The organism is Streptomyces sp. NBC_00536 (assembly GCF_036346295.1).
GTDB lineage: Bacteria > Actinomycetota > Actinomycetes > Streptomycetales > Streptomycetaceae > Streptomyces.
This window is the reverse complement of the sequence record NZ_CP107819.1, coordinates 230,687-288,357: the sequence shown is the minus strand read 5'-3', so window position 1 is coordinate 288,357 and position 57,671 is coordinate 230,687. Positions and strand designations below refer to the sequence as shown.

The window sequence follows — 57,671 nt, the reverse complement described above, 5'->3', positions numbered from 1 at the left end:
GGCCGCGTCGAGGGCGGTGGCCAGGGCGCCGAGCAGTACGGCGTCGTCCCCGAGCGCGCTGCCGACGACCCGCGCGCGCAGCGGGGTGATGGAGCGGAGGGTGTCCTGGAGCGGGCGCAGGAGCAGGTCGCCGCTGTGACCGATGCCGCCGCCCAGGACGATCAGGTCGGGGTCGAACAGGGCCGTGACCACGGCGACCGCGTGGGCGAGGCGGCTGCCCTCCAGCTCGACCGCCCGCAGGGCGGCCGGGTCTCCGGCGCGGGCGGCGTCGAAGACCCGCCGGGCCGTCGGCGCCCCCTTCATGCCGAAGCCGCGCGCGGCCTCGGTGACGGCGTGTCCGGACGTCATGCTCTCCAGCGTCTCGGGCTTGTCCCGGCACGGCTCGCCCGGGCCCCCGAACCAGGGGACGAAGCCGATCTCTCCGGCGCCGCCGTGCGCGCCGGTGAACAGCCGTCCCTCGTTGACCACGCCCACTCCCAGGCCGGTTCCGGCCATCAGGTAGACGAAGAGCCTGCTGCCCGCCCCCGCGCCCGAGGTGTACTCGCCCAGGGCCGCGAGATTGGCGTCGTTGTGCACCGACAGGGGGACGCCCAGGTCCTTCCGGATCCGGTCGAAGAGGCCGGCCTTGCCCCAGCCCGGCAGGTTCCGTGCGAACCGGACCTGCCCGCTCCGGGCGTCGTAGATCCCGGGGGTGCCGACGACCGCGTGCGCCACCTTGTCGGCGGCGGCCCCCGAACTCGCGATCAGCTCCCCGGCCGTGGCCGCGACCAGGTCGGCGATGGCGGCCGAACTGCGGGCCCGGTTGCGGACGTCGGACCGGGCGACGACCGTGCCCGACAGGTCGGCGAGCGCCACGCGCAGCCACGACCGGCCGATGTCGATGCCCAGGGCGTAGCCCGCCGTCGGGTCGGGCTCGTAGAGGACGGCCGTCCGGCCGAGCGCCGGGGCGATCCGGCCGGCCTCGCGGACCAGGCCGGACTGCTCCAGGGAGGCGAGCGCGCTGGAGACCGTGGGCTTGGACAGGCCGGTGAGGCGGGCGAGTTCGGCCCGCGAGGCCGCTCCCCGCGCGTGCAGCCGGTCGAGCAGCAGCCGCTCGTTGGTGCTGCGCAGGCGGGGGAGGCTCCAGGGCTGCTCGGTGGGATCGTCGCTGCTGCTCATCGGCCCATTCTCGGGCATCGGGGCCGCTCGCAGCGCAGAACCCCTTGACGTAGTAAGTAAAGCTTCCTAACTTAAGCCGTCCCGAGCCGAGTTGACGTCCCTCCGGTGGCGCACCGGCCGCCTGCGTCTCCCTGCCATCCCTCCTGGAGAGATCCGTGTCCGCAGCTCCGCCGCCCTCCGGCGGTTTCGTTCGCCGCGTCGGCCTGTTCCAGGCCACCGCCATCAACATGAGCCAGATGTGCGGGATCGGTCCCTTCGTCACCATTCCGCTGATGGTCGCCGCCTTCGGTGGTCCCCAGGCCGTCATCGGATTCGTGGCCGGTGCCCTCCTCGCCCTCGCCGACGGACTGATCTGGGCCGAACTCGGCGCCGCCATGCCCGGATCGGGCGGTACGTACGTCTACCTGCGCAAGGCCTTCCAGTACCGCTCGGGGCGGCTGATGCCGTTCCTGTTCGTCTGGACGGCCATGCTCTTCATCCCGCTGATCATGTCCACGGGAGTCGTCGGCTTCGTCCAGTACCTCGGCTACCTGGCCCCCGGCCTCGGTCAGGGCGCGGGCGACGCCATCGGCGTGGGCGTCATCGCGCTGGTCGTCCTCCTGCTCTGGCGCGGAATCGAGCACATCGCGAAGATCACCGCGGTGATGTGGGTGGTCATGATCGCCTCCGTCGTCCTGGTGATCTTCGCGGCGTTCACCCATTTCGACACGGGCCCGGCCTTCGATTACCCCGACGGTGCCTTCTCGTTCACCGGAACGGCGTTCTGGACCGGCTTCGCCGCGGGCCTGACCATCGGCATCTACGACTACCTCGGCTACAACACCACCGCCTACATGGGCGCCGAGATCAAGAACCCCGGCCGGACCCTGCCGCGTTCCATCGTCTTCTCCATCCTCGGCATCATGGCGATCTACCTGCTCCTCCAGGTGGGCACCCTCGGCGTGGTCGACTGGCACCGGATGCTGGACCCCAAGGACATCGCCTCCACCTCGGTCGCCTCCGCCGTCCTGGAAGAGACCTGGGGCAAGACGGCCGCGGACGTGGTCACCGTTATGATCCTCGTCACCGCCTTCGCCTCCGTCTTCACCGGTCTCCTCGGCGGCTCGCGCGTCCCCTACGACGCGGCCCGCGACCGGGTGTTCTTCAAGCCCTACGGCAGGCTCCACCCCCGCCACGGCTTCCCCGTCCTCGGCCTCGCCACCATGGGCGTGATCACCGTGATCGGCTTCCTCCTCGGCCGCCACACGGACCTCGCCACCCTCATCCAGCTGCTCACCACCGTGATGGTGCTGGTCCAGGGCCTGGCGCAGATCGCCGCCCTGGTGACCCTGCGCCGCAAGCGGCCCGACATGGAACGCCCCTACCGGATGTGGCTGTACCCGCTGCCCGGCATCGTCGCCCTCGCCGGCTGGCTGGTCATCTACGGCTACGCCGACACGAACTCCCCCGGACGCCACCCCATCGAGTGGTCGCTCGGCTGGCTCGCCCTGGGCTGCGCGGCCTTCGCCCTCTGGGCCCGGCGCGAGAAGGTCTGGCCCTTCGGGCCGCGCGAGAGCGTCATCGACGTGGGCGACACCAACACCCTGCGCCGGGGCGCCTGACCTGATCCCGCTCCGGGGACGGCCGGGGCGCCGTCCCCGGATCCGCGTCCCGGGCTCAGCCGTGGGTGAAGCGCGGCGGGCGCTTGTCCACGAAGGCGGACATGCCCTCCTTCTGGTCCGCGGTCGCGAACACCGCGTGGAACAGGCGGCGTTCGAAGCGGACGCCTTCGGTGAGGGTCGTCTCGAAGGCGCGGTTCACGGCCTCCTTCGCCATCATCGCGACCGGCTTGGACATCCCGGCCACGGTTTCGGCTACGGAGAGGGCCTCCGCGAGCAGCTCGTCGGCCGGGACGATCCGGGAGACCAGCCCGGCGCGTTCGGCCTCCTCGGCGCCCATGGTGCGCCCGGTCAGGCACAGTTCCATCGCCTTGGCCTTGCCCACGGCCCGGGTGAGGCGCTGCGAGCCGCCGATGCCCGGGATGACCCCGAGCTTGATCTCGGGCTGCCCGAACTTCGCGGTGTCGGCGGCGAGGAGGATGTCGCACATCATCGCCAACTCGCAGCCCCCGCCCAGGGCGTAGCCCGACACGGCGGCGAGCGTGGGGGTGCGGACCTGGCCGAGCCGGTCCCAGACGGTGAACCAGTCGGAGAGGTACATGTCCATGTAGCTCCGCGGCCGCATCTCCTTGATGTCCGCGCCCGCCGCGAAGGCCTTCGCGGAGCCGGTCAGGACGATGCAGCCCACCTCCGGGTCCCGGTCCAGGGCCTCCGCGGTGGCCACGACCTCGGTCATGACCTGGAGGTTGAGGGCGTTGAGGGCCTCCGGCCGGTTGAGGGTGAGCACGGCCACCCGGCCCTTGCGCTCCAGCAGGATGGTCTCGTACGGCGCGGTGTCGGTCATGCGGGAGTCCCGTTCTGCGGTCGGATCGGCGGTTGGATCGGCGGTCGGAGCTGCGGTTGGACCTGCGGTCGGAGGGTGCGGACGATCGCCGAGAAGTCCAGGTCGGCGCCCTCGCCCTCGGCGAAGGCCGCGTAGAGTTCGGCGGCCTTCAGGCCCAGCGGGGCGTCCACCCCGCCCGCGCGCAGGGCGTTGGCGGCCAGGCCCAGGTCCTTGGCCATGAGGGGCGCGGCGAAGCCCGGCCGGTAGTCGCGGTTGGCGGGGGACGCCGGTACGGGCCCGGGCACGGGGCAGTTGACGGTGAGCGCCCAGCACTGCCCCGAGGCGGTGGAGGCCACGTCGTAGAGGGCCTGGTGGTCGAGTCCCAGGCTCTCGGCGAGCACGAAGGCCTCGCTGACCCCGATCATCGAGACGGCCAGGATCATGTTGTTGCAGATCTTCGCGGCCTGCCCCGCACCGGCCGGTCCGCAGTGCACGGCCTTCTTCCCCATGGCGTCCAACAAGGGCGCGGCGGCGGCGAATTCGGCCGCCCCGCCGCCCGCCATGAAGGTGAGCGTGCCGGCCTCGGCCCCGACCACCCCGCCCGACACCGGGGCGTCCAGCGCCCGGTGACCGGCCGCGACGACGGCCTCGTGCGCGGTGCGGGCGTCGGCGACATCGATGGTGGAGCAGTCGATGAACAGGGTGCCGGGGCGGGCGGCGGCCAGGAGTCCCTGTTCCCGGTAGAGGGCGAGGACGTGCCGGCCCGCGGGCAGCATGGTGATCACCACATCGGCCTCGGCGGCGGCGTCGGCCGCCGACGCGGCGGCTTCGACACCGGCCGTGACCGCGGCGGCCAGCAGCTCCGGTACCAGGTCGAAGCCGAGGACGCGGTGGCCGGCCTTGACCAGATTGGCCGCCATGGGTGCGCCCATGTGGCCGAGTCCGATGAATGCGACGGTGCTGGTCACCAGGCGACCTCCGTGGACGGTGCGGTCTCGGCGAGCCGCAGTTCGCGGTCGCCGAGCGGGGCGAAGAACCGTTCGACGTCGGCCGGGCCCACGGCCTCGAAGGTACCCGGGGACCACTGTGGGTCGCGGTCCTTGTCGATGACCTGGGCGCGGATGCCCTCCACGAGGTCGGGGGAGGAGAGCGCGGCCAGGGAGACGCGGTACTCCTGTTCCAGGACCCGTTCCAGCGGGCCGAGCCGCCGGGCCCGGCGGAGCGCGGCCAGGGTGACCTTGACCGCGGTGGGGGACTTCGTCAGCAGGGTGGCGGCCGCCCGCTTCGCGGCAGGGGCGTCGGTGGCGTGCAGCCGGGCGACGATCTCCTCGGCGCTCTCCGCCGTGTAGCAGCGGTCGATCCACTCGCGTGCGGCCGGGAGTTCACCCGGTGGCGGCTGCTCCACGTACCGCTCCAGCACGGTGTGCACCGGGTCCGCGGCCAGCTCCCGGGCCAGCGCGGGCAGGGCGGCGGAGGGGACGAAGTGGTCGGCGAGCCCGCACAGCAGCGCGTCCGCCGCCCCGACGGCGGCCCCCGTCAGGGCCAGATGGGTGCCGAGTTCGCCGGGGGCGAGGGCGAGGAGGTAGGTGCCGCCGACGTCGGGGACGAAGCCGATGCCGGTCTCGGGCATGGCGACCCGGGAGCGTTCGGTGACGATCCGGACGCTGCCGTGGGCGGAGACCCCGACCCCGCCGCCCATCACGATGCCGTCCATCAGGGCGACGTACGGCTTGGAGTAGCGGGCGATACGGGCGTTGAGCCGGTACTCGTCGCGCCAGAAGTCCGCGGAGGCGGCGCCGCCGGTCTTCGCGTCGTGGTGGATGTCGCGGACGTCGCCGCCCGCGCACAGGCCGCGCTCTCCCGCGCCCTCGATGACGACGGTCTCCACGCGCGGGTCGTCCGCCCAGGCGGTGAGGGCGCCGTCGATGCGGAGCGCCATGGGATGGGTGAGGGCGTTGAGGGCCTTGGGGCGGTTGAGGGTGATGTAGGCGGCGCGGCCCTCCGTGCGCAGGAGGACGTGATCGTTCTCTTCGGGGGAGGAGTGGTTCATCACAGGTTCTCCGTCACAAGTTCTCCGTCAGTCCGCGCGCGACGATGACGCGCATGACCTCGTTGGTGCCTTCCAGGATCTGGTGGACCCGCAGGTCGCGGACGATCTTCTCGATGCCGTACTCGCTGAGATAGCCGTAGCCCCCGTGGAGCTGGAGGGCCCGGTCGGCGACCGTGTAGCCGGTGTCGGTGGCGAACCGCTTGGCCATCGCGCACAGCCGCGGGGCCAGCGGATCGCCCGCGTCGAGCGCCTCGGCCGCCTGGCGGACCAGGGCGCGGGCGGCGGCCAGTTCGGTGGCCATGTCCGCGAGCCGGAACTGCAGTGCCTGCGCGTCCAGGAGCTTGCCGCCGAAGGCCTCGCGGTCGGCGAGGTGGGACAGGCTGCGGTCCAGGGCGCTCTGCGCGCCGCCCAGCGAACAGGCGGCGATGCCGAGGCGGCCGCCGTTGAGGCCGGTCATGGCGATGCGGAAACCGTCGCCCTCGGCGCCGAGACGCCGGTCGGCGGGGATCCGTACGCCGTCGAGGACGACCTGCCGGGTGGGCTGGGCGTTCCAGCCCATCTTCCGCTCGTTGGGGCCGAAGGAGACGCCGGGGTCGTCCCGTTCGACGACGAAGGCCGAGATCCCGCCGGGCCCGCTCCCTCCGGTGCGGGCCATCACCACGTAGACGGCCGCGGCGCCCGCTCCGGAGATGAACTGTTTGACCCCGGTCAGGACGTAGTGGTCGCCGTCGCGCACCGCGCGGGTGCGCAGGGCGGCGGCGTCCGAGCCGGCCCCCGGTTCGGTGAGGCAGTAACTGCCCAGGGTGGTGGCCGCGCACAGGCCGGGCAGCCATCGCCCGCGCTGCGCGCCGTCCCCGTAACGGTCGATCATCCAGGCGACCATGTTGTGGATGGAGAGGTATCCGGCGATGGAGGGGCAGCCGGTGGCGAGGGTCTCGAAGACGAGGACCCCGTCGCTGCGGCTGAGGCCGGAACCGCCGTGCTCCTCGCGCACGTACACACCGCCGAGCCCCAGTCCGGCGGCCCGGCGCAGGACGTCGACGGGGAAGTGCTTGGACTGGTCCCAGGCGACGGCGTGGGGGGCGAGCTGCTCCTGGGCGAAGTCGAGGGTGACCTCGGCGAGGGCGAGCTGGTCCTCGGTCAGGGTGGTCACCGCGCTCATCCCATCGTCGGGATGGTGAAGCTCGCGCCCTCCTTGACCCCGGAGGGCCAGCGTGAGGTGACGGTCTTCGTACGGGTGTAGAAGCGGATGGAGTCGGGGCCGTGCTGGTTCAGGTCGCCGAATCCGGAGCGCTTCCAGCCGCCGAAGGTGTGGTAGGCGACGGGCACCGGGATGGGCACGTTGACGCCGACCATGCCCGCGCCGACGCGCCGGGTGAAGTCCCGGGCGGTGTCCCCGTCCCGGGTGAAGATCGCCACGCCGTTGCCGTAGGGGTGCTCGGTGGGCAGCCGCAGGGCCTCCGCGTAGTCCGCGGCGCGTACGACGCTCAGGACCGGGCCGAAGATCTCCTCGCGGTAGATCCGCATGGCCGGGGCCACGCGGTCGAAGAGCGAGGCTCCGGCGAAGAAGCCGTTCTCGTGCCCGGGCAGGGTGAACCCGCGTCCGTCCACGACGAGTTCGGCGCCCTCGTTGACACCGATGTCCACGTACCGGCGGACCCGGTCCAGGGCGTCGCGGCTGACCAGCGGACCGAAGTCGGCCTCGGGGTCGTCGGAGCGGCCGATCCGCAGGGAGGCGATCCGTTCGCGGAGCTTCGCCACCAGGGCGTCGGCGGTCTCCTCCCCGACGGGCACGGCGACCGCGATGGCCATGCAGCGTTCGCCCGCCGAGCCGTAGCCCGCGCCGATCAGGGCGTCGACGGCCTGGTCCAGGTCGGCGTCCGGCATCACGATCATGTGGTTCTTGGCGCCGCCGAAGCACTGGGCGCGCTTGCCGTGCGCGGCGGCGGTGGCATAGATGTGTGCGGCGATCGGGGTCGATCCGACGAAGCCCAGGGCCTGGACCCGGGGGTCTTCCAGCAGGGTGTCCACGGCCTCCTTGCCGCCGTTGACGACATTGAGCACGCCGGGCGGCAGGCCCGCCTCCAGGAAGAGTTCCGCCAGCCGCAGCGGGACGGAGGGGTCCCGTTCGGACGGCTTGAGGATGAAGGAGTTCCCGCAGGCCAGGGCGGGGGCCGCCTGCCACAGGGGGATCATGGCGGGGAAGTTGAAGGGGGTGATCCCCGCGACGACGCCGAGCGGCGAGCGCAGCGAGTGCACGTCGATGCCGGTGCCCGCGTTGTCGGTGAACTCGCCCTTGAGCAGGTGCGGCACACCGGCGGCGAACTCGACCACCTCCAGGCCGCGTTGCAGATCGCCGTGGGCGTCGGCAACGGTCTTGCCGTGCTCGGCGGACAGCATCCGGGCGAGGGACTCGCGCTCGCCCTCCACCAGTTGGAGGAAGCGCAGCAGGACGCGCGAGCGCCGCTGGGGGTTCCACTGACCCCAATCATCCTGCGCTTCCCGGGCGTTGGCGATGGCGGCCTCGGTGTCGGCGCGCCCGGCGAGGGGCACGCGGGCCTGGACGGCGCCGGTGTTGGGGTCGTACACGTCGGCGAAGAGACCGGAGGTTCCGGAGGTGTGCTTCCCGCCGATGAAATGGGTGAGTTCGCGGACCATGGGTGCCTGCTCTCGTCAGGTTGGATCCGGGGATGGCACGACGGACCGGCGGTCCGCACCCGGTGGGGTGCGCCGCCGCGGAAGGCCGTGGGAACTACGAGCGCGCGGAAGTGTGCGCGCGCTCCGCCGGATCACCAGGGTCGTGGGTACAAACCGGTGCCATGCGTGTCTGCTCCATCCTCGTGGACAACACGGAACGTTCCGCGGCCGGTATCCTGACTCCCGGATCCCCGCGTGCCGCCCGTCTTCCCGACGGACCTCGTCAGTGACGTGTGGATGGCAGCACACTCCCCGGTCACAGTGGCGGGACCGTGCCGGTTTCTCACCGGCTTCCCTGCACCGCGGACCTTGTGGCACGAACATATAGTTGGACGTCCTAGTAAGTCCAGACCCGCCGCCCGCGCGCCCGCCGTCGCCGGTCAGTCGCGGCCGACGGGGCGTGCGTCCCGGACGGGGTACGGGATGAAGGTGCTGCTGTTCTCGTCCACGGCCAGGGTCCGGCCGAGCGGGGGCGCGGCCCGCTGGGGGCAGTCGAGGCGCTCGCACAGGCGGCAGCCCATGCCGATGGGGGTGGCGGCCGCCGTGTTGTCGAGGTCGAGGCCGTCGGCGTACACGAGCCGGGAGGCGTGGCGGATCTCGCAGCCGAGACCGATGGCGAAGGTCTTGCCGGGTTCGCCCCAGCCGCCGCGGTGGCGGGTGACGGCGCGGGCGGTCCACAGGTGGCGCTGCCCGTCGGGCATGGCGGCGACCTGGACGTGGATGCGGCCGGGGGCGGCGAAGGCCTCGTAGACGTTCCAGAGCGGGCAGGTGCCTCCGGCGCGGGAGAAGTGGAACCCGGTGGCGGACTGCCGCTTCGACATGTTCCCCGCCCGGTCGACCCGGACGAAGGAGAAGGGCACCCCGCGCAGCCTGGGGCGTTGCAGGGTGCTGAGGCGGTGGCACACCGTCTCGTAGCCGAGACCGAAGTGGTCGGTGAGCCGCTCGATGTCGTACCGGAATTCCTCCGCCGCGGTGTGGAACGCCGTGTACGGGAGGATCAGCGCGGCCGCGAAGTAGTTGGCGATGCCGATGCGGGCGAGGGCGTGCGCGGGGGAGCCGGGCGGGAAGTCCTCGGTGGCGAGGCGGTCGAGTTCGTCCCCGTACTCGGCCAGGGCGAGCTGGGTGGCCATCCGGAAGGCCTGCTGCCCCGGGCGCAGCCGGTTCGACAGGTGCAGGACGCGGGCGTCGGCGTCGTAGTGGTGCAGCCGGTCGCAGTCCGCCGAGAGGCGGACGCCGTGCCGGTCCGCGAGCCGGCGGGTGAGCGCGCGGATGACGTCCCCGGGGCGGATGCCGATCTCGCGGGCCAGGTCCTCGGCCGCGAGATCGGCGTCGTGGAGGTAGTTCTGGCGGCGGTAGAAGAACTCGCGGATCTCTTCGTGGGGCGAGCGCGGCGCCTCGGCCGCCCCGTCCCGGCCGTCGGCGGCGTCGGACAGCCGCTCGGCCAGCAACTGGCCGCGCCGCCCGAGGTCCAACAGCACCGAGGCCACCGCCGGCATCCGGGTGGCCAGCTCCGCCAGGTCGGAAGGGGACACGCGGGCCTCGGCCACCTGCTGGGCGAGGGCCTCGCGCAGGTCGGCGACCAGCCGGCTGGTGTCGCGCTCCGAGAAGAACCCGGGGTCGACCCCGAAGGCCTCGGTGAGCCGCAGCAGCACCGGGACGGTGAGCGGGCGGGAGTCGTGCTCCATCTGGTTGAGGTAACTGGGCGAGATGCCGAGCATCCTGGCCAGGTCGGCCTGGGTCATGCGGCGCTCCTCGCGCAGCCTGCGCAGCCGCGCGCCCGCGTACGTCTTGCTCACCGGACTCCTCCACCCGCCATCGGACAGACCGTCAGCATAGGCCGACAGCACGCGCCCACGGACCTTCGCAAGCTTGGCAAATACGGCGGGGAAGATTCGCACACCTTGGCAGATGTACCTCCTTGATGGCACCGAGTGCCAATGCCAGAGTCCTTTCTGCAGGCGGGTTTGACGGCTCGCCTCACCAGCAAAGGCACAGGGTGCCAAGGTCGTGTACTCCCGTCCACGGCCTTGGCAGGACAAGCGGCAACGGATGGAAACGGTGACGGTCATGGCAGAGGCGAACACGACGGCGAACACGACGGCGACTACGACGGCGAACGCGACGGCGACTACGACGGCGAACGCGATGGCGGCGGCCGAGCAGCTGGCCCGGAGGTGGGCGGACGACCCGCGCTGGGTGGGCATCGAGCGCACCTACACGGCCGGGGACGTGGTCCGGCTCTCCGGCAGCGTCCGGGAGGAGCACACCCTGGCCCGGCGCGGCGCCGAACGGCTGTGGCGCCAGCTGCACGAGCGGGACTACATCCACGCCCTCGGCGCACTGACCGGCGGCCAGGCCGTCCAGCAGGTCCGGGCCGGACTCCAGGCGATCTACCTCTCCGGCTGGCAGGTCGCGGCCGACGCCAACCAGGCCGGCCACACCTACCCGGACCAGAGCCTCTACCCGGTCAACTCCGTTCCCCAGGTGGTCCGCCGGATCAACAACGCACTGCTGCGCGCCGACCAGATCGCCACCGCCGAGGGCGGCAGCGACACGACGGACTGGCTGGCCCCGATCGTGGCGGACGCCGAGGCCGGCTTCGGCGGCCCGCTCAACGCCTTCGAGCTGACCAAGGCGATGATCGCGGCGGGTGCGGCCGGCATCCACTACGAGGACCAGTTGGCCTCCGAGAAGAAGTGCGGCCACCTCGGCGGCAAGGTGCTCGTCCCCACCGCACAGCACATCCGCACCCTGAACGCGGCCCGCCTCGCCGCCGACATCGCGGACATCCCGACCCTGATCATCGCCCGCACCGACGCCCTCGCCGCCACCCTGCTGACCAGCGACGTCGACGAGCGCGACGCCGAGTTCTGCACGGGCGAGCGCACCGCGGAGGGCTTCTACCACGTCCGGGGCGGCATGGCTCCGGTCATCGCCCGCGGCCTCGCCTACGCCCCGTACGCCGACCTCATCTGGGTCGAGACCGGCACCCCGGACCTGGCCCAGGCCCGCGAGTTCGCCGAGGCGATCCACGCGCGGTACCCGGACCAGATGCTCGCCTACAACTGCTCGCCGTCCTTCAACTGGAAGGCCGCGCTGGACGACGACCAGATAGCCAAGTTCCAGCGGGAGCTGGGCGCGATGGGCTACCGCTTCCAGTTCATCACCCTGGCCGGTTTCCACTCCCTCAACCACGGCATGTTCGACCTCGCCCGCGGCTACGCCGACCAGGGCATGACCGCGTACGTCGACCTCCAGGAGCGGGAATTCGCCGCCCAGGCCCAGGGGTTCACCGCGGTCAAGCACCAACGCGAGGTCGGCACGGGCTACTTCGACCTGGTCTCCACCGCCGTCAACCCCACCTCCTCGACCACCGCGCTCGCGGGCTCCACCGAAGAAGAGCAGTTCCACTAGTCCGCCGCCCCCACGCCGAGGAGCAGAACCGCATGTCACTCACGCCCCTGACCAGCAGCGTCCGGGTTCTCGGCGCACCCGGTGAGCGCCACGACGAGATCCTGACCCCCCAGGCCCTGGAGTTCATCGGCCGGCTCGACGCCGCGTTCGCGGAGCGCCGCCTGGAGGTACTCAAGGAGCGCCGCCGCCGGAGCGCCCACCTGGCTTCCGGTTCGCCGCTGGACTTCTCCCGGGCCACCGCCCGCGTGCGCGCCGACGCCGCATGGCGGGTCGCCCCGCCCGCCCCCGGGCTCACCGACCGCAGGGTCGAGATCACCGGCCCGCCGGAACGGCGGATGGCGGTCAACGCCCTCAACTCCGGCGCCCAGGTGTGGATGGCGGACTTCGAGGACGCGACGGCCCCCACGTGGGAGAACATCGTCGGCGGCCAGCTCAGCCTGCTGGACGCCATCGAGCGCCGCATCGGCTTCACCACGCCCGAGGGCAAGGAGTACCGGCTCGGCCAGGACCTCGCCACGATCATGGTGCGCCCCCGGGGCTGGCACCTGCTGGAAGAGCACCTGGAGATCGACGGCCGCCCCGTGCCCGCCTCGCTGGTCGACTTCGGCCTGTACTTCTTCCACTGCGCCCAGCGCCAGATCGACGCCGGGCACGGCCCGTACTTCTACCTCCCCAAGCTGGAGAACCGCAATGACGCACGGCTGTGGAACGACGTGTTCGTCCTGGCCCAGGACCTCCTCGGCATCCCGCGCGGCACGGTCCGCGCGACCGTCCTGATCGAGACGATCACCGCCGCCTTCGAGATGGAGGAGATCCTCTACGAACTGCGCGAGCACAGCGCGGGGTTGAACGCGGGCCGCTGGGACTACCTCTTCAGCCTGATCAAGACCTTCGGCCACCGCACCGACTTCCAGCTGCCCGACCGGGCCGCGGTCACCATGACGGCCCCCTTCATGCGGGCCTACACCGAACTCCTCGTCCGGACCTGCCACCGGCGCGGCGCCCACGCCATCGGTGGCATGGCCGCCCACGTCCCGAGCAAGGATCCGGACGCGAACACCGCCGCGTTCGCGAAGGTCCGGCTCGACAAGGAACGCGAAGCCGAGGACGGCTTCGACGGCTCCTGGGTCGCTCACCCCGGACTCGTCCCCGTCTGCCGCGCGGTCTTCGACAACGTCCTGGGGGAGCGGCCGCACCAGCTGGAGCGCACCCACGAGGACGTCGAGGTCACCGCCGCCGACCTGCTGTCCGTACGCCGGATCGCCGCCCCGCCGACCTCCGAGGGCATCCGCTCCAACGTGGCCGTGGCCCTGCGCTACTTCGACGCCTGGCTGCGCGGCAGCGGCGCCGTCGCCCTGAACGGGCTGATGGAGGACGCCGCGACCGCCGAGATCGCCCGCGTCCAGATCTGGCAGTGGCTGCGCCACGAGCGGGTGGACCGGAGCACGGTCATCGACCTCCTCGACGCCGAATGCGCGGCCCTGGAGGCCGAGGACCCGCGCTCGCTCGCCCTCGAAGCGCGCGAGGTCTTCGTGGACACGGCGCTGTCGGTGCGCCTCCCCGCCTTCTTCACGCCCGAGGCCTACGCCCGCCACCTCGTCCGCCGGGCCTGAGGGGGCCCGGGCCGGGCCTGAGGGGGCCCGGCAGGTCTCCGGGCCGAGGGAGGACCGGAGACACAGGAGAAGGCCGGGGGTGCGGTGAGCGGTGTCACCGTTGATGTCACCGCACCCCCGGCGTGTCTCATTTCACCGTCCGGTATGTGGAAACCGGTGTTCATCCACCGGTCGACGCCTTACCGTTGGCCTCGCAGCTGGTTCGCCCCGTCCGCCAGGCGGGATGCGTCGTAAGAGGGAACCCGGTGAGAATCCGGGACTGCCCCGCAGCGGTGAGCGGGAACGACCGCCGTCATACGCACTGGGACCCGAACCGGTCCTGGGAAGCGACGGCCAGTAGATGCCGGCCCCAGTGGCCTGCGCGCCCGCGAGTCCGAAGACCTGCCCGTTGCCCGAGCGCGATCGACCGCGCCCGGTTTCCCGGTGACCTCGTGGGCGGGTCGGCGTGCTCAGGGCGGATCCTCCCGTCCCGTACCAGGCGTACCACCAGCCGTACGGGACCACGGCGGGCCGCCCGTTCCGGCACCCTTCGCACCCTCGGCCCGTCACCGGGTCCATGGAGACACACTCGCGAAGGAGAGTTCCGTGACCACCGAGTCCGCAGCCGCGGCAGTACGGGCCACCGTGTACGGCTACCCCCGCCAGGGCCAGCGCCGTGAACTGAAGAAGGCCATCGAGGGCTACTGGAAGGGCCGCGTCACCGCGGACACCCTCCGGGAGACCGCCCGCGACCTGCGCCGGGCCAACCGGGCCCAGCTGGCCGGGGCCGGCATCACCGAGGTGCCCACCGGCGACTTCTCGTACTACGACCACGTCCTGGACACCACGGTCATGGTCGGCGCGATCCCCGCCCGCCACCGCGCCGCCGTCGAAGCGGACGCACTCGACGGGTACTTCGCGATGGCGCGCGGCACCCAGGACGTGGCCCCGCTGGAGATGACCAAGTGGTTCGACACCAACTACCACTACCTCGTCCCCGAGTTGGGCCCCGATACCGTCTTCACCGCCGACGCCGCCAAGCAGGTCGCCGAACTCACCGAAGCCCTCTCCGAGGGGCACACCGCCCGGCCCGTACTGGTCGGACCGGTCACCTACCTGCTCCTGGCCAAGCCCGCCCCCGGCGTGGCCGCCGACTTCGAGCCGCTGACCCTGCTGGACCGGCTGCTCCCCGTCTACGCACAGGTGCTCGCCGAGCTGCGCGCGGCGGGCGCCGAGTGGGTCCAGCTGGACGAACCGGCCCTGGTCCAGGACCGCACCCCGGCCGAACTGAACGCCGCCGCCCGCACCTACCGCGACCTCGGCGGCCTCACCGACCGCCCGAAGCTGCTGGTCGCCTCGTACTTCGACCGGCTCGGTGACGCCCTTCCGGTCCTGGCGAAGGCTCCGGTGGAGGGTCTCGCCCTCGACTTCACCGACGCCGCGGCCGCCAACCTCGCCGACCTCGCCGCCGTCGGCGGCCTGCCCGGCAAGCGCCTGATCGCGGGTGTCGTCAACGGCCGCAACATCTGGATCAACGACCTCCAGAAGTCGCTGACCACCCTCGGCACCCTCCTCGGGCTCGCCGACCGGGTCGACGTCTCCGCCTCAAGCTCGCTGCTCCACGTCCCGCTGGACGCCGACGCCGAACGGGACATCGATCCGCAGATCCGGCGCTGGCTCGCCTTCGCCCGCCAGAAGACCGTCGAAATCACCACGCTGGCCCGCGGGCTCGCCCAGGGAACCGACGCGATCACCGCCGAACTCGCCGCCAACCGCGCCGACCTGGCCTCCCGCGCCCACTCCCCGATCACCCACGACCCCGCCGTCCGGGCCCGTACCACCGCGATCACGGACGCCGACGGGCGCCGCGCACAGCCGTACGCCGACCGCGCCGTGGCCCAACGTGCCCACCTGGGCCTGCCGTTGCTCCCGACGACGACCATCGGTTCCTTCCCGCAGACCAACGAACTGCGGGTGGCCCGCGCCGACCTGCGGGCCGGACGCATCGACACCGCCGGCTACGAGGAGCGCATCAAGGACGAGATCCGCGAGGTGCTGTCCTTCCAGGAGAAGACCGGCATCGACGTCCTCGTGCACGGCGAGCCCGAACGCAACGACATGGTCCAGTACTTCGCCGAACAGCTCACGGGCTACCTCGCCACCCAGCACGGCTGGGTCCAGTCGTACGGCACCCGCTATGTGCGCCCGCCGGTCCTGGCCGGGGACATCTCCCGCCCCGAGCCGATGACCGTGCGCTGGACGACGTACGCCCAGTCGCAGACCGCCAAGCCGGTCAAGGGCATGCTCACCGGCCCCGTCACCATGCTCGCCTGGTCCTTCGTCCGCGACGACCAGCCCCTCGGGGTGACCGCCCGGCAGGTCGGACTGGCCCTGCGCGACGAGGTCAACGACCTTGAGGCGGCCGGTACTTCGGTCATCCAGGTCGACGAGCCCGCCCTGCGCGAGACCCTCCCGCTGCGCGCCGACGGGCACGCCGACTACCTCGCCTGGGCCACCGAGTCCTTCCGCCTCACGACCTCGGGCGTCCGGCCGGAGACCCAGATCCACACGCACATGTGCTACGCCGAATTCGGTGACATCGTCCAGGCCATCGACGACCTCGACGCCGACGTCATCAGCCTGGAAGCCGCCCGTTCCCACATGCAGGTGGCGCGCGAACTCGCCGGGCACGGCTACCCGCGCGAAGCCGGGCCGGGCGTCTGGGACATCCACTCGCCGCGCATCCCCTCCACCCAGGAGGCGGCGGCCCTGCTCCGCAAGGGGCTGGAGGCCATCCCGGCCGAGCGGCTCTGGGTCAACCCCGACTGCGGGCTGAAGACGCGCGGCTGGCCCGAGACCCGGGCCTCCCTGGAGAACCTCGTCGCCGCGGCCCGCGAGGTCCGCGCGGAGACCGGCACCGCGACCGTCTGACCCAACGGTCTGGTCCGACCGCCTGATCCGCCCTCGGGCCGGACCGTCCGGGTGCCCCGGATGGTCCGGCCCGAGGTGGTGACCGCTGGAAGGGCGTAACTCAGGCTCGCAGGCCGTCCAGTTCTGCGCAGATCGCCTCGCGCAGAGGGTTGTGGAGGACCGAGTATCCCGGCAGGAACTGCACGTCCCCGGCCACCGCGAAACCCGCGTCCAAACGCCGCAGCACGGCAGGGTTCTCGCCCCGGAGAGCACTCCCGATCCGGTCCATCCGCCAGTCATCAGTCATATCGGGAAACCTACACGGCGACCCGGCGACCCTCCTCGCGGCGCCGCAGCAGATCGGCGGTCGCCGTGTCGGCCGGCAGGAACGCCTCCAGGTGCAGCTCGGCCAGGGTGACGTCCACGGCGGTCGCGAACGAGGTCAGGGTGGTGAGCAGTCGCAGCTCGCCCTCCGCCGTGCGCAGCCGCAGCGGTACCGCGAAGCCGAGGTGTTCGGCGGAGGCGGAGGCGGGGGCGGTCGGCGGGAGATATGAGGCCAACTCCTCGTGCAACGCGTCGAGTTCGGGGTCAGGGTGGGCCGTGGCGCGGGCGCGCAGGCTCTCGGTGATGTGCCGCCCCCATGCGGCCATGAGCGCGGACGGTGCGGTGACGCTGGCGACGACCGAGGGCGGTCGCGCCACCGTGTTCATACGGACCGCCAAAGGCGGCGTGAGGCAGGAACAACTCGCCCTCGCCGCCAATGTCCTGTCGCCCGTGGTCAGCCAGGACGGGAAGCGGATCGCCTACCTGCGCGAGGCGGACGGGGTGGTGGTCTGGCACGACGTGACGCCTTCGGGCAAGCAGTTGCTGGGGCCTCCGCACCCCCTTCGCGGTGGTGAGATCACGCACTTCACGTTCAGTGCGCTGGAGGGCTCTTCCAAGATCATGGGCTTCTCGCCGGACGCACGCCGGTTGGTGGGCGTGTCATCGAAGGGGGCCGGAGCGCCGACGCAGGAGGCGGTACGCGTGTGGGACCTGGACACGGGCGGGCTCCGGATACTGCCGCAGCAGGTCACGGGGGTTCAGGAGGTGTGGTTCGGGCCGGACGGGAACACCCTGGTGGCCGCGCGCATTGTGGGGGAGGCGAAGCTGGAGTCCTCGGTGGCGTCGGTCGACATCCGCACCGGGACGCTGCGTGAACTGGCGAAGGGCACCGCGTGGTCGGGCACCGCGGTCTCCGGGGACGGAAGTGTGGTGATCGCCTGCCAGGACAAGTTGACGAACCCGGAGACGAAAGAGGCCCGTTACCAGGCTGTACGTGTAGCGGACGGGCAGGTGCTCAGCACCTTCAGTCGGGGGGCCGACAGCTCGTGCACGGATGCCACGGTCGACAGGGCGGGTGAGCATTTCGCGGTGGAGGCCCGGGGGAGCGACTGGACCCTTGTCGACACGCGACAAGGCGCGAAAGCGCAGCCCTTCCTAGGCCCCGACCTCGACTATTCGGCCGTCATCGCCGGTCTGCCCCTCCTCGGTACGTCGAGCGAGCCGACCCTCGTCACCCGGGGCAAGAACGCGGTGACCGGGTGGGGGCTGGCAGAGGACGACGGCGTCGCCGCATACAGCCCTCCCGCCCTGCTCGGAGACGGAAGCACGATGGTGGTCCGCATGGGCGAGAAGGGCGACACCCTGCGCGTCGTGGAGACGGAAGGTGAGGAACGAGTCCTCGCCTCGGTGCACAACGACGCCGGGACACCCCCGGACGCGAAGCAGCAAATCCAGGTCAACAAGGCCCAGACCCTGGTGGCGGACGTCTCGGACCGGAACCGGATCACGGTCCACGAGCTGCCCTCGCTGCGTCGAGTGGCAGAGTTCACCACGGCGCAGCCGCCCGTCGACAAGAACGGGAAGTCGGCCCTGCTGCAGTTCATCTTCCATGACGACGACCAGCTTGTGACCGTCTCCGGCACGCACGTCGAGCACTGGGACGCTCGCGCGGGACGCCGCCTGTCCGAGCCTCTCGACCTGCGTGACCTGCGGCTCACCACGAAGGACAAACCGGACTACTTCGTGGGCCGCCACCCCGAGCCGGGGTATGTCAGCGTCACCGTGGGTGGCGAGCCGGAGGTGCACGCCATCGATCTGAAAACAGGCAAGGAGAACAAGGGACTTCGGATTCGTCTCGGCGACGATCTGAACGTGGCCGTGTTCCTGACCGATCCGCGCTATGTGGCGGTGATGACCAAGGGCGGCATGGTGGAGCTGTGGTCGGTACGCGGTCCCGGGCAGGCACCGAAGAGAGTGGCGGGCCCGCTCGGGCCGCTGAAGGAGGACCGGTGGGCGGCGGGACTCACCAGGGGCGCGGGATTCTTCCTGGCCAACAAGAGTTCCGTACGCTTCCTCAAAGCCGACGATCCCGGATACCGGGAGACGTACGAATTCGCGTCGGACCAGGGCTTCCTGGCAACGGCCAACGGCGGCAAGGCGCTCCTGCGCGCGCCTGTGTCAGGAGGGCGCCTCTCCTTGCTCCGCCTCGACCCATCCCTGTGGAAGCGCCACCTGTGTGCGGTCCTCGGCCGTGACCTGACGGACGACGAGCGGGACGGGCTTCCCAACGGCCTGCCGGCCGAGATCTGCCCGCCCCGTTGACGGAACGCCCGGCGGGCAGGCGTCGGGATCGCGACGCTCTTCCGCCGGTTCCCGGACAAGGCCGCCCTCCTCCGGGGTCTGACTGGCGCCATCGAAGCCGCCCTGACGTTGGCCGCCGCCGAGCACCACTTGCTGACGGCGGCCCGGCGGACCTCGTGCCCGACGACCTCAAGCGCATCATGAGCATGCTCGTCAGCGTCCTGTGGACCATGGACCCGGCCGAGGACGGCTGGCGGCGGTACGTGACCCTGCTCATGGACGGCCTGAACCCCACCGCCGCCAGCCCCTTGTCCCACCCGGCGCCCCCGCTCCTGCGCAGGCCTCAGACCTGAGGGATCGTCAGGCTCGGTCAGCGGACCCGGCCGTAGAGGTTCGGGTTGTAGGCGTCGAAGGTGGAGATCCGGACCTGCTTGCCGGGGCGGGGGGCCTCCAGGTACCGGGAGTCGCCCAGGTAGACGGCCACGTGGTGGATGCCGGAGGCGGAGCCGTCGGAGCTCCAGAACACCAGGTCGCCGCGGCGCAGTTCGGACCGGGAGATGGGGGTGGTGGCCCGGTACTGGTCGTCGGCGACCCGGGGGAGGTTGATCCCGGCACTGCGGTACGCAGCCTGGACCAGGCCGGAACAGTCCCATCCGTGGGGGCCGTTGCCGCCCCAGACGTACGGGTCGCCGAGGTGCGAGTTGGCGAAGGCGATGGCGGACTCGGTGCCCTGGCGTACGGGGGTGCCGGAGCCCGAGGAGCCTCCGGAGGGGGTCGACGAGCCGCCCGAGCCGCCCGAACCACCCGTGTTGCGTTCGTACTTGTCGCGGTGGCTCGTCCAGCGCCACCAGCCCGTCCGGTCCTGGTACCAGTAGACGCGGTCCGTGGAGTCCCAGCCGGCCCGGCCCCGGAAGGTCGGCTCCCCGGTCCGTGCGGTGGACGGCGCCGGGCTGTCCGTACGGCCGCTGTGGGCGACGTACTTGTCGTAGTGCGAGGTCCAGCGCCACCAGCCCGAGCCGTCCTTGTACCAGTACTTCGACCCGTCCCAGCCCGCCCCGGCGGGCGCAGGTTCGGCCGCGGCGCTCCCGGCGCCCGCGCCGATCAGCAGGGTGGCCCCGACGGCCGCGACCACGGCCCCGCGCACGGGGCGGCAGCTGCGGTACCAGGACTCGGCCCCGGAGCCGGGGCCCGTGGTGGCGCAGCCCGCGCAAGTGCAGTCCGTGGGTATGTCGTCGGTGAATCGGGGTGCGGGCATGCGGGATCCTTCTCCTCGGATTGTGGGTTGTGGGTTGTGGCGGTGGTGGTGTGCGCTGGTCCGGCGGTGCCGAAGCGTCAGCGGGCGTCGGCGGCCGTACCGCGTGCCGTGTAGAAGGCCACGGTCAAGTCCTTGACCAGGGCCTTGCGTTCGTAGTCGTCCAGGCTCACGAGTCCGCGGTCGGACATGCGGTGGACGGTTTCGTCGACCGCGTCGATGACGGAGGTGAGGACGGAGTCGCGGTGCCGTGCGTCGATGGCCGCGACGCGGCGGCGCTGCATCGCGGCGGCGACCTCCGGGGCGTAGTCGATGTGCACGGGGTGGGCGGAGAAGACCTGGATGCCGACGGCCCGCGCCTCGGCGGCCAGCACCCGGGTCAGTTCGGATCCGAGGGCCTCGGTGTCGCGCAGGGTTCCCCCGGGCTCGGCGCCGTCCCCCGGTGCGAAGGAGTCGGCCGGTAGCCGCGAGAGCACCCGGGCCGTGCCGGATTCCACCTGTTCGCGCAGGTAGGAGGCGTGGTCATCGACGCAGAGCAGGGCGCGGGCGGTGTCCTTGACCCGCCACACGACGAGGACGACCACGCGGAGCGAGGTGCCCTCGGAGTCGACCACCGGGAGCGGATCGCTGCGCCAGTGCCGCAGGCGTACGTCGATCCGCGCGCGGGACGGCAGCGGGCTGTGCCAGAGGAGACCGGTCCGCCGGACCGTGCCCCGGTAGCGGCCGAAGAGGGTCAGCACCCGGGCGTGCCCGACACGGCCGCGCCGCAGCCCCGTGAGGGCGAGCAGCGCGGCGACCGCACAGCCGGCCAGGGCGCCGACGGGCCACGCGTCGGCCGGTGTGGTGGAGAGGCGCAGGGGTTCGTGGCGGACCACGAAGACGGCTCCGGCGCCGCAGAGGAGCAGGACGAGCACCGCCCACCAGCCGGAACAGGCACGCGCGGGCCGTTCGGCGAGGTCGGGATCCGGTATGCGTACGGGAAGGACCGGGTGGGGGACGGGCGGCCGCGCCCCGGCGGCGCCGCCCGGTGCGGCGGCGGTGGCGGGGCCGGGGGCCGGGTCCCGCCACGCGGGGAGGGAAGCGGTGTCGGCGTCCTCGCGGAAGAGCGGGTCCAGGACGAGGGGGCTGCGGTAAGGCCGTATGACGAATTCCGGCGGCGCGGGGGCGGACGGTGGAGGGACGGGCACCCGAGGTATCTCTTCGCCTGGTACCCCCGGTCCCCCCGATGACGCTTGCGACACAACCACACCCCACACATCCGAAGAACAAGGCCGGTGATATAGCGGATGGTTCCGGCATATCGGCCATTTGTTCGTGATCATGACATGCGTGCGAGAGTGGCACAATTTTCACCACATCCACCGCGTGGCGAACTTGTATCTAAGGATGCATGTAAGCGTGTAGGATGTGTGCGAGTGAGAGAGATGACATGTCCGGATGTGTCCGGTCGCAGCCTGCGCGGGTGGACTCGAAGGACTCGAAGGACTCGAAACGCGACCGCGGGCGACCTGGCCGCCGTCGCCGGATGCCTCGTGGCCGTACTCCCGGACCTCGCCGCCCGGTGGCGGCCCGGAGCGCACCTCGGCGTCGCGGCGACCCTGACCCTGTACGTCCTCGGGGCGGTGAGCCTGCTGCTGCGGCGGCGCCTGCGGTGGGCCACCGTGGGCGCCGCGGCCGTCGTGCTCGTCCTCGCCGGTGAGGTGGCCCCGATGCTGTTCGCGATCTACGCCGTCGCCCGCTTCCGCGGTGAACGTGCCGCCTGTGCCGCCTTCTCGGTGTACGGAGCCCTCCTGATCGCTTTGTGGGCGTGCCCTGACCTGCTGCCGGCAGCCGCGATGGCGGCGACGCAGATCCGGTGGGCGAGCCACCACCTCCTGCTGGGGCTGCTGCCCCTCGCGCTCGGGCTCGCGGTGGGGCGCGGGCATCACGTGGCGGTGCACGCCCGGGAGCGGTCCGACCGCGATGTGCGGGAGGCCGTACGGAGTGAACGCAGCGGCATCGCCCAGGACGCGCACGACTTCCTCGGCCACTCGCTCACCCTCCTGGCACTGCGGGCCCGGCTCATGGCCACCCGGCACGGCGACGCCGAGGCCAAGGAGGGCTACGAGGTGCTCGCCGGGCTCGCCCGCGAGGCGCACGAGCAGCTCGGCGACCTGGTGCTGTCCCGGAGGGACGGCGCCTCGGCCCCGGGGGTGGCCGCCCTGGCGGCCCTCGCCGCCAACTGCCGTGCTGCGGGCACCCCCGTGGACCTGGAGGTCTGCGACCGGGCCCATGCTCTGGGCCCGCTCAAACAGGCGGCGCTCTACCGCGTGGTGCAGGAGGGCCTGACCAACGCGGCCCGGCACGCACCCGGCCGCGCGGCCACGGTACGGATCTCCGAAGCCGCCGACGGCCGGGACCTGGTGATCGAGATCAGCAACCCGCTGCCCGGGATCCCGGGCATGACGGCGGCGCCCCCGGGCGGCTCCGGAGGCCTGGGCGGGACCGGGATGCGCGCACGGATGCGCAGCGTCGGCGGCACGCTCGACGCGGGCCCCGACGGGACGGGCCGCTACCGCGTCCGGGCCGTGCTCAGGGCCGCCACCGGGAGCGGCGGATGAGCGGCGACGCAAGACGAGGCCGACGAGGACGATGGAAACGACGAGGAGGACACGGATGGTGATCAGAGTCGTACTCGCCGACGACGAGGAGATCGTCCGGGCCGGGCTGTGCGGGGTCCTGGACGCCGCAGCGGACCTGGCGGTCGTGGACGCGGTCGGCTCCGGGGCCCAGGCCCTGACCTCGGTACGTGACCACGTACCGGACGTCCTCGTCCTGGACCTCGACATGCCGGGCATGGACGGGATCTCGGTGATCCGGCGCCTTCGGGAGCTGCCGCCCGGCCCCGGGATCCTCGTGCTCACGACCGTCAGCGACGAGGCCGCGCTGATACGGGCCTGGCGGGCCGGGGCCGACGGGTTCCTCCTGAAGTCCGCGTCCCCGGCCGACCTCGTCCACGCGGTGTCCTCCGTCGCCGCGGGCAGGCCCGCCCTGGCACCGTCCCTGATCCGCACCCTCATGGACCGCTTCGCGGCCGAGGAGACGCCGTGGCCGACAGGCTTCGAACGGCGCATGGGCACGCTGTCGGAGCGCGAACGGAGCACGGCCGCCGGGGTGGCCCAGGGACTGTCGAACCGGGAGATCGCCGCGCGGCTCGGCGTGGCGGAGGGCACCGTCAAGGCGTACGTGTCCAGGTGCCTGCGGAAGCTGAGGGTCCACAACCGCACCCAGCTGGCCGTGGAAGCGGGCCCCGGCTTCGCGGTCCCGCCCACGGCCACCGGACCGGACGGGGTCACGGCGCGGACGGCGATCGGCCAGGATCAGGGCGATGGTCTGACGAGCGGTCATGAATGTCTGCCTTCCGAAGGGTGACGGCCCGCACCGTTGCGGGCGGCGCGGGCCGTCGGACCGGTGGCCGCAGCGCGCTACCCCGGGCCACGCTGACCTGCCCCATCGTCGTGGCCGGGTGCCACGGCCACCGGTGATCGCAGGCTATGTGCCGGTGGTGCAACCGAAGTTGCTTCCATGTACACGAACGATGTGGCTTCAGCCGCGCGCGGTTGCGGCCAACTCCCGCAACGCCACCCGGGCGTGCGCCAGCTGGGTGAGCGTCGTGCGGCACTGCTGGGCGCAGGTCGGGTGGGTGGCGGCGGTCGCCCGGACCTTCCGGCCGATCCGCCGGGCCTGGCGGAGCAGGGTGAGCTGCTCGGCGTTCAGGCAGCGCAGGGCTGGTTCGCGTACGGCGGACCCGGGGCCGGGCTCGTACAGCCCGAGCAGTGCGTCGCTCATCTGCAGGGCCGGCGGCTCGAAGCGGGACGGGAGCGCGCCCTGCATGGGCACCGTCGCGGCCAGGACGTCCAGTACGCGCCGCTCACCCGGGTGGGCCGGGAGGGTGGCCATGTGCCCCGCCGCGCGGCGCAGGTGCAGCCGGATCTCGCGGCTGAGCGTGGCCACTTCACGGACGGCGCAGGTCGTGGCGGACGGATGTGTGGCGGCTGCGGTGAGGGTGGACAGCACCGGTGACAGGGTGCGGGCCGCCAGCCGCTCCATCTCGGCAGCGGTCCTGATGAGGGTGCCGAAACGGGTGATGGACAGGGGAGGGGCGGTCGGCAGCGCGGCGTTGGCCCGGCAGAGCAGTACCGGCCAGGACACCAGCCTGGTGGTGTCGAGGCGGGTGGTGACGGCCTCCCAGAGGGCCGTCAGCGCCGGCGTACGCTCGGGCAGCCGGTCCTGACCGCACTGCGCGGCGAGCAGGGCGAGGGTCCGGGCCAGGCCCTGTGTCATCTCGGTGGTCCAGCGGTACCTGTTGCGCAGGTCCGGCAGTTCGCGGTGCATGCGGGGCTCCGCCTCGACGACGGCCCGCACCGCGTCCTCGGCCGTCGGCGCCGCACCGGCGATCTGCACCAGGTCGTGGAGCGGCCGCCACCGGTGGGGCAGCAGCACGGTCGTCGGGGGCAGGAAGGCTTCCCGGTAGGACGCTTCGTGGACGGCGGTGTCGGGCGTTGCGGCTGTGGTCACGGTGAACTCCTGGGAGCGGGCGGTGAGTCGGGGGAGGGGGAGGAGGAGAGGGGCGAGGGCTGCCGGTCGGGCACCCGGAACCCCACCCCATCACCGGCCGGGTAAACGAAAGTGGAGCCGACGGCAGCTGAAGTGGAGCCGAAGGCGCGCCCGAGGGCACAGGCAGCCTCCGAGGGCCGTCAGTACTCCCGGCTGCGCGCCGTGTGGCGGGCCGAGAGCAGGGCGCCCTGGGTGCGGTTGGCGGCCTTGAGCTTCGCCAGGACCCGGGAGACGTACGACTTCATCGTGCCCTCGCTCATCATCAGCCGCTGGGCCATCTCCGCGTTGCTGAGTCCTTCCCCCAGCAGCAGGAACACCTCCCGCTCCCGCACGGACAGCGACGCGATGCGGCTGCGGCTGGTGGGGTCGACGATGCTGCCGCGCAGCGCGAGGGCGCCCTTCACGACGCGGCTCAGCACGGGCGCCGACATGGCCATCCGCCCCTCGGCCACGGTCCGTACGGCCCGGATCAGTTCCTCCGGCGAGTCCGCCTTGAGGACGAATCCGCTGGCGCCCGTCTCCAGGGCCTCGTACAGCTGGTCGTCACCGGCGAAGGAGGTGAGGACGAGGGCCGGGGGCGCGCCGGGAGTGCGCTGGATCTCCTTGAGCAAGGTCATCCCGTTCATGCCCGGCATGTGCAGATCGAGGGCGAGCACGTCGACGTGGTGCTGCCGCACGGCCTGCAGGGCCCCGACGCCGTCCTCGGCCTCGGCGATCACCTTGATGTCGGGATCGGACTCCAGGATGCTGCGGAGACCGACCCGTACCAGGGCCTCGTCGTCGACGAGCGCAACGGTCAGCATGGTGATCTCCTCAGGGTGCTTGCGTGACGTCCACGCGCCGGTCGTTCCGCGGCAGGCGTGTCGTCCTTTCGACCGGTCCAGTCTTTCGCGCGTCCTGCAACGAAAGTGGGCGCGGAGCAGCGCCGCTTGTAAACGAAAGTCCCCTGACGGGCGCCGTGGGCCGCGGCCGCGCAACTCCCGGCCCGGTACCTCCTCCCTCCGGTTGACACGCTCCGGCACTTTCGGCCCAGACCACACAAGGAGCATTACCGGACATTGCCGGAGCGAAAGGACCGCCGCATGAGGAACAAAGACCGTCGTCCGTCACCATCCCGGGGTACCGCCCGTCGGCGGAGCGGGAGCAAGGGCGGGGGGCGGACTCGGCGGCTCGTCGACTATCCGCGGAGCAGACGCACCGGCGCGACCCGCTGGATCCCGTCGGTCCGGCAGGTGGTCACGACCTTCGGTCTCACCGTCCTCGGCGCGGTCGGGGCGGGCGCCGCGTTCTACGTACTGACCCCCGTGCCCGACGCGCACGCCGAGGTGCAGGCACAGAAGAACACCTTCTTCTACAGCGACGGCGTCACCCCCATCGCCTCCACGGGGTCGACCAACCGGGAGAACGTCCGGCTCGCACGCGTTCCGAAGCCGGTCCAGGAAGCCGTCCTGGCCGCCGAGGACCGCAACTTCTACAAGGAGCCGGGATTCTCCGCCTCGGGGACCGCGCGGGCGCTCTGGGCCGACGTCCGGGGCGGTGGTCCCGCCCAGGGGGGATCCACGATCACCCAGCAGTTCGTCAAGAACTACTACCTGACCCAGGAGCGGACCGCGCTGCGCAAGGCGAAGGAACTGGTGCTCTCCGTCAAGACCGAGCAGCGGTACGGCAAGGACGAGATCCTGGAGGCCTACCTCAACACGAGCTACTTCGGCCGGGGCGCGGACGGGATCCAGGCGGCGGCCCGCGCCTACTACGGGGTGGACGCCGAACACCTCACCACCGAACAGGGCGCCTACCTCGCGGCCCTGCTGAACGCACCGAGCGTGTACGACGTCAGCCAGGCCGGACCGCAGACCCGCGCCCGGGTCATCGCCCGCTGGAACTACGTCCTCGACGGCATGGTCAGCTCCCACTGGCTGTCCGCCACCGACCGGGCCGGGATGACCTTCCCGGAGCCCCTGGCACCCCAGGTGGCGCCGGGGCTGAAGGGGCAGGCGGGCTATCTCGTCGACGCCGTGAAGCAGTACCTGATCCGCGACCGGAAGGTGCTGACCGAGCAGCAGTGGGCGGCCGGCGGCTACCAGGTGACCACCACCTTCGAGAAGGACAAGCAGGACGCGCTCGTGGCGGCCGTCGACAGCGAGCTGCGCGCCGGGCTGGACGTCGGCAGCCGGGCGGTCGACGAGCAGGTGCGCGTGGCGGCCGCGTCGGTGGTGCCCGGCGACGGCGCGGTCGTCGCGATGTACGGAGGCCCCGACTACCTCACCCAGTACTACGACGACGCCACCCGCCGCGACATCCCGATCGGCTCCACCTACAAGGCCTTCGTCCTGGCCGCGGCCCTGCGCGCCGGGACCTCGCCCGAGGCCACCTACAACGGGAACAGCCACGTCACCATCCGCAACCCCGACGGCACACCGGTGCTGAACTCGGGCGCGCCCTGGGTCCTGAGCAACGAGGACGACGGCCAGTACGGGCGCATCAGCCTGCGCCGGGCCATGGACGTCTCGTCCAACACGGTCTACGCGCAACTCGCCGCCGACATCGGCGGCGAGAAGGTCCGCCAGGCGGCGCTCGACGCAGGCCTCCCGGACCTGCCCAGCCTGACGGGCGATCCGGTCACCTCGCTCGGCACGGTCACCCCGAGCGCGATCGACCTGGCCGGCGCGTACGCCACCTTCGCGGCCCGAGGCGTGCACGCCCCCGCCCACACCGTGAGCCGGCTCGCGCACGGCGACGACCAGGTGGACCTGCCGACGGAGGACACGGAGCGGGCGTTCAGCAAGACGGTGGCCGACGAGGTGAACCAGACGCTCAAGGGAGTCATCTGGGACGAGGACGGTACGGGCCGGGGCGCGCGGGCCCTGAACCGCCCCGGAGGATCCGCGGGCAAGACCGGGACCACGGACGACGGCACCTCCGCCTGGTTCGCGGGCTACACGCCCACGCTGGCCACGACGGTGGGGCTCTTCCGGGAGGACCCGCGCACGCACGCCCACATGTCCCTCGCCGGACTCGGCGGCGGTGACCGGGTCAACGGCTCGGGCTACCCCCTGGGCATCTGGACCGCGTACATGAACAGCGCTCTGGAGGGGCAGCGGAACCAGCCCTTCACCGTGCCCCCGGGCTGGGGCCAGGGCGACCCGGGCCAGGTGACACCGACCCCTTCGCCCACCCGCTCCTCGCCCCGCCCGCGGCCTCCGGTTCCCACGCCGACGCCGACGCCCACCCCGACGCCGACTCCTACGCCCACCCCGACTCCGACGCCGCCCCCCACTCCGACGCCGACTCCCACGCCGACCCCGACCCCCACACCCGACCCCGGCCCGACGTCCGGCTGATTCAGGCGCTGCCCAGCATGTCGGCGATCGCGCCGTCCATGTCGATCTCCGCCGACTCCGTGCCCTGCGGCACGAGTTGGTCGGTGGCGTTGAGGAACGCCACGATCTCGTGGGTCGCGAACTCGACCAAGGCCCTCCCGAAGGGGGACGTGAGGGCCAGGAGGATGCTGGGCGACATGCCGTGGCGCCCCAATGGCAGGACGCGGATGTCCGCGCCCGGTATCCCGCTCGGCCACATCAGCCCTTCGTGCAGGACCTCCCGTCCGACCCACCACTCGATGTGCTCTCCGGCACACGAGAAGCCGATGGACACGGCGAAGGGGTCGTCGGCCCGGTAGGTGAAGACGCTGTGCACGTCGATGTCGCCGCCGGTGAGCTGCCGCAAGCGCCCCGTGAGTATTCTCCGTACCTCTCGCTCGTACGACATTTCGTGAACTCCTTTTTGCAGTGGGCAATGCGCCTTGGTGTCCGGCGTGGGAACCACATTAAGGATCGGGCAGGCGACGAAAGTCGAAGATCGATACACCATGGTGGCGGAATCCCGGGAAATGTCGAAGAGGCGCACGTCGAAAGAATCGACGTGCGCCTCTTCGGTATTTCTCAGGAGGTCGGGCGCGGCGGCTACGCCGTGGCATCGCCCGCCTGAATGCGAGTGGCCCGGCGGAAGGCCCGGAGGCCCAGGGCGAGGACGAGCACCCCGGCGGCGATCGCGACGGAGCCGAACCCGCCGAGGGAGCGGATCCAGGTCACGGCGCCCCCGGCGTACGGGACGTGGGTGACGGCCTTGCCGAAGGTGCCGGAGTCGAGCCGGATCCGCCACGGGTCCGCGACGGGGTTCGCGTCTCCCTTGGTCGTGATCACCGTCGTACCGTCCGTCCGGGTCCGGGTCAGCACACGGTGGATGACGGGCGCGCCACCGGGCTCGCCGTACGGGGCCGGCGGCTTGAAGGCGATGACCTCGCCGACCCGGATGTCCTTGGGGTGGAGGGGGGCGAGCACGACGAGGGATCCGGTGGGCATGCCCGGCGCCATGGAGCCCGTCAGGACGGGGACGTACCGCAGGTCGAAGCAGAAGCGGCCGACGCCCAGGGCCGTGACCGCGGTGAGGAGGGCGGCGAGGAGCAGCCCGCGGAGCACGCGGTAGGTGGTCCTCGCCGGACCCTTCGGGGTCTGCGCGTCCATGGTGGTCTCCTGTGGTTCTGCTGGTGGGGGAAGGGGGTGTGGGGGGAAAGCACGAGGGCCGCCCCCGTCCGGGGAGGACGGGGGCGGCTGGTGTGGCGGGGTGCCGGATCAGGCGGTGGTGCCGACGAACCCGTAGTCGTACGCCGCCTTCTGGGACTGGTACGTGGCGTCGGCGTCCGACGGCAGGGTGGTGACGATCTTCAGGTAGACCTTGGTGTTCGGAGCGATCTTGCCGAGGTCGGTGTTCACACCGGTCTGGTCGACCGTCGCGGTGTCGTAGATCACGGTCTCGTCGCCAGGCACGTGGGCCTGGTCGTCGAACGCGGTGGTGCTCTCGATGACCTTGAGGGTCAGCGCGCCCTCCAGGCCGTTGCTCTTGGTGTCGGCCTTGAGGGTGCCGGCCACGGTGAGGTCGGTCGTACCCGTGTTGGACACGTCGAGGTAGCCGGCCTTCGAGGCGCCCGGAAGGGCGTTGTCCAGGTTGGCCGTCCACTGGTCGGTCATCGTGGGGTTCTCGACGGCGTCGAGGGTGACCGTGGCGGCGGTGACGGTACCGCTGTTGGGAGCGTCCTTGGTGGTGTCCCAGGCCGAGTAGCCGCCGCCCGCGATCAGGCCGAGGCCGATGAGGGTGGCCGCACCGGCCACGGCGGCGCGCTTGGAGCTGAAGCGGGTCTTGAGCTTGATGCCGTTCACGATAATCCTGTTTCTTAAGTATTCGTAAATATCTGGCATCCGGTCGGAATTCCGAATCGGATGCGGTCCGTGTGGACTGAGAATGAATCTAGAAGGCGTTGTCCGTATCGGCCGCATAAAATCAACCAAGGTCAACGGAACTGTTGAGAAGGTCAGCTGCCGACTTCATCGGTGAAGCCCGCGTCGTACATCAGGAGCGCGGCCTGGGTCCGGTTCTCGGCGTGGATGAGGGTCAGAATGCGCGAGAGGTAGGTCTTCACCGTTCCCTCCGTCATGCCCAGCTTCCGGCCGATGCGCGCGTTGGAGTCCCCGCGGGCGACGAGCGCGAGGATCTCCCGCTGCCGGTCGCTGAGTACGTCCAGCCGGGCGCGGGCCGTCCGGGCCCGGCGCGGGCTCTGCAGCCGGGCCGCGCCGAGGAGGCCCTTGACGAGGTCGGGCATCGTCGCGCAGCCCCCGGCGGCGGTCAGCCGTACCGCACTGATGATGCAGTCGGGGCCCGCGGTCTTGAGGACGAAGCCGCTCGCACCCGCGTCGAGCGCCTGCAGCAGGTTCTGGTCGGAGCCGAGGTTGGTGAGGATCAGGACCCGTGGGGGGGCGCGGCAGCGCGGTGAGCTTGGCGGCGACGGCCAGTCCGTTGGCCTCGGGCATGTGGATGTCGAGCACGACGACGTCCACGGGGTCGCGCAGGCATCTTCGTACCGCCTCGTCTCCGCTCGCCGCGTCGCCCACGACATCGAGGTCGCCGGCCCCGGCGAGCAGGGTGCGCAGACCGCTGCGGATGAGCGGTTCGTCGTCGACGATCAACACCCGGATCACGGGGCCTCCGGGCCGCGGGGGACGGTGTGCGCGGACAGAGCCGGGCAGGGGTCCGGCAGGGGCAGTACGGCGCGGACCCGGAACGCGCCCCCGGGCCGCGGGCCGGCCGTGAGCAGGCCGCCCAGCAGGCCCATCCGCTCTTCCAGGCCCGCCAGTCCGAACCCGCCCGCCAGGGCGGCGGTCGCGCGCCCCGGCGCGGTGGGGCCGTTGGTCACGGTCAGCTCGACGGTGTCCTCGTCCAGGACGAAGGAGATGCCGACGCGGGACCCCGGGGCGTGCTTGACGATGTTGGTCACCGCCTCCCGCAGCATGCGGCTCAGCGCGCGCCGCGTCACCGCGGGCAGTGCGTCGAAGCCGTCCCAGCTCTCGGGACCGGTCACCTCGGAGCCCGTCTCGCGGACGCGGGCCGCGAGCGCCGTCATGTCCCGTGCGGACGTGGTGTCTTCGGTGGGTTCGCGCCGCAGGATCTCCACCACGCGGTGGAGGGTCCGCGCCGCCGTCGTGTTCGAGTCGACGACGACCCGCGCCATCCGGTTCACCTCGGGGGAGACCGACGTCTTGAGTGCAAGGGCTCCCGCGTAGATGCCGGTGAGGGCGAGGTGGTGGCCGAGCAGGTCGTGCATCTCACCGGCGATGCTCGTGCGTTCGCTGATCCTGGCCTGCTCGGTCCGCAGGTCGTGTTCGCGTGCGAGCCGCCGGTTCAGGGAGCGCATCTGCGCGGAGCGGCGCAAGTAGGCGCCGAGGGCGTAGGCGGCGATGACGGCCGCGGCGGACCGGTACGCCGATTCGAGGAACCCGCACGGCAGCAGGAGCGGGTCGACGGACACGGCCGGGCACTCGACGGCGGCCCGGCGGTAGCCGCCCAGCAACCCGGCCTGTACGGAGAGCAGGACGCCGACCACGATGGCGGCGCCCCGGCCGCCGGGCCGCCTTCCCGTACGGTCACGGTCCACGACGCCCAGGGCGAAGGCGGCCGCGGTCAGCGGGACGTAGAAGTCGGTGGCCGCGAACACGAGCGCGGCCAGGGCGCAGTACGCGAACGCCGACCGGCGGCAGAGCAGCAGGAATCCCAGGGCGGCCGTGAGACAGAGTGCGCTGCGGGCCGTGTTGCCGTGGAGGAAGCCTTCGTCGCCGGTGATGCCGACGTGGAGCGCGTACACGGCCATCAGAGCGGTCCAGGCGGCGTCGCCCCAGCGGCCGGGGACGAAGCGGACGGTCCGTGGCGCGCGGAGTCCCGCACGTCCGCTCGCCCACGGCCGTCTTTCCGTGGTTGCTGCCATGGCCCGGTGCAGAAGAGACATACGCCATCCAGTCGATGGGGGGTTGGGGGACTGGCCGACGCTAACCGCCGCCCCGCGCGCCTTCGCCCGGCACGGTGATGTCCTTCGTCAACGGCGCGCGGGACGTTCGTCGACCCGATCGTCGACCAAGGTTGAAGGCCGCTGGCCGCGCAGGAGCGGGTCCACGGCATGGAATGGGGACCTGTGTGTCCGTGCCCCGCCGACGAGCGGGGCTTCTTCCCTCCCGCTGGAGTTCGTGCTGTGACCCTGGGCTTGTGCCGGAACATCGAGGTGGACGTCGTACGACGGGGAGGGCGTGAGGCGCCCGTGCCCATCGTGGGGTCGTTCCATTACGAGCGGGCCCGGCCCTTCGAGGTGGAGATCCGCATCTTCAACGGCGTCCGCCTCGCGTGGGTGGTCTCGCGGGCCCTGCTGATCCGGGGCTGCGTGGAGGCGGTGGCTGACGAGGGCATCCGGATCTGGCCGGGCGGCGCGGAGCCGGGCGGCGGGGACCGTGTCTACGTCGAACTGGAATCGGCGGTCGCCTGCCTGTTCGCGGTCCCGGCGGGCGAGCTGTCGAAGTGGCTCGACGAGACGCGGAGCCTGGTCCCGTACGGCATGGAGAACCATTTCTTCGACATCGACCGCTCCGTGGACCCCGGCCGGCCGGGTGCCCGTCCCGGGGCCGAATTCGCCCAGCGGTTCAAGGCCACCCGGCGCGGCGCGCGGATCGCCCGGCTGCTCGCGCTGCACCAACTGGAGCAGTGGGGGATCCCGCACGGGGGTGCCTGCTCGGAGGCGGCGGAGGTGGTGATCGCCGAACTGCTCGCGGGCCGGGTGCCGAACGGGAATGGGAACGGGAATGGGAACGGGCTCGCGGGAGCCTTCGAACTGCGGATGGCGCTCGGCGATCTCCTGCGGATCGAAGTGGGCGATGCGGAGGACGACGGGCGGGACGCCGACCCTTTCGGCGCCGACGCGGTACCCGCCCTGGGCCGTGCCGGGGGCGGGTACGGACTGATGCTCATCGACTCGGTCTCCGTCGCCTGGGGCGTGCACCAGCGGGGCGTGGCACCGGGCAAGTCGATGTGGGCGGACCTGCTGGTCTCGGCCCCGGCCTGACGTCGGGGACGGGGACGGGGACGGGGCCTACCGCCCGGAGGGCTCGGGCGGCAGCCGCAGGTCGTGGTCCCCGAGTCCGAGGCGGCGCAGAATCGCGTTGGTGTGCAGGCCGATCAGGCGGCGTGCGCGGACGGCGTGACCGAGGCGCAACGCCTCGGCGATCGCGGCGTGTTCCTCGATGTCCTCGTCCGCGTTCTCGGTGGTGGCGATCGAGGCCGCGGCGAGGCGGAGCTGGCGGGTCCACAGGCGGTCGTACATCCCCGTGAGGATGGTGTTGCCGGAGGCGGCGACCAGCCGGGTGTGGAAGCCCCACCCCGCGTCGAGGGCGAGCGCGCTCGGCGGGAGGGGTTCCGCCCGGGTGTCTCCGAGCGCGGTGGCCAGGGCCTCGCCGAGGTCGCGTACGGCCTGTTCGCCGCGGGCGGCCGTGGAGTCGAGGGCGTGCAGTTCCAGCAGGAGGCGCGCCTCCATCGTCTCGCGCCCCTCGGCCAGGGTGACGGGCACGACCAGGGCGCCGCGCTTGGGGTACAGCCGTAGGAATCCCTCGGACTGGAGCTGCAGGAACGCCTCGCGCACCGGGGTGCGGGAGATGGCGAGGTCGTCCGCGACCGTGCCCTCCGACAGCAGCGTCCCGCCCGGGTAGCTGCCGTCCAGCAAGCGGTTCCTGACGTGCGTGTACGCCCGCTCCGCGGCGGGCTTTCCCTGACTCATGGATCCATTCTCCCTGCTCTCCGATGGATGGGCACATTCTTGCATCTAAGCTTGTATCTATGTTGTACTGAAGGCCCCCATTCCGGTTCGAATGGGGCGAAGTGTGAAAGGCGTCCCCTCGATGGAATCCCTCTGCCTCCTGCTGATCCTCATCACGCTGTGGATCGCGGTGACCCGGCGTACCAAGCGCGCCCTGATCCTCATGACCGCCGTCTCGACGGTCTGGATGCTGGCGACCTTCCTCGTGCACTCGCACAGCGCCATCCCGATCTCCCTCTGACCATGACCATGACCATGACCATGACCATGACCGGAAACCCGGAGCAAGCGATCATGTCCACCACCAGTACTCGCCGCATCGGCCTGCTGCTGCCCCACCTCTTCGTCCTGGGCATGTGCGCCGTCATGCTGGGTGGCTTCGTCTTCCAGTTCGGCAAATGGGAGTACCCCTGCCCGCTCTGCATGCTCCAGCGGATGGGCATGATGCTCACCGCCATGGGGCCGGCCTGGATCATCGCGAAATCCCGCGACGGCGCCATCACCCGCGGCGACTACGCCACGGGCTTCGGCCTGTCCGTCATCACCGCGCTGCTCTCGGCGATCGTCTCCGGCCGTCAGGTGCTGCTCCACATAGCCCCCACCGACCCCGGATTCGACACGCCGCTGCTGGGGCTGCACCTCTACACCTGGGCGCTGGTCACCTTCTTCATCGCCGCACTCGTGGCGGGCGCGGCCTGCGTGATGAGCGACGAGGCGGCGCCGGGCGCCACCGGCTTCACCACCGGCTCGAAGACCGTCCTGTGGATCTTCGCGGCCTTCATCGCCGCGAACCTGATCAGCTGCTTCGCCGAGCAGGGCCTGCACCTGCTGCTGCTCCACCGCCCCGACGGCTACCGCCTCTTCGAATTCCTCGGCTGACCGTGCGCGCGCTCCGACGCCCCCTGCGCCTCCGACGCCTCCTGTGCCTCCTGCGCTCCGACCGGACGCTCCGCGCCGCCTTCGCCCTCGCCTGCGCCTCGGCCGTGGCCGTCGCGACCGGTGTGAACGGCGCCTCCGCTCTCGTGGTCGGCGGCCTGTGCTCGATCAACGCCGACGGTACGGGCCCCGCGCGGACCCGCGCCGGGCGGCTCGCCGCGGTGATGGCGGCCGGGGCGGCGGGGACGGTACTCGGCTGCCTCGTCCACTCCTCCGGGCCGGGCCAGATCGCGGCGATGGCCGCTTCGGGCCTGGCCGCCGGAGTGCTGTGGCCCAAGGGCCAGGCGGCGCAGCTCGCCGGGCTGAAGCTGATGATCCTCACGTGCATCGGCTTCGGCCTCGGTGCGAGGGTTCCCGTGGGGCAGGCGGCCGGGCTCTACCTGCTGGGCTGCGCGCCGATGCTCGCGCTCGTCGCGGCCGGGGTGGTCGCCGACCGGTTCGGGCCGCGCGGGGTTGCCCGTGCCGGGGCGGGGCGACCGTACGGGCGACGGCACGACGGCCGTCGCCCGCGCGCGGCAGCCGCGCCGTTTGGGCCCCGTCGGTGGAAGGCAGCGGCGCCGTTTGGCCCCCGCCTGCGGAAGCCAGCTGCGTCGCGGGGCCCGCGCGTGCGGGTGGCGGTGGTGGAGTTGCGCCCGCGTTTGCGGAGGGCGGCGGCGTCGCCGGGTCCGCGCGTGCGGGTGGCGGTGGTGGAGCTGCGCCCGCGTGTGCGGAGGGTGGCGGTGTCGCTGGGCCCGCGCGTGCGGACGGCAGCGGCGCTGCTGCGCCCGACCGCACCGGACCTCCGGCACGCGCTGCGCCTCGCCGGGTGCGTCGCTCTCGCGGCGGCCGTGGCCGTCGCGCTGCACCCCCGGCACGCCTCGTGGCTGCCGCTGACCGCCTGTCTCGTCTTCCGGCTCGATGCCATGCCCCTGCACCGGCGTGCCCTGCACCGCGCGGCCGGGACCCTCGCCGGAGTGCTGGTCGCCGCCGCCCTGGCCGTCCTCGCCCCGCACGGGGGAGTGCTGGTCGTGGTCGCCGTCGTCGTCGGCGCCCTGGTGCCCGGGGTGACGGACCGGTCGTACGCAGGGCACACGTCCCTCGCCACCGTCATAGTCCTCGTCCTCGCCAACCCGGCCGCCGTGGCCGGTCCGGCGGAGACCGCCGCCCGGGTCGTGGACACTCTGCTGGCCTGCCTCGTCGCGCTCGCCTTCGGCCACGTGGTGTGGCCCCGCCACCGAACGCACCCCTTCCAGCGGCGCCCCTTCCGGCCGCGCCGCGCGTCCGCGGACGGTGCCGCATGACCCCGGACCGCGGTCCCGCCGCGCCCGCCCCCGCGGTACCCGCGCCTGCCCCGGGGATGCCCGCGCCTGCGGTGCCCGTCCCTGGTGTGGCAGCGCCTGCTGTGCTCGCTCCTGGCGTGCCCGCGCCCGGGATGGCCGCGCCTGCGCCCGCCGTGCCTGCCCTCGGGATGCCCGTGCCCGCGCCAGCGGCGCCCGCGCGCGGCGTGATCGTGCCCGCCGTGCCGCAGCCCGGGATGCCCGCGCTTGCCGCATCCGCCCCCGGCATGCCCGCGCCCGTCGCGCCTGCCCCCGCGGTACCCGCGCCTGCCCCCGCGGTACCCGCGCCTGCCCCCGCGGTACCCGTGGCCGCCCCCGGGGTGCCTGCGCCTGCGCCCGCGCCAGCCGCGCCTGCGGTGCGAGAGCCCGGGGTGCCCGCGCCAGCCGCGCCCGCCTTCGGCGCGCCCGCCCCCGGCATGCCCGCGCCCGCGTCCAGCGTGTCCGGCGACTGGCCGGTGCCCCGCGCCGCCGGACGGGCCGTTGCCGTACACCGGACGACCCCGCGCGGGCTCGCGCACGTCATCGCGGACCTCGTCTCCGGGCACGCGGCGTCCAGCGTGGCCGTACCCGCCGACGTACCGCGGGAGTGGCTCTCCGCCCTGCCCGCGGCGACGGCGCTGCGGTCCGAGGGGCCTTCGCTCACCCCGGGGCTGCTCGGTGCCACGGACGCGGCGATCACCGGCTGCGCCCTGGCCGTCGCGGAAACCGGGGACATCGCCCTCGTCGACGGCGGCACCAGCCAGGGCGGCGAGGCCCTCAGCAGGCTGCCGGGCCACCACATCTGCGTCCTGTACGCGACGGAGGCCGTCGGCGGCCCCGCCGATGCCCGGCGGCTGCTCGCCCCGGACCGGGCCGTCACCTGGATCACGGCTCCCGCCACGGCCACGGCCACGACCGCGCCCACTCCCCGCCGTGGCGCCCGTACCCGTACCCGTACCCGTACCCGCACCCTCGACGTCGTCTTCGTCACCGGAACCCAGGCCCCGGACCGTCCCTGACCGCCGCCGGTTCCGGCCGCCGGATCGGCCGCGCCGCCGCCCCGAGGGGCTACTCGGCCCCGGCGATCAGGAGTTCGCCGACCGTGGCCGCCAGGACCTCGCGGGCCGGTTCTGGGAGCCCCGCGTCCGTGACGAAGCAGTCGACGCGGTCGAGGGGGGCGAAGCTGCTCAGCGCGACCGTGCCCCACTTGCTGTGGTCGGCGACGACGGCGATCCGCCGGGCCGCCCCGATCAGCGCCCGGTTGGTCTGCGCCTCGGCCAGATTCGGCGTGCTCAGTCCCGCTTCCTCGCTCGCTCCGTGCACGCCCAGGATCAGCAGGTCGACATGGAGGGTGGAGATCACCATGTCCGCGAGCGGGCCGACCAGCGCGGCGGACGGGGTGGGGGAGCCGCCGGTGAGGAGCAGGGACGGAACCGCGGCCTCCCCCCGCTCGCGGGACGCGGCCCGGACGAGTTCGGCGACGGGCAGAGAGTTGGTCAGCAGGGTCAGCCGGGGGACGTCGAGCAGCCGCGCGGCGACCGCGCAGGCGGTGGTGCCGGCCGAGACCGCGACCGTGCTGCCGGGCTCGACCAGGGTGGCGGCCGTTTCCGCGATGGCCGCCTTGGCGGCGGTGGCCAGGGGCGTCTTGGCGTCGAACCCCGGTTCCTCGCCGCGGGCCTCGGGGGCCCGGACGGCGCCCCCGTACACCTTCTCCACCAGACCGCGCGCCGCGAGCGCGTCCAGGTCCCGGCGGACGGTCATGTCGGACACGGCGAGCTGCTCGACCAGCTCGGTCACCCGTACCGCGCCCTCCCGGCGCACCGTCTCCAGGATGAACGAGCGTCTTTGCTGAGCGAGTTGCATGGCCTCAAGATAACACCCGCACCTGTTGATTCTTGAGGAAGTTTGTTTAGTCTTGTTCGGTGAAGAAGAGCATCGCGCAACTCGCCGACGGTCGTGAGCTGATCTACTACGACGCCGACGGCAGCCCCGCACGCCAGGCCGCGCCCGACCTCCGGCCGCTGGACCCCGTGGACAGCAGGCCCCGGCTCCGGCGCGACGAGGCCACCGGGGACTGGGTCACCATCGCGGCCCACCGGCAGGCCCGCACCTACCATCCGCCCGCCGACGAGTGCCCCCTGTGCCCCTCCCGAGGGGGCAGGCTCAGTGAGATCCCGGCGGCCGACTACGAGGTCGCGGTGTTCGAGAACCGCTTCCCCTCCCTGGCCGGTGAGGCGGGCCGGTGCGAAGTGGTCTGCTTCACCCCCGAGCACGCCGGAGGCTTCGCCGACCTCACCCCGGACCGGGCCCGGCTGGTCCTGGACGTGTGGACCGACCGCACCGCGGAGCTGTCCGCCCGCCCCGGTGTCGAGCAGGTCTACTGCTTCGAGAACCGCGGCGCCGAGATCGGCGTGACCCTGGCCCACCCGCACGGCCAGGTCTACGCGTTCACGGCGGCGCCCCCGCGCACCGTGAAGATGACGGCCGCGGCCGCGGCGCACCGCGCGGCCACCGGCCGCAACCTCTTCGAGGACCTCGTCGCCCGCGCGCGGGCCGCCGAGGAGCGGGTGGTGCTGCGGGGCGAGCACTGGACCGCCTTCGTGCCGTACGCCGCCCGCTGGCCCTACGAGGTGCACCTCTACCCGCACCGCAGGGTCCCGGACCTGACCCGGCTCTCCGAGGCGGAACGGGCCGAGTTCCCCGGCGTCTACCTGGACCTGCTCCGCCGCTTCGACCGGCTCTTCGACCGCCCCGACCCCACCCCGTACATCTCCGCCTGGCACCAGGCGCCCGCCCGCGGCGGCGACGAACTCGCCCTGCACCTGGAGCTGTTCACGGTGCGACGGACGGACGACAAGCTCAAGTACCTGGCCGGGACCGAATCCGGCATGGAAGCCTTCATCAACGACATCGCGCCGGAGACGGCCGCACGACGCCTGCGGGAGGCGATGTGAGCCCCGACCTCCACCCCGGCCGCGTTCCGGACGCCCCGGACGCAGCCCGCTCGGCGCGGGCCTTCGGCGCGCTCTACGGCGGCCTCCCCGACGGCGTCTGGGCCGCCCCGGGCCGGGTGAACGTCATCGGTGAACACACCGACTACAACGACGGCTTCGCCCTCCCCATGGCGCTGCCGCAGACCACCCGCGTGGCCGCCCGGCGCCGGGACGACGGCGTCCTGCGGCTGCACAGCGCCCGCGAGGGCGACCGGATCACCGAGATCCGCGTCGCGGACCTGGCCCCCGGCACGGTCTCGGGCTGGGCCCGCTATCCGGCGGGCACGGTCTGGGCCCTCGCCGAGGCGGGACACCCGGTGGGCGGCGCCGATCTCCACATCGACAGCACGGTGCCCACCGGGGCGGGCCTCTCCTCCTCGGCCGCCCTCGAATGCGCGGTGGCCGTCGCCTACGACGACCTGTACGGACTGGCGCTGCCCCGTCCCGAACTCGCCCGGATCGCCCAGCGGGCCGAGAACGCCTTCGCGGGCGTGCCCTGCGGAATCATGGACCAGATGGCCTCCCTGTGCTGCGCCGAAGGGGCCGCCCTCCACCTCGACAGCCGCACCCTGGAGCACCGGCAGGTGCCCTTCGACCTCGCGGCCCACGGCCTGGTGCTGCTGGTCATCGACACCCGCGTGCAGCACGACCTGGGCGACGGCGCGTACGCCGCCCTGCGCGCCGGTTGCGAACGCGCGGCCGGCCTGCTCGGGCTGCCCGCCCTGCGTGACCTCCCCGCCGACCGGCTGGGCGAGGCGCTCGCCGCGCTCCCGGCCGAACTCGCGCCCCTGGTCCGGCACGTGGTCACGGAGGACGCGCGGGTCGCCGAGGCGGCCGCCCGCCTCGCGGCCGGTGACACCCCCGCCCTCGGCCCGTTGCTGACGGCCGGGCACGCGTCCCTGCGGGACGACTACCGGGTGTCCTGCCCGGAGACCGACCTCGCCGTGGACACGGCGGTCGGGGCGGGAGCCCTGGGGGCCCGGATGACCGGCGGCGGCTTCGGCGGCTCGGTGATCGCCCTGGTGCCCGCCGCCCTCGCGCCCTCGGTCACCGGGGCCGTCACCGCCGCCTTCGCGCGCGCGGGCCACCACCCGCCGGCCGTCCTGACGGCCGTCCCGTCCCGGGGCGCGGGCCGCGTCGGCTGAGCTGCCGGACGTACGGGGGAACCCGGTCCGGGGCTCAGCCCGGGCCGGGTTCTCCCGCCGCGTCCGGACAGCGGGCGGTGCTCGCCCGTACGACGAGTTCGGGTTCCACGGACGCGGGAACGGCCATCGCGCCGGGGTCCGCGATGTGCCGCAGCAGCTGCGCCACGGCCAGCGCTCCCATGTGGGCGAACGGCTGCGCGACCGTGGTCAGCGGCGGGGTGCAGTACTCCGCCAGCTCGATGTCGTCGACGCCGACCACGGAAATGTCCTCGGGCACCCGGCGCCCGCACTCGTGCAGCGCCCTGATCACGCCGAAGGCCATCTCGTCGCTCGCCACGAACACGGCGGTGACGTCCGGGATGCGGCCGAGGATGAGCCCGGCCCGGTAGCCCGAGCCCGGTGACCAGTCACCCTCCAGCGGCGGCGGCACGGACCGGCCCGCGTCCTCCAGCGCCGTCCGCCAGCCGTCGCGCCTGCTCGCGGCCTCCAGCCACCGCGCGGGCCCCGCCACGTGCCAGACCGTCTCGTGTCCGAGGTCCAGCAGGTGCCGGGTCGCCAGCCGGGCCGCGAGGTCCTGGTCGACGGCCACGACCCCGGTCGCGTCCGTGCGCGAGCCGTCGATCGTGATGGTGGGCGTGGACCGGGTGAGCTGCTCGATCCGGTCGCTGCTGTGGATCAGCGGCACCGACAGGATGACGCCTTCGACGCCCTGGTCGGCGAGCCGGGCCAGGGCCCGCTCGATGGCGGAGGTGTCCAGGGAGGTCGTCGTCGCGGTGCTGACCGCGTACCCGGCGGCCTGCGCCGTGTTCTCGATGCCCGAGATGACGGCGGCCCGCGAATAGGACGTGGTCTGGAGGGTCACCACGCCGATGGTGCGGCTGCGGCCCGAACTCAGCATCCGCGCCGCGTTGTTGCGGCGGTAGCCGAGCTGCTCCACCGCGGCCACCACCTTGGCCCGCGTCCTGTCCTGGACGTTCGGGTGCCCCGAGAGCACGCGCGACACCGTCTGCGCGGACACCCCGGCGACCCGGGCCACGTCCGCCATCCCCGGCGGACGTTCCTGGTCACCGGGACTCTGCTTCACCATGGGTTCCTTTGCCGTCACAAGCACGGATGATATCGCTCCCATACCGCTTCAGCTGGCCTTTGACCTTCACCGAAGGATAGCTGTGGCACCCATTGGCATCGATAACATTCTCTGCCATAGTTCCGATCCATCGAGGTGCAACGGCCGGAGGAGAAGCTGTGAAGCGTACGACGATCCGCTGTATGGGAGCCCTTGGCTCCCTTGTTCTCGCACTCGCCGCCAGCGGGTGCTCGAAGGCGGATCCGGCACCGGAGGCCGGAAAGGCATCGATAACATTCTGGGGATGGGCACCCGGCTACGCCGATGCCGTCAAGGCCTTCAACGCCAGTCACCCGGGGACGCAGGTCAGCTACCAGACGGTGCAGCCCGGCGCGAAGGGCGGCTACCAGAAGATGCTCAACGCGGTGAAGGCCGGGAACGCGCCCTGCCTGGCCCAGCTCGGCTACGAGACCCTGCCGAGCTTCGCCGCACAGGGGGCCCTGAAGGACGTCACCGCGCAGGCGAAGTCGGTCAAGGGCGACTTCCAGGACGCCGCCTGGAAGTCGGTGACCCTGGACGGCAAGACCTACGGCGCCCCCGTGGACACCGGCCCGATGGCGCTGTTCTACAACAAGAAGGTCTTCGACTCGCTGGGCCTCCAGCCGCCCACCACCTGGGCCGAATACCGCACCGCCGCCGAGAAGATCCACGCCTCCGGCCCCGACCGGTACATCTCCTCGCCCTACATGGACTACGACTACGCGGGCCTGGCCTGGCAGGCGGGCGGCAGCTGGTTCGGGGTCAAGGGCGACGCCTGGCAGGTCACGATGGCGTCCCCGGCCAATGTGAAGGTCGCCGACTACTGGCAGGGGCTGGCCTCGGACGGGCTGATCAGCAGCGCCCCGATGTACGACCAGGCCTGGTACACGGGGCTGGGCAACGGCAGCATCGCCACCGTCGTCGGCGCCGTCTGGCAGGCCGGGGTCATCAAGGGCGGCGCGAAGGACGGGTCCGGCCAGTGGGCGGTCGCGCCGATGCCCCAGTGGAACGCCGGGGACGCCAAGGTCGGCAATGCCGGAGGCTCCGCGACCGCGGTCCTCAAGGGCTGCGACAACCCCAAGGCGGCCTGGGAGTTCGCGCACTGGATGAGCACCGACCGGCAGGCCTTCGGGGACCTCGTCGACAAGGCCGCGCTCTACCCGGCCGCGAAGGACCTCCTCACCCTGCCCCAGCTCAAGCCCGACCCCTACTTCGGCGGCCAGAACATCTACCAGGTGTTCGCGACCGCCGCCCCCAAGGTCGACCCCGACTGGACCTGGGGACCGCTGATGACCAAGACCTCCGCCGACCTCGACGACGGCCTCGGCAAGGCGTGGGCGGGCAAGGGCACCGTCGCCGACGCGCTGCGCACCGCGCAGGACAAGACGCTCGGCGAAATGGAGAAGCAGGGACTCCGGACCGCGAAATAGCGAGGCGGTGAAGCAGCGAAAGTAGCGAAAGTAAGGAAGACCCCCGTGACCCATGTCAGCGCCCCGCCATCGCGCGGACCGAGAGCGCTCCTGTTCTGCGCTCCCTTCCTGCTCCTGTTCGCGGCGGTGTACATCGCCCCGATCGTCTACGCCGCGGTCAGCAGCCTGTTCACCGTCCGCCGCTCGGGGCTCGGCCTGACCGCGCCGACCAGGGAGTTCCACCCGCTCGGGAACTACCTACGGGCCTTCCATGACGGGGCGTTCACCTCTTCGCTCGCCCGCGTCGCGCTCTTCGGGCTCGTCCAGGTGCCGGTGATGCTCGGCGTGGCGCTCGCGCTGGCCCTGCTGATCGACTCCCGCTCCGCACGGGGCAAGGGCTTCTTCCGGCTCGCGGGGTTCCTCCCGTACGCGGTCCCCGGCGTCAGCGCGGCCCTCGTCTGGTCGTTCATGTACTCGCCGCAGTCCAGCCCCGTCAACCGGCTGCTGGAACCCCTCGGGCTGGAGATCCCCTTCTTCGCGGAGCACCTGGTGCTCTGGTCGGTGGCGAACATCGTCACCTGGAGCTGGGCCGGGTACAACATGATCATCATCTACGCCGCCCTCCAGGCGATCCCCGGCGAGGTGCTCGAAGCCGCGCGGATGGACGGCGCGTCCGCGTTCCGGATCGCCTGGAGCATCAAGATCCCGGCGGTGCGCGGGGCGCTCGTGCTCACCGCCGTGTTCTCCATCATCGGATCGGCGCAGCTCTTCAACGAACCCGCCGTGCTCCAGCCGGTGTCCGCCGGTTCCCTCTCCTCCGCCTTCACCCCGATCATGTCCGCCCAGAGCGCCGTGGCCGCCGGGAACTACCCGTACGCGGCGGCCCAGTCGGTGATCCTCGCCCTGCTCGTGGGAGTCGTGTCGTTCGTGTTCTTCAAGCTGACCGACCGGGGAGAGCCCGCATGACCACCCTCCACGACACCCGGACCCCGCCCGCCATCCGGACCCATTCCGCCACCCGGCCGGCGATCAGGTCGCGACGGGACACGAGCGCGGTCAGCCGCGTCACCGTCACGGCGCTCCTCGCCCTGTCGGCTTTCTACTTCCTCGCCCCGCTGTGGTGGCTGCTGGTCTCGGCCACCAAGCCCTTCGGCGAACAGTTCAGCGGCAACGGCCTGTGGTTCGACGGCTTCGCCCTGTTCGACAACATCGGACGGCTGAGCAGCCAGGACGGCGGCATCTTCTGGCGCTGGATGCTCAACAGCGTGCTGTACTGCGGCACCGGGGCACTGCTCGGCACCGCGTTCTCGGCCCTCGCCGGATACGCGCTCGCCAAGTTCGACTTCCCGGGACGGAGCGCCGTCTTCGCCCTGGTGCTCGCGGCGGTCCTGGTGCCCAAGGTGCTGTTCACCCTGCCCCTCTACCTGATGTTCTCCGGCATCCACCTGATCGACAACCCACTGGCCGTCCTGCTGCCCAGCGTCGTCAGCCCCTTCGGCGTCTACCTGGCCCGGGTGTTCGCGGCGCAGAGCGTGCCCGACGAGGTGCTGGAGGCGGGCCGGATCGACGGCGCGGGGGAGTTCCGGATCTTCCGGGCCATCGGGGTCCGGATGATGCTCCCGGCCCTGGTCACCATCTTCCTGTTCCAGTTCGTGGAGATCTGGAACAACTACCTGCTGCCCGCGATGGTGCTCGGCGACGACCGGCTGCAACCGGTGACCGTCGGCCTGGTGGGCTGGAACGCCAGCCACGTCGCGGTGCCGCCCGCGCTGGTCGTCATCGGATCGCTGGTCTCCGTCGCCCCCCTCCTGATCGCCTTCCTCGCGCTCCAGCGGTTCTGGCGCGCGGGCATGACCGCCGGAGCCGTCAAATGACCACCACGACCCCGCCGTTGACCACGCCCGCGCCGTTGCCCACGCCCACGCACACGCCCACGGCGGGGCGGCACCCGGCCACGCTGACGCACGCCGAGGGCGCCTTCCTGCGCGACGGCCGGCCGCACCGCGTGCTCTCCGGCTCCCTCCACTACTTCCGCGTCCACCCCGAGCAGTGGGAGGACCGCCTCCGACGGGTGGCCGCCCTCGGCCTCAACACCGTCGACACCTACGTCCCGTGGAACTTCCACGAACGCGCCCCGGGCGACGCACGGTTCGACGGCTGGCGCGACCTGGACCGCTTCGTCCGCCTCGCCCAGCGCACGGAACTCGACGTGATCGTCCGCCCCGGCCCCTACATCTGCGCCGAATGGGACAACGGCGGGCTCCCGGCCTGGCTCACCGGCACGCCCGGGATGCGCCCGCGCACCTCGTACCCGCCCTTCCTGGAGGCGGTCGGGCGCTGGTTCGACCAGCTGATCCCGCGCATCGCGGCCCTCCAGGCCCGCCACGGCGGCCCCGTCGTGGCCGTGCAGATCGAGAACGAGTACGGGAGTTACGGCGACGACCAGGCCTACGTCCGCTGGGTCCGGGACGCGCTGACCGACCGCGGCATCACCGAACTCCTCTACACCGCCGACGGCCCCACCCCGCTGATGCAAGACGGCGGCACCGTCCCCGGCGAACTCGCGGCCGCCACCTTCGGCTCGCGCCCCGAGGAGGCGGCCGCGCTCCTGCGCTCCCGCCGACCCGACGAGCCCTTCCTCTGCGCCGAGTTCTGGAACGGCTGGTTCGACCACTGGGGCGAGAAGCACCACGTCCGCTCGGCCGCGAACGCCGCCGAATCCGTCGCGGACATCATCGGCGCGGGCGGCTCCGTCAGCCTCTACATGGCGCACGGCGGAACCAACTTCGGCCTGTGGTCCGGCGCCAACCACGACGGCGACCGGCTGCAACCGACCGTCACCAGCTACGACTCTGACGCACCCATCGCCGAACACGGCGCGCTCACCCCCAAGTTCCACGCACTGCGCGAGAAACTGACCGCGCCCGGCGGCCCGGCCGCGAACCGCCCACTGCCCCCCGACCCGCCCCTGCTGGCACCCCGTACCCTGCCGGTGACCCGCGGCGCGGCCCTCCTGGACGCACTGCGCCGGGCCGGCGCACCGGTCCACGCGCCCACACCGCTCAGCTTCGAGGAACTCGGCCAGTCCTCCGGCCTGGTGCTCTACACGGCCCACCCGCTCCTGCCGCCCGGCACCCACGCGCTGACCGTCACCGGACTGCACGACCGGGCCCAGGTCTTCGCCGACGGCGTGCCCGTGGCCGTCCTCGACCAGGAGACCTCCTCCTGCACCGTGTCCGGAACCGGAGCGCGGATCCGGCTGGAGCTCCTGGTGGAGAACCAGGGACGCATCAACTACGGACCGCTCCTCGGCCAGGGCAAGGGCATCCTCGGCGGGGTGCGCGTGGACCGGCGCCTGGTGCACGGCTGGACCATGCACCGGCTGCCCCTCGACGAATGGACGCCGGGGGACATCGCGCGGGCCCCCTCGCTCGCCGCCCCCGGCGGGGCGGCCACGGCCGACGGGACCACCGGCTTCGCCACCGCCCGGCTGACCCTGGACGAACCGGCCGACACCTTCCTCGCGCTGCCGGGCTTCGGCAAGGGGTTCCTCTGGGTCAACGGCAGCCTGCTGGGCCGCTATTGGGAGGTGGGACCGCAGCGCACCCTCTACCTCCCGCACCCGTTCCTGCACGCGGGCCGCAACACCCTCACCGTGCTCGAACTGGAGCACTTCGGGGACGGCGTCGTGCTGTGCGACCGGCCGGACCTCGGCCCGGCCGAAGAGTTCGTCGAGACCTTCGACTGACGGCCCGGCTCGGCCCGGCCCCGCTCCACACCCCGCTCGCCCTCCACGAGCCGTCGACCGCCCACCCCGTCGAAGGAGTCCACCGATGCCCACCACCGCACCGCAGCCCCCCGGCACCGGATCCCACACCGCCCGCGAACTCGCCTCCCAGCCGGACTGCTGGCGCCGCGCCGCCGCCTCCGTCACCGCCCACCTGCCCGTGCTCCCGCGCCGGGGCGAGCGGGTCGCGGTAGTGGGCTGCGGCACCTCCTGGTTCATGGCGCAGGCCTACGCCGCCCTGCGCGAGCACGGCGGCCACGGCGAGACCGACGCCTTCGCCGCCTCGGCCTTCCCGCCCGCCCGCCGCTACGACCGGGTCCTGGCCATCACCCGCTCGGGCACCACGACGGAGGTACTGGACCTGCTGGCCGCCCTGAAGGGCACGGTGCCCACCAGCGTCCTCACGGCGGACCCCGACACCCCCGTCATGGACGCCGCCGACGCCGTCGCCGTCCTGGACTTCGCCGACGAACAGTCGGTCGTCCAGACCCGCTTCGCCACCACCGCCCTCGCCCTGCTCCGCGCCCACTTGGAGCAGGAAGGGGCCCTGCCCGCCGGAGTGGGTCCCCTGGAGCAGGCCGCCCTCGACGCCGAGCGGGCCGTCACGCAACCCCTCCCCGCGGCCACGCGCGACGCCGAGCAGATCACCTTCCTCGGCACCGACTGGACCTACGCCCTCGCACTGGAGGCGGCGCTCAAAATGCGCGAGGCGGCCGGATCCTGGACCGAGGCCTACCCGGCGATGGAATACCGGCACGGCCCCGCGGGCATCACCGGCCCCCGCCGGGCGGTCTGGGTGTTCGGCCCGGCCCCGCGCGGCCTGGCGGACGAGGTGACCCGCGTCGGCGGCACCTGCCTCACCGGATCCGGGGACGGGCACGGGGCGAGCGACCCCCTCGCCGACCTCGTCCGGGCGCAGCGCCTCGCCGTGCTGTGCGCCGAGGAGCGCGGCCTCGACCCCGACCGGCCGCGCAACCTCACCCGTTCCGTCGTCCTCGCCCCCGACCGTGGCTGACCGCACCGGACCGCCGGGCCCGCTCGACTGCGTCATCGCGCTCGATGTGGGCGGTACGTCGATGAAGGGCGCGGTGCTGGACCGGGCGATGCTGCCGCTCAGCAGCCTGCGCCGGCCGACACCGCGCACGCACGGCCCGGCCGCCGTCGTCGAGGCGATCGGGGACGCGCTGCGGGAGCTGTCCGGCCGCGCCGCGGGCCACGGCGCGCGCCCCGTCGCCGCCGGTGTCGTGGTGCCGGGGATCGTGGACGAGGCGGCCCAGGTGGCCACGTACTCCGCCAACCTCGGCTGGCGCGACCTGCCGCTCGCCGCACTGCTCCGGGCACGCGTCGAGCTGCCCGTCACGCTCGGGCACGACGTGCGGGCCGGCGCCGTCGCCGAGAGCCGCCTCGGCGCGGGCCGGGGCGCCCGCGACATGCTGTTCCTGCCCATCGGCACCGGGATCTCGGCCGCCGCGCTGGTCGACGGACGGCCCGCGCACCCGTCGGCGTACGCGGGTGAAGCCGGACACCTGGTCGTCGCACCCGGCGCCGCGGCGTGCGCCTGCGGCGCCCGGGGCTGTCTGGAGGCCATCGCCTCGGCCTCGGCCATCGCGGCCGCCTACACCGCGCGCTCGGGCCGCACCGTCGACGGGGCGGCCGGGGTCGCGGCGCTGGTGGCCCGGGCGGATCCGGTCGCGCGCGCCGTGTGGGACGAAGCGGTCGACGCCCTGACGACCGCGCTCACCGCCCTCGCCTCGATCCTCGCCCCCGAACGCGTGGTCATCGGCGGTGGCCTGTCCGAGGCGGGGGAGCTGCTGCTCGGCCCGCTCCGCGCCGATCTGGCCCGCCGCCTCACCTTCCAGCGCCGCCCCGAGATCGTGCGCGCGTCGCTCGGCGCCGCGGCCGGGTGCCTCGGCGCGGGCCTGCTGGCGTGGCAGTCCGCCGACACCACCCCTGACGACCGGCTCCGTGCGACTACGACGGCGACTACGACGACGACCGCGACCACGACCGCGACCACGACCGAGGAGAGCGTCCATGCCGCTCGCGCCCACTGACGACATCATCGCCGCCGCCTACGCGCAGAGCCGGGGCGTCGGCGCCTTCAACGTCATACAGATCGAGCACGCCGAAGCCATCGTGGCGGGTGCGCAGCGGGCCGGGCGCCCGGTGATCCTCCAGATCAGCGAGAACACCGTGCGCTACCACGGCTCGCTCGCCCCCATCGGCCTGGCCTCGCTGGCCCTGGCCCGCTCCGCGACCGTCCCCGTCGCCGTCCACCTCGACCACGCGGAGTCCGCCGGACTCGTCCGCGAGGCGGCCGGACTCGGCTTCACCTCCGTGATGTTCGACGCCTCACGGCTGCCGTACGAGGAGAACCTGGCCCGGACCCGAGCCGTCACCGAGGAATGCCACCGCGCCGACGTCTTCGTCGAGGCGGAGCTGGGCGCCATCGGCGGCAAGGACGGCGCGCACGCCCCCGGAGTACGGACCGACCCGGACGAGGCACGGCAGTTCGCGTCCGCGACCGGCGTCGACGCACTCGCCGTGGCCGTGGGCAGCTCCCACGCCATGGGCACCCGGGACGCCGTCCTCGACTTCGGCCTGATCGGCCGGCTGCGCTCCTCGCTCGGGATCCCCCTGGTCCTGCACGGCTCGTCCGGCGTGTCGGACGACGACCTCGCCAAGGCCGTCGCCGCCGGAATGACCAAGGTGAACATCTCCACGCACCTCAACCGGCTCTTCACCGGCGCCGTCCGCCGAGGCCTCGAAGCCGAACCCGCGACGTCCGACCCGCGCGGATACATGGGCGCGGCCCGCGCGGCGACGGCGGCCGAGGTCGCCCGGCTGCTGGACGTGCTCGCCGGAGGCTGAGCCGCCCCTGGCCGCCCGGGCTGCGCCCGGTGGCCCTCCGCCCGCCACCCCAACGGGCGTCCCCCCACACGGCAGCCCCACATCGGATGAGGGCTGACGGCAAGAAGGAACAATGAGGAGGAGTCGTGTCAGCCTCACGGAACAAACTCGCGGGCGCGGTGGCCGCGTTCGCCCTGGCCATGACCGCGATGACCGGTGCACCCGCCCTGGGCGCCCCGGCACCGGCCGCCGCCGCACCGCCCCCGGCCGCCCCGGCGGACGCCACCGCCAGCTACACCGTCACGGTCGGTGCGAAGGGATCCTGGACCCAGCCGGACGACACCCCGGCCGCTCCCTACCTCGACAAGGACGGCACCTTCTACTACCAGCAGGCCCACGCGCTCTACGGTTCCTCGGAACAGCGCAGATGGAACTTCTACACCGGCACCAACTTCGACACGGCCACCCGGTCGAGCGCCATCAGCGACGCGGTGAACCCCGCCAACAACAAGGACCGGAACAACGACACCACCTGGCGCTGCAACAACAGTCCGACCGGGCTGAAGTCCACCAGCGCCCCGGCCGGTTCGGGGTACTCGCAGCCGAACTTCTGCGACCTCGTGGGTGTGTGGGTCGACCCGGACACCGGCGACTGGTACGGCCTGGTGCACAACGAGTTCACCCCCCAGCCCTTCGGTGACGGCGTCCACTTCGACGGCATCGACTACGCGGTCTCCACCGACCAGGGACACACCTGGACGATCAAGAACCAGGTCATCACCTCTCCGTTCAGCACCACGCGGGGCGACACCACGGCCTTCCCGCAGCAGACCTACTCCTACGGCGACGGTGACCCGCGCCTGTTCGCCGACACCGCCTCGGGCTACTTCTACGCCTTCTACGGATCGCGGATCGTGGACAAGGGCAGCGGCTGGAAGGCCTTCCACGAGCACGTGGCCCGCGCCCCCATATCGGCCAAGATGGCGCCGGGCTCCTGGCAGAAGTGGTACGACGGGGCCTGGTCCCAGCCCGGAGTCGGCGGCCGGGAGAGCAACATGGTGCCGGTCGACCAGTCCAGCACCACCGGATACACCCCGGCCGACCGCGAGTACGACCCGGCCAACACCGGAACGGCGAACCAGCAGATCCAGGCCGGCACGCTGCCCCCGACCTCACCGCTGTTCGTCATGGACGTCACCTACAACGCGTACCTCGGCCTGTACGTGGGCGAGCCCCAGGCCGTCAACCAGGACGGGACGGCGCCCCAGCAGTTCTATGTCACCGACAACCTCGCCACCCAGAAGTGGCGGCTGCTCGGTGACACCGGCACCTACACCAACGCCTCCTGGTACCGGTGGTTCCTCGACAGCGCCAACAAGACGGGCTCGGCCATCGTCGGCAAGGACTTCCGCTCCTACTGTTCCTTCGGATGCTCGGGCAACTCCTCCAGCGAGTACGTCAACGTCTCGATCGGCACCTCCGCCCCCGCCGCCCCCATCGACACGAGCAAGGTGTACCGGATCGGCGCGGGCGGCCGCGTCCTCGCCCAGGTCACGGGCAGCTCCGCGACCACCTCCCAGACGTCCACCGGCTCCGGCGCCGAAGGCTGGACCTTCACCGCCAACGGCGACGGCAGCTACCGCGTGGCCAACGCGTCCAGTGGCGGACTGCTGGGCGTCGACTCCACGTCGACCGCGCAGCGCGCGTGGGGGACCAAGCCCACCGTCACCACACCCGGGGCAGGCGGCCCGGCCGTCGGCCAGCAATGGTTCGTCGTCCCCGGGACCTCCTCCGCCGACGGCTCCGGCACGGGCACCTTCCGCCTCGTCAACCGCTACAGCGGACTGGTCATCGGCCTGTCCGCCACCTCGACCCGGCTCGCCGAGACCACACCCGCACGCTCGTGGACCAGCCCGGCCGGAGGAACCGGAGCGTCGCGCACCTCCGCCGAACAGGCCCTGACCTTCACGGCGGTGGGTACCGCCCCCGACTCCCTCGACGGCACCCGCACGGTGGTCACGGGAGGCATGGCACTCGACGACCCCGGCCACAGCACCACACCGGGTACCCAGCTCATCACCTACACCCCCAACACCGGCGCCAACCAGAAGTGGAAGTTCACCCGGCAGTCGGACGGTTCCTACGAGATCGCCAACACCGAGTCCGGTCTGTGCGCCGACATCAGCGACGGTTCCACCGCCGCGGGTGCCAAGGTGATCCAGTGGACCTGCCACGGCGGCGCCAACCAGCGCTGGACCGCCGTCCGCGGACAGGACGGCACGTACACCGTCACCTCGGTGAAGAGCGGACTGCTCCTCACCACCACCTCCACGGCCGCCGGTTCACCGGTGACCCAGCAGCCGGCCACCGGCTCCGCACTCCAGCGGTGGACCATCAGCTGACCCGCCCAGCGGCATCCGGGGGCCCGCCGCCCCCGGATGCCGCGAAATCTGCGTGCGGTCGCCCACCGCACGGTGATAAACGTTCCCCATGCACGAAATTCTTGAATTCCCCGGTCTGCTGCGGCTGATCGACGAACGGTCGACCGCCTTCCGCAGTGCGATCGCCTCCGCGCCCAGCCTCGACGTGCGGGTGCCCACCTGCCCCGAGTGGACGCTGCTCGACCTGGTGCGGCACCTGGGCGAGGGACGCCGCGCCTGGGCCGCCACCATCACCGCCGGTCCCGACGCCACGGCCAAGGCCGCGCCGGAGGGCGCCCCGGCCATGCCGCAGGACCGCGAGGCCCTGCTGGCCTGGCTGGCCGCATCGACACAGGAACTGCTGGACGCCCTGCGCGAGGCGGGCCCGGAGCGCGGCTGCTGGACCTGGTGGGGCTCGTCGCAGTCACCGCGGACCTGCGGCGCCGTCGCCCGGCACCAGCTCCAGGAGATAGCGGTGCACACCTACGACGCCCAGCTCACCGTGGGCGCTCCGGAGCCGCTGCCCGAGGAGGTGGCACTCGACGGAGCCGAGGAGTTCCTCTCCACCTGCTGCACGACGCGGAGCGCCTGGCCGTACGAGCCCACCGCCTTCGACTTCCACGCCACCGAAGACCGCACCTGGCGCCTCACCACCGACGGCGACGGCGCACGCGTCGCCCGTGTCCCCGCCCCCGGCACGACGCCCGCCGCCGCGGTCGGCGCCTCCGTGCACGGCACGGCCAGTGACCTGGTCCTCTTCATGTACGACCGGATCCCGCTGGCCTCCATGAAGACCGAGGGTGACCCCGCTCTGATCGACCGGCTCCGCGGGTGGGAGTTCGAGGGGTAGAACGGGGCCCGAGACGCTGCGGAGGACCGTGCCGCAGTGGGCCGCCCCGCCCCCGTACCCGCACGCGTCACGTGGTCGAGTGGGCGGGGAGGTCCGGTCGGGACGGGGGCGTCCCGTCCTTGGCGGGCAGGGTGATCACCATGGTGAGTCCGCCGCCGGGCGTGTCCTCGGCGGTGAGGGTGCCGTTCATGGCCTCCAGGAAGCCCCTGGCGACGGCGAGGCCGAGGCCCACTCCGGCGCCGGCGGGCGCGTCTCCGTACCGCTGGAACGGCTGGAATATCCGCGCCTTGGCCTCGTCGGGGACGCCCGGGCCGCGGTCGACGACGCGCAGTTCGAGCCGGTCGGCGAGGGCGCTCGCGGCGACGAGGACGCTCTGCCCGGCCGGGCTGTACTTGACGGCGTTCTCCACGATGTTGGCGACCGCCCGCTCCAGCAGGCCGCGGTCGACGGCGACCATGGGCAGCGTCTCGGGGATGTCCAGGACCACACTGTCGTCGGGGACCCCGGCCAGGCCCATCGGGACGACCTCGTCGAGGTCGGTCTCCCGGATGAGCGGGACGACCGTCCCCGTCTGGAGGCGGGACATGTCCAGGAGGTTGCCGATCAGGTGGTCGAGCCGGTCGGCGCCGTCCTCGATGCCCTCCAGGAGATCGGCCCGGTCCTCCTCGGACCATTCCACGTCGGTGGAGCGCAGCGAGGTGACGGAGACCTTGATGGAGGCCAGCGGCGTGCGCAGGTCGTGGCTGACGGCGGCCAGCAGGGCCGTACGGATCTGGTGGCCCTCGACGAGGCGGCGCGCCTCCTCGGCCTCGTCCACCAGGCGCTGGCGGTCGAGTACGACGGCTGCCTGCGCGGCGAAGGCTCCGAGCACGCGCCGGTCCTCGGCCGGGAGCACCCGTCCCGTCAGGGCCAGGGACATGTTCTCGCCGATCGGCATGTCCACATCCGCCGCGTCGGGGCGGCCGACGGGATTGCGGCCGGTGCTGCCCGCCGTGGTCCACGGTTCCACGCCCGTACCGCGCTCCAGCAGGGCCACGGATTCCATGGCGAAGGTCTCGCGCACCCGCTCCAGCAGGGCGTCCAGCGCCGTTTCCCCGCGCAGGACGCTGCCCGCGAGGAACGAGAGGATCCCGGACTCGGCGCGCAGCCGGGCGGCCTGGTGGGTGCGCCGGGCGGCCAGGTCGACCACGGAGGCCACCGACACCGCGACACCGACGAAGATCGCGATGGCCACGATGTTCTTGGGGTCGGAGATGGTGAACTCGTGCAGCGGCGGGGTGAACCAGTAGTTCAGCAGCAGCGACCCGAAGGCAGCCGAGGCCGGCGCGGGCAGCAGTCCGCCGAGCAGCGCCGCGGCCACCGTGAAGGTCAGGAAGAGCAGCATGTCATTGGCGAGCCCCAGGTCGGGGACGACCTGGGTGAGCAGCAGCGAGAGCAGCGCGGGACCGGCCACCCCGGTGAGCCAGCCCCAGATGATGCGGGAGCGGCCGAGCCGCGCGCCGCGCGCGACCGGCAGGCCGCGGCGGCCCTTGGCGGCCTCGTCGTGGGTGACGATGTGGACGTCGAGGTCGGGTCCGGACTCGCGGGCGACGGTGGCGCTGACACCGGGGCGGAAGACGGACTGCCAGGAACGCCTGCGGCTGCCACCCAGCACGATCTGGGTGGCGTTGCAGCCACGGGCGAACTCCAGCAGCGCGTCCGGCACGTTGTCGCCTATGACGTGGTGGAAGGTACCGCCGAGGTCCTCGACCAGGGTGCGCTGGACGGCGAGTTCCTTGGGGGAGGCGGCGGTGAGGCCGTCACTGCGGGCGATGTAGACGGCCAGCACCTCGCCGCCCGAGCCCTTCTCGGCGAGCCGGGCCGCGCGGCGGATGAGCGTACGGCCCTCGGGGCCGCCGGTGAGATCGACGAGGATGCGTTCGCGGGCCTGCCAGGTGGAGCGGATGTTGTGCTCGCCGCGGTACTCCTGGAGGTACTCGTCGACCCGGTCCGCGACCCAGAGCAGGGCCAGTTCGCGCAAGGCGGTCAGATTGCCGGGCCGGAAGTAGTTGGAGAGGGCCGCGTCGACCTTGTCGGCCTTGTAGATGTTGCCGTGCGCCATCCGGCGGCGCAGCGCCTGCGGGGACATGTCGACCAGCTCGATCTGGTCCGCGCGGCGCACGAACTCGTCGGGGACCGTCTCGCGCTGCCGCACCCCGGTGATCGTCTCGACGACATCGCCGAGGGACTCCAGGTGCTGGAATGTTGACGGTGGAGACCACGTCGATCCCCGCCCGGAGCAGCTCCGCCACGTCCTGCCACCGCTTGGCGTTGCGCGAACCGGGCACGTTGGTGTGGGCGAGTTCGTCCACGAGCGCGACGGCCGGGCGGCGCGCGAGGACCGCGTCCACGTCCATCTCGGTGAAGACGGACCCCCGGTACTCCAGCTCGCGCCGGGGAATCTGGTCCAGTCCGTGCAACATCACCTCGGTGCGCGGACGGTGGTGGTGCTCCACGAAGGCGACGACGGCGTCGGTGCCGCGCTCCACCCCGCGGTGGCCCTCCGAGAGCATCGCGTACGTCTTGCCGACGCCGGGGGCCGAGCCCAGGTAGATACGAAACTTGCCGCGTCCCATTTTTCTTGGGTCATCCCTCGAAGCGGTAGCCCATACCGGGCTCGGTGATCAGGTACCTCGGGTGCGAGGGGTCCGCTTCCAGTTTGCGGCGTAGCTGGGCCATGTAGACCCGCAGGTAGTTGGTGTGGCCGGCGTACGTCGGTCCCCAGACGTCGAGCAGCAGCTTTCGCTGGCTGACCAGCCGGCCGGGGTTGGTGATGAGGATCTCCAGCAGGTGCCACTCGGTGGGGGTCAGCCGTACGCGGCGGTCGCCGCGCTCGACCTTCTTCGCGACGAGGTCCACCGTGAAGTCGTCGGTCGTGACCGTGGAGATCTCCCTGGAGGGTGCCGGGGCCTCACCCCGGCGGACCGCGGCCCGGAGCCGGGCCAGCAGCTCGTCCATGCTGAATGGTTTCGTCATGTAGTCGTCGGCCCCCGCGTCCAGGGCCCGGATCTTCTCCTCGGACGCGTGGCGGGCCGAGAGGACCAGGATCGGCACGCCGCTGGTCTCCCGTACCTTCTCGATCACCTCGACGCCGTCGATGTCCGGCAGGCCGAGGTCCAGAACGATGACCTCCGGCGTGCGGGCGGCCGCCAGCCGCAGGGCGTTGTGTCCGTTGGAAGCGGTCTCCACCTCGAACTTCCGCGCCTCCAGGTTGATCCTGAGCGCGCGGACGAGCTGGGCGTCGTCTTCCACCACCAGCACCTTGATCATCGGTGTGGGGCCTCCCTCTTCAGGCGGATACGGGCCGGAGCCGGCGCACGCCGGGCATCCCCACCGGGGGAGCTTCGCGTCCACCGGCTCCGGACCCTTGCGATGCGGAACGTCAGGTCTTGGACAGCGCCTTGAGGGCGGTGTTGAGTTCGAGGACATTGACGCGGGGTTCGCCCATGAAGCCGAGGGTGCGGCCGGTGGTGTGCTCGGCGACGAGCCTCTCGACCCGCTTGACGTCGAGCTTGTTCCGCTCGGCTACCCGGTGGATCTGGAGCCTGGCGTACTCGGGGGAGATCTCCGGGTCGAGGCCGGAGCCGGAGGAGGTGACGGCGTCGGCCGGCACGTCCTCGGGCTTGACCTTGTAGCCGGCCGTGGAGTTGTCCGCGACGACGGCGTCCTTGGCGGAGATGACCAGGGCGCAGAGGGTGCCCTCCTCGGCGGCCTTGCCGCACTTGCCGTTGACCGCGCCGTTGTCGGCGGAGCGGTTGGTGGCGCCGGAGAGGATCAGCGCGTACTGGGTGTTGACGCTGTTGCTGCCGAGGCCGTTGGAGGGGCGCGGCTGGAACCACTTGAGGTCCGGCTTGACGGCCTCTTCGGCGTCGTCCGGGTTTTTCTTCGGCAGGTTGTAGCTCTGGCCGATGAGGGAGGAGCCGACGACCTGGCCGCTCTGGTCCTTGATCTCGGAGCCGTTGGCCTTTTCGTTGAAGGCGGCCTGGGCGATGCCGGTGACGGCGAGGGGATAGAGGACCCCGCAGACCACGGTCAGAACGAGGAGCGCTCGGAGGCCCGCGCCAATCAGGCGCACGGTGTTCCCTACAGAGGTGTTCATTGTCGTCTCAGCACGTTCCTAGTTCAGGCGAGCCCGGGGATGAGGGAGATGAGCAGGTCGATGAGCTTGATGCCGATGAACGGGGCGATGAGGCCGCCGAGTCCGTAGATGCCGATGTTGCGGCGGAGCATCTTGTCGGCGCTGGTGGGCCGGTAGCGGACGCCCTTGAGGGCGAGCGGGACCAGGGCGATGATGATCAGGGCGTTGAAGAAAGGGCTCCTCAGCCCTGGTGGGAGAGGCCTGCCGTGTCCAGGGCGGCCCCTGCCTGCCCGGCGAGGGCGACGGCCACGAGGCGGGCCTCCTCCGACGGCAACGGGCACCCCGGGAGCGGGTCGAGCAGGAAACGGCCGTAGTAGTGGCCGCCGCCCACGGCACGCAGTTCGGTCTCTCCCTCGGGCCAGTCCGCGTACTGCGTGACCCGCCCCGGACGGCGCAGCCACAGGCCGCCGCCGTGCTCCAGGCGCGGCAGGGCGCCCATCAAGGTGCCGTACTCGAAGCGGCAGCCGCGCAGCCCCAGCAGCCCGACCAGCTCTCGGCGCACGTACTCGACGACCGCCTCCGGCGCTTCGCCGTCCTCCATCAGCCGGGCCGTCCCCTGGAGGCTCGACAGATGTGCGGTGTCGGTGACGACGACCGCCTGGAGCCGCCGCGCACGCACCGCCAGCTGCGAGACGATCAGCCCGACGACGAGGAGCAGGACGGCTGTTTCGACGTCGTTGCGGTCGGAGATGGTGAACCGCTGGTAGGGCCTCGTCAGGAAGAAGTCGAACCAGCCGGCCGCCGAGAGCGCGGCGACCGCCCCGGCCGTGCGGCTGCCCAGGGCGGCGACCGCGACCACCGCGACCAC

47 protein-coding genes, 6 pseudogenes and 2 riboswitches (2 of these 55 running past the window's edge) are annotated in these 57,671 nt (G+C 72.3%); of the genes and pseudogenes, 26 read left to right on the top strand and 27 right to left on the bottom strand.

Annotation, left to right across the window (positions count from 1 at the left end):
- A protein-coding gene (locus OHS33_RS01315) for an ROK family transcriptional regulator (RefSeq protein WP_330328505.1) crosses the window boundary here: on the bottom strand, positions 1-1,158 show its 5' portion. 30 nt of this gene lie to the left of the window's left edge; only the first 1,158 of its 1,188 coding nucleotides appear in the window; it begins with the start codon at positions 1,156-1,158; its stop codon lies off the left edge, out of view.
- Positions 1,159-1,313: 155 nt separating this feature from the next.
- On the opposite strand from OHS33_RS01315, the gene OHS33_RS01310 reads away from it, so the two are divergent.
- A complete protein-coding gene (locus tag OHS33_RS01310; protein ID WP_330328504.1) occupies positions 1,314-2,759 on the top strand; it encodes an APC family permease in 1,446 nt (481 codons plus the stop codon).
- 55 nt (positions 2,760-2,814) lie between these two features.
- On the opposite strand, the gene OHS33_RS01305 is transcribed toward OHS33_RS01310, so the two are convergent.
- The 6 genes from OHS33_RS01305 to OHS33_RS01280 all read right to left on the bottom strand — a co-directional run bounded on the left by OHS33_RS01305 (position 2,815) and on the right by OHS33_RS01280 (position 10,122).
- The gene (locus OHS33_RS01305) at positions 2,815-3,600 is read right to left on the bottom strand and encodes an enoyl-CoA hydratase (protein WP_330328503.1); all 786 of its coding nucleotides are present in this window, start codon (positions 3,598-3,600) and stop codon (positions 2,815-2,817) included.
- Entirely contained in the window at positions 3,597-4,547 is a 951-nt protein-coding gene (mmsB, locus tag OHS33_RS01300) for a 3-hydroxyisobutyrate dehydrogenase (RefSeq protein WP_330328502.1), read from the bottom strand. Before mmsB ends, OHS33_RS01305 begins: the two co-directional genes overlap by 4 nt.
- On the bottom strand, positions 4,544-5,629 hold the full coding sequence (locus OHS33_RS01295) for an enoyl-CoA hydratase/isomerase family protein (RefSeq protein ID WP_330328501.1): 1,086 nt from the start codon (positions 5,627-5,629) through the stop codon (positions 4,544-4,546). Before OHS33_RS01295 ends, mmsB begins: the two co-directional genes overlap by 4 nt.
- Positions 5,630-5,642: 13 nt before the next feature.
- On the bottom strand, positions 5,643-6,791 hold the full coding sequence (locus tag OHS33_RS01290) for an acyl-CoA dehydrogenase family protein (protein WP_330328500.1): 1,149 nt from the start codon (positions 6,789-6,791) through the stop codon (positions 5,643-5,645).
- On the bottom strand, positions 6,788-8,287 hold the full coding sequence (locus tag OHS33_RS01285; RefSeq protein ID WP_330328499.1) for a CoA-acylating methylmalonate-semialdehyde dehydrogenase: 1,500 nt from the start codon (positions 8,285-8,287) through the stop codon (positions 6,788-6,790). The genes OHS33_RS01290 and OHS33_RS01285 overlap by 4 nt, the downstream gene beginning before the upstream one ends.
- 188 nt (positions 8,288-8,475) lie before the next feature.
- Positions 8,476-8,646, bottom strand: a riboswitch (cobalamin riboswitch).
- 60 nt (positions 8,647-8,706) lie between these two features.
- Positions 8,707-10,122 carry a short-chain fatty acyl-CoA regulator family protein gene (locus tag OHS33_RS01280; protein WP_330328498.1) on the bottom strand — a complete coding sequence of 472 codons (1,416 nt, stop codon included), beginning with the start codon at positions 10,120-10,122 and terminating at the stop codon, positions 8,707-8,709.
- Between the two features lie 349 nt (positions 10,123-10,471).
- Here OHS33_RS01280 and aceA point away from each other — a divergent pair, with 349 nt between their 5' ends.
- The 3 genes from aceA (at position 10,472) to metE (ending at position 16,263) form a co-directional block, all read left to right on the top strand.
- Complete coding sequence (gene aceA / locus OHS33_RS01275) at positions 10,472-11,740, top strand: isocitrate lyase (RefSeq protein WP_330334856.1); 1,269 nt, start codon at positions 10,472-10,474, stop codon at positions 11,738-11,740.
- 32 nt (positions 11,741-11,772) lie between these two features.
- Entirely contained in the window at positions 11,773-13,353 is a 1,581-nt protein-coding gene (aceB, locus tag OHS33_RS01270) for a malate synthase A (protein WP_330328497.1), read from the top strand.
- A 181-nt stretch (positions 13,354-13,534) separates the two neighbouring features.
- Positions 13,535-13,756, top strand: a riboswitch (cobalamin riboswitch).
- A 182-nt stretch (positions 13,757-13,938) separates the two neighbouring features.
- Positions 13,939-16,263, top strand: coding sequence for a 5-methyltetrahydropteroyltriglutamate--homocysteine S-methyltransferase (gene metE / locus OHS33_RS01265; protein ID WP_330328496.1), 2,325 nt, complete (start codon positions 13,939-13,941; stop codon positions 16,261-16,263).
- A 154-nt stretch (positions 16,264-16,417) separates the two neighbouring features.
- Here metE and OHS33_RS01260 read toward each other — a convergent pair.
- Positions 16,418-16,549, bottom strand: a pseudogene (locus OHS33_RS01260) (diadenosine tetraphosphate hydrolase); the annotation flags it as partial.
- A gap of 10 nt (positions 16,550-16,559) precedes the next feature.
- Positions 16,560-16,892, bottom strand: a complete 333-nt coding sequence (locus tag OHS33_RS01255) for an MmyB family transcriptional regulator (protein WP_443065176.1) — start codon at positions 16,890-16,892, stop codon at positions 16,560-16,562.
- On the opposite strand from OHS33_RS01255, the gene OHS33_RS01250 reads away from it, so the two are divergent.
- The 3 genes and pseudogenes from OHS33_RS01250 (at position 16,891) to OHS33_RS01245 (ending at position 19,220) form a co-directional block, all read left to right on the top strand.
- Positions 16,891-18,888 (top strand): WD40 repeat domain-containing protein, encoded by a 1,998-nt coding sequence (locus OHS33_RS01250; protein WP_330328495.1) that lies wholly within the window; start codon positions 16,891-16,893, stop codon positions 18,886-18,888. The genes OHS33_RS01255 and OHS33_RS01250 overlap by 2 nt on opposite strands.
- A gap of 12 nt (positions 18,889-18,900) precedes the next feature.
- Positions 18,901-19,071, top strand: a pseudogene (locus OHS33_RS39765) (hypothetical protein); the annotation flags it as partial.
- Positions 19,044-19,220 (top strand): hypothetical protein, encoded by a 177-nt coding sequence (locus OHS33_RS01245; RefSeq protein ID WP_330328494.1) that lies wholly within the window; start codon positions 19,044-19,046, stop codon positions 19,218-19,220. The pseudogene OHS33_RS39765 and the gene OHS33_RS01245, both read left to right, overlap by 28 nt.
- A gap of 17 nt (positions 19,221-19,237) precedes the next feature.
- On the opposite strand, the gene OHS33_RS01240 is transcribed toward OHS33_RS01245, so the two are convergent.
- Together OHS33_RS01240 and OHS33_RS01235 are read right to left on the bottom strand one after the other, a co-directional pair.
- Entirely contained in the window at positions 19,238-20,122 is an 885-nt protein-coding gene (locus tag OHS33_RS01240; RefSeq protein ID WP_330328493.1) for a C40 family peptidase, read from the bottom strand.
- Positions 20,123-20,199: 77 nt separating this feature from the next.
- Positions 20,200-21,126: pseudogene (locus OHS33_RS01235) on the bottom strand (SPFH domain-containing protein); the annotation flags it as partial.
- Between the two features lie 525 nt (positions 21,127-21,651).
- On the opposite strand from OHS33_RS01235, the gene OHS33_RS01230 reads away from it, so the two are divergent.
- On the top strand, positions 21,652-22,719 hold the full coding sequence (locus OHS33_RS01230; protein ID WP_330328492.1) for a sensor histidine kinase: 1,068 nt from the start codon (positions 21,652-21,654) through the stop codon (positions 22,717-22,719).
- A 55-nt stretch (positions 22,720-22,774) separates the two neighbouring features.
- Complete coding sequence (locus tag OHS33_RS01225) at positions 22,775-23,530, top strand: response regulator transcription factor (protein ID WP_330328491.1); 756 nt, start codon at positions 22,775-22,777, stop codon at positions 23,528-23,530.
- 174 nt (positions 23,531-23,704) lie between these two features.
- Here the strand turns inward: OHS33_RS01225 and OHS33_RS01220 are convergent, their stop codons facing one another.
- Together OHS33_RS01220 and OHS33_RS01215 are read right to left on the bottom strand one after the other, a co-directional pair.
- Positions 23,705-24,676 (bottom strand): hypothetical protein, encoded by a 972-nt coding sequence (locus OHS33_RS01220; protein WP_330328490.1) that lies wholly within the window; start codon positions 24,674-24,676, stop codon positions 23,705-23,707.
- Positions 24,677-24,855: 179 nt separating this feature from the next.
- Positions 24,856-25,518, bottom strand: a complete 663-nt coding sequence (locus OHS33_RS01215) for a response regulator transcription factor (RefSeq protein ID WP_330328489.1) — start codon at positions 25,516-25,518, stop codon at positions 24,856-24,858.
- A gap of 429 nt (positions 25,519-25,947) precedes the next feature.
- On the opposite strand from OHS33_RS01215, the gene OHS33_RS01210 reads away from it, so the two are divergent.
- On the top strand, positions 25,948-28,056 hold the full coding sequence (locus tag OHS33_RS01210; RefSeq protein WP_330328488.1) for a transglycosylase domain-containing protein: 2,109 nt from the start codon (positions 25,948-25,950) through the stop codon (positions 28,054-28,056).
- A gap of 1 nt (position 28,057) precedes the next feature.
- Here the strand turns inward: OHS33_RS01210 and OHS33_RS01205 are convergent, their stop codons facing one another.
- The 6 genes and pseudogenes from OHS33_RS01205 to OHS33_RS01185 form a co-directional block, all read right to left on the bottom strand.
- Entirely contained in the window at positions 28,058-28,441 is a 384-nt protein-coding gene (locus OHS33_RS01205) for an SsgA family sporulation/cell division regulator (RefSeq protein ID WP_330328487.1), read from the bottom strand.
- A 236-nt stretch (positions 28,442-28,677) separates the two neighbouring features.
- Positions 28,678-29,238, bottom strand: a complete 561-nt coding sequence (locus tag OHS33_RS01200; protein ID WP_330328486.1) for a signal peptidase I — start codon at positions 29,236-29,238, stop codon at positions 28,678-28,680.
- 108 nt (positions 29,239-29,346) lie between these two features.
- Positions 29,347-29,931, bottom strand: coding sequence for a hypothetical protein (locus OHS33_RS01195; protein ID WP_330328485.1), 585 nt, complete (start codon positions 29,929-29,931; stop codon positions 29,347-29,349).
- Between the two features lie 152 nt (positions 29,932-30,083).
- Complete coding sequence (locus tag OHS33_RS39760; RefSeq protein ID WP_443065399.1) at positions 30,084-30,371, bottom strand: response regulator transcription factor; 288 nt, start codon at positions 30,369-30,371, stop codon at positions 30,084-30,086.
- A gap of 217 nt (positions 30,372-30,588) precedes the next feature.
- A pseudogene (locus OHS33_RS39755) lies at positions 30,589-30,738 on the bottom strand (response regulator); the annotation flags it as partial.
- Positions 30,739-30,743: 5 nt separating this feature from the next.
- Positions 30,744-32,027 carry a sensor histidine kinase gene (locus OHS33_RS01185; protein WP_330328483.1) on the bottom strand — a complete coding sequence of 428 codons (1,284 nt, stop codon included), beginning with the start codon at positions 32,025-32,027 and terminating at the stop codon, positions 30,744-30,746.
- A 327-nt stretch (positions 32,028-32,354) separates the two neighbouring features.
- Between OHS33_RS01185 and OHS33_RS01180 the strand changes: the two genes are divergently transcribed.
- Positions 32,355-33,149 carry an SsgA family sporulation/cell division regulator gene (locus OHS33_RS01180; protein WP_330328482.1) on the top strand — a complete coding sequence of 265 codons (795 nt, stop codon included), beginning with the start codon at positions 32,355-32,357 and terminating at the stop codon, positions 33,147-33,149.
- A gap of 27 nt (positions 33,150-33,176) precedes the next feature.
- On the opposite strand, the gene OHS33_RS01175 is transcribed toward OHS33_RS01180, so the two are convergent.
- A complete protein-coding gene (locus tag OHS33_RS01175; RefSeq protein WP_330328481.1) occupies positions 33,177-33,857 on the bottom strand; it encodes a GntR family transcriptional regulator in 681 nt (226 codons plus the stop codon).
- A gap of 121 nt (positions 33,858-33,978) precedes the next feature.
- Between OHS33_RS01175 and OHS33_RS01170 the strand changes: the two genes are divergently transcribed.
- The 4 genes from OHS33_RS01170 (at position 33,979) to OHS33_RS01155 (ending at position 37,146) form a co-directional block, all read left to right on the top strand.
- A complete protein-coding gene (locus OHS33_RS01170) occupies positions 33,979-34,137 on the top strand; it encodes a hypothetical protein (protein ID WP_330328480.1) in 159 nt (52 codons plus the stop codon).
- Between the two features lie 2 nt (positions 34,138-34,139).
- The gene (locus OHS33_RS01165) at positions 34,140-34,775 is read left to right on the top strand and encodes a disulfide bond formation protein B (RefSeq protein WP_330328479.1); all 636 of its coding nucleotides are present in this window, start codon (positions 34,140-34,142) and stop codon (positions 34,773-34,775) included.
- Between the two features lie 2 nt (positions 34,776-34,777).
- Positions 34,778-36,112, top strand: coding sequence for an FUSC family protein (locus OHS33_RS01160; protein WP_330328478.1), 1,335 nt, complete (start codon positions 34,778-34,780; stop codon positions 36,110-36,112).
- A 407-nt stretch (positions 36,113-36,519) separates the two neighbouring features.
- Positions 36,520-37,146 (top strand): LUD domain-containing protein, encoded by a 627-nt coding sequence (locus OHS33_RS01155; RefSeq protein ID WP_330328477.1) that lies wholly within the window; start codon positions 36,520-36,522, stop codon positions 37,144-37,146.
- A 49-nt stretch (positions 37,147-37,195) separates the two neighbouring features.
- Here OHS33_RS01155 and OHS33_RS01150 read toward each other — a convergent pair whose 3' ends face one another.
- Positions 37,196-37,990, bottom strand: coding sequence for a DeoR/GlpR family DNA-binding transcription regulator (locus tag OHS33_RS01150; protein ID WP_330328476.1), 795 nt, complete (start codon positions 37,988-37,990; stop codon positions 37,196-37,198).
- A gap of 59 nt (positions 37,991-38,049) precedes the next feature.
- Here OHS33_RS01150 and galT point away from each other — a divergent pair, with 59 nt between their 5' ends.
- Positions 38,050-39,081 (top strand): galactose-1-phosphate uridylyltransferase, encoded by a 1,032-nt coding sequence (gene galT / locus OHS33_RS01145; RefSeq protein ID WP_330328475.1) that lies wholly within the window; start codon positions 38,050-38,052, stop codon positions 39,079-39,081.
- Complete coding sequence (gene galK, locus OHS33_RS01140) at positions 39,078-40,265, top strand: galactokinase (RefSeq protein WP_330328474.1); 1,188 nt, start codon at positions 39,078-39,080, stop codon at positions 40,263-40,265. Before galT ends, galK begins: the two co-directional genes overlap by 4 nt.
- A 34-nt stretch (positions 40,266-40,299) precedes the next feature.
- Here galK and OHS33_RS01135 read toward each other — a convergent pair whose 3' ends face one another.
- Complete coding sequence (locus OHS33_RS01135) at positions 40,300-41,352, bottom strand: LacI family DNA-binding transcriptional regulator (RefSeq protein ID WP_330328473.1); 1,053 nt, start codon at positions 41,350-41,352, stop codon at positions 40,300-40,302.
- Positions 41,353-41,534: 182 nt separating this feature from the next.
- On the opposite strand from OHS33_RS01135, the gene OHS33_RS01130 reads away from it, so the two are divergent.
- The 9 genes from OHS33_RS01130 to OHS33_RS01090 all read left to right on the top strand — a co-directional run bounded on the left by OHS33_RS01130 (position 41,535) and on the right by OHS33_RS01090 (position 52,686).
- Positions 41,535-42,800 (top strand): ABC transporter substrate-binding protein, encoded by a 1,266-nt coding sequence (locus OHS33_RS01130; RefSeq protein WP_330328472.1) that lies wholly within the window; start codon positions 41,535-41,537, stop codon positions 42,798-42,800.
- Positions 42,801-42,845: 45 nt separating this feature from the next.
- Entirely contained in the window at positions 42,846-43,745 is a 900-nt protein-coding gene (locus tag OHS33_RS01125) for a carbohydrate ABC transporter permease (RefSeq protein ID WP_330328471.1), read from the top strand.
- Positions 43,742-44,653 carry a carbohydrate ABC transporter permease gene (locus tag OHS33_RS01120; protein WP_330328470.1) on the top strand — a complete coding sequence of 304 codons (912 nt, stop codon included), beginning with the start codon at positions 43,742-43,744 and terminating at the stop codon, positions 44,651-44,653. Before OHS33_RS01125 ends, OHS33_RS01120 begins: the two co-directional genes overlap by 4 nt.
- Positions 44,650-46,527 carry a glycoside hydrolase family 35 protein gene (locus OHS33_RS01115; RefSeq protein WP_330328469.1) on the top strand — a complete coding sequence of 626 codons (1,878 nt, stop codon included), beginning with the start codon at positions 44,650-44,652 and terminating at the stop codon, positions 46,525-46,527. Before OHS33_RS01120 ends, OHS33_RS01115 begins: the two co-directional genes overlap by 4 nt.
- 85 nt (positions 46,528-46,612) lie before the next feature.
- Positions 46,613-47,581, top strand: a complete 969-nt coding sequence (locus OHS33_RS01110; RefSeq protein ID WP_330328468.1) for an SIS domain-containing protein — start codon at positions 46,613-46,615, stop codon at positions 47,579-47,581.
- A complete protein-coding gene (locus OHS33_RS01105) occupies positions 47,574-48,620 on the top strand; it encodes an ROK family protein (protein WP_330328467.1) in 1,047 nt (348 codons plus the stop codon). Before OHS33_RS01110 ends, OHS33_RS01105 begins: the two co-directional genes overlap by 8 nt.
- Positions 48,601-49,437: a class II fructose-bisphosphate aldolase gene (locus tag OHS33_RS01100; protein WP_330328466.1), complete on the top strand. Its 837-nt coding sequence runs from the start codon at positions 48,601-48,603 to the stop codon at positions 49,435-49,437. Before OHS33_RS01105 ends, OHS33_RS01100 begins: the two co-directional genes overlap by 20 nt.
- A gap of 179 nt (positions 49,438-49,616) precedes the next feature.
- Positions 49,617-51,818, top strand: a complete 2,202-nt coding sequence (locus tag OHS33_RS01095; RefSeq protein ID WP_443065398.1) for an RICIN domain-containing protein — start codon at positions 49,617-49,619, stop codon at positions 51,816-51,818.
- Positions 51,819-51,906: 88 nt separating this feature from the next.
- Positions 51,907-52,686 carry a maleylpyruvate isomerase family mycothiol-dependent enzyme gene (locus OHS33_RS01090; RefSeq protein ID WP_330328464.1) on the top strand — a complete coding sequence of 260 codons (780 nt, stop codon included), beginning with the start codon at positions 51,907-51,909 and terminating at the stop codon, positions 52,684-52,686.
- 67 nt (positions 52,687-52,753) lie between these two features.
- Here the strand turns inward: OHS33_RS01090 and OHS33_RS01085 are convergent.
- From OHS33_RS01085 to OHS33_RS01065, 5 genes and pseudogenes are all read right to left on the bottom strand, one after another.
- Positions 52,754-55,301 (bottom strand): annotated as a pseudogene (locus OHS33_RS01085) (ATP-binding protein).
- A gap of 10 nt (positions 55,302-55,311) precedes the next feature.
- Entirely contained in the window at positions 55,312-55,995 is a 684-nt protein-coding gene (locus OHS33_RS01080; RefSeq protein WP_330328463.1) for a response regulator, read from the bottom strand.
- Between the two features lie 112 nt (positions 55,996-56,107).
- Positions 56,108-56,824 (bottom strand): potassium-transporting ATPase subunit C, encoded by a 717-nt coding sequence (locus tag OHS33_RS01075; protein WP_330328462.1) that lies wholly within the window; start codon positions 56,822-56,824, stop codon positions 56,108-56,110.
- Positions 56,825-56,847: 23 nt separating this feature from the next.
- Positions 56,848-57,048: pseudogene (locus tag OHS33_RS01070) on the bottom strand (hypothetical protein); the annotation flags it as partial.
- Positions 57,045-57,671, bottom strand: partial view of a DUF4118 domain-containing protein gene (locus OHS33_RS01065; protein WP_330328461.1) — the 3' portion only. The gene runs 132 nt beyond the window's last position; 627 of the gene's 759 nt are visible here — the last part of the coding sequence; its start codon lies beyond the right edge, outside the window; its stop codon occupies positions 57,045-57,047. The pseudogene OHS33_RS01070 and the gene OHS33_RS01065, both read right to left, overlap by 4 nt.

Bases quoted from the DNA above. Each gene is read 5' to 3' on its own strand.
- OHS33_RS01305 (WP_330328503.1), bottom strand. From the start codon at position 3,600: ATGACCGACACCGCGCCGTACGAGACCATCCTGCTGGAGCGCAAGGGC.
- OHS33_RS01295 (WP_330328501.1), bottom strand. From the start codon at position 5,629: ATGAACCACTCCTCCCCCGAAGAGAACGATCACGTCCTCCTGCGCACG.
- OHS33_RS01290 (WP_330328500.1), bottom strand. From the start codon at position 6,791: ATGAGCGCGGTGACCACCCTGACCGAGGACCAGCTCGCCCTCGCCGAG.
- OHS33_RS01285 (WP_330328499.1), bottom strand. From the start codon at position 8,287: ATGGTCCGCGAACTCACCCATTTCATCGGCGGGAAGCACACCTCCGGA.
- aceA (WP_330334856.1), top strand. From the start codon at position 10,472: ATGGCGGCGGCCGAGCAGCTGGCCCGGAGGTGGGCGGACGACCCGCGC.
- aceB (WP_330328497.1), top strand. From the start codon at position 11,773: ATGTCACTCACGCCCCTGACCAGCAGCGTCCGGGTTCTCGGCGCACCC.
- OHS33_RS01250 (WP_330328495.1), top strand. From the start codon at position 16,891: ATGAGCGCGGACGGTGCGGTGACGCTGGCGACGACCGAGGGCGGTCGC.
- OHS33_RS01255 (WP_443065176.1), bottom strand. From the start codon at position 16,892: ATGGCCGCATGGGGGCGGCACATCACCGAGAGCCTGCGCGCCCGCGCC.
- OHS33_RS01240 (WP_330328493.1), bottom strand. From the start codon at position 20,122: ATGCCCGCACCCCGATTCACCGACGACATACCCACGGACTGCACTTGC.
- OHS33_RS01225 (WP_330328491.1), top strand. From the start codon at position 22,775: ATGGTGATCAGAGTCGTACTCGCCGACGACGAGGAGATCGTCCGGGCC.
- OHS33_RS01215 (WP_330328489.1), bottom strand. From the start codon at position 25,518: ATGCTGACCGTTGCGCTCGTCGACGACGAGGCCCTGGTACGGGTCGGT.
- OHS33_RS01200 (WP_330328486.1), bottom strand. From the start codon at position 29,238: ATGGACGCGCAGACCCCGAAGGGTCCGGCGAGGACCACCTACCGCGTG.
- OHS33_RS39760 (WP_443065399.1), bottom strand. From the start codon at position 30,371: ATGCCCGACCTCGTCAAGGGCCTCCTCGGCGCGGCCCGGCTGCAGAGC.
- OHS33_RS01185 (WP_330328483.1), bottom strand. From the start codon at position 32,027: ATGGCAGCAACCACGGAAAGACGGCCGTGGGCGAGCGGACGTGCGGGA.
- OHS33_RS01175 (WP_330328481.1), bottom strand. From the start codon at position 33,857: ATGAGTCAGGGAAAGCCCGCCGCGGAGCGGGCGTACACGCACGTCAGG.
- OHS33_RS01170 (WP_330328480.1), top strand. From the start codon at position 33,979: ATGGAATCCCTCTGCCTCCTGCTGATCCTCATCACGCTGTGGATCGCG.
- OHS33_RS01165 (WP_330328479.1), top strand. From the start codon at position 34,140: ATGACCATGACCATGACCATGACCATGACCGGAAACCCGGAGCAAGCG.
- OHS33_RS01150 (WP_330328476.1), bottom strand. From the start codon at position 37,990: ATGCAACTCGCTCAGCAAAGACGCTCGTTCATCCTGGAGACGGTGCGC.
- OHS33_RS01135 (WP_330328473.1), bottom strand. From the start codon at position 41,352: ATGGTGAAGCAGAGTCCCGGTGACCAGGAACGTCCGCCGGGGATGGCG.
- OHS33_RS01130 (WP_330328472.1), top strand. From the start codon at position 41,535: ATGGGAGCCCTTGGCTCCCTTGTTCTCGCACTCGCCGCCAGCGGGTGC.
- OHS33_RS01120 (WP_330328470.1), top strand. From the start codon at position 43,742: ATGACCACCCTCCACGACACCCGGACCCCGCCCGCCATCCGGACCCAT.
- OHS33_RS01115 (WP_330328469.1), top strand. From the start codon at position 44,650: ATGACCACCACGACCCCGCCGTTGACCACGCCCGCGCCGTTGCCCACG.
- OHS33_RS01110 (WP_330328468.1), top strand. From the start codon at position 46,613: ATGCCCACCACCGCACCGCAGCCCCCCGGCACCGGATCCCACACCGCC.
- OHS33_RS01100 (WP_330328466.1), top strand. From the start codon at position 48,601: ATGCCGCTCGCGCCCACTGACGACATCATCGCCGCCGCCTACGCGCAG.
- OHS33_RS01095 (WP_443065398.1), top strand. From the start codon at position 49,617: ATGACCGCGATGACCGGTGCACCCGCCCTGGGCGCCCCGGCACCGGCC.
- OHS33_RS01090 (WP_330328464.1), top strand. From the start codon at position 51,907: ATGCACGAAATTCTTGAATTCCCCGGTCTGCTGCGGCTGATCGACGAA.
- OHS33_RS01080 (WP_330328463.1), bottom strand. From the start codon at position 55,995: ATGATCAAGGTGCTGGTGGTGGAAGACGACGCCCAGCTCGTCCGCGCG.
- OHS33_RS01075 (WP_330328462.1), bottom strand. From the start codon at position 56,824: ATGAACACCTCTGTAGGGAACACCGTGCGCCTGATTGGCGCGGGCCTC.